The following is a 56,749-nucleotide window of genomic DNA, read 5'->3' on the forward strand; positions in this document are numbered from 1 at the left end:
GCACGCGGACCGGTCGTTCTGGGAGATCTTCGAGAACGTCTACCTCGTCCTGTTCACCCTGGCGATGGTCGGGGCGACGGGCGGGAACGTCGTACGGCATCTGAACTCCAACGCGGCGACCTGTACGTCGTTGACGTGTGGACAGCTGACCTCGTGGTTGCCGTGGATCGTCATACCGTTGCTGCTGGCAACCACGATCCGGATGCTGCTGGCGATCGGTCCGGTGTCGGCGTCGCGGGCGACCGGGTTCTGGCTGCTGGCGAGCCCGGTGAACCGGGCTTCCTTGCTGCGACCGGCGTACCGCGTGGTGATCGCCTCGGTCACGGTGATCGGGGTGGTCACGGGCGCGGTCATCTGGGCGCTACTCGGCAAGCCGTGGTTCGACGTCATCGAAGCAGCCGTACTGATCGGTGCGTTGCTCGTCTGCGCCGCGGTCGCGACCGTCTGGGCGCAGCAGACCACACGTCGTTCCCACTGGGCCTTGAGGGTTTCGGACGTGCTGCTGCTGGCCGCCGTGATCCCGGCGGTGGTTCTGGCGCTCCGCCCAGGTGAGGACCGCTTCAGCAACCAAGTGCTCGGCTCGACGTTCATCGGTCGAGACGCCCGTCATGAACTCGTCGACACCTACGGCTATCCGACGCTGCACCTCGGCGAGGTTCGCGATGCAGGCGGGCTGACTTCCGGTCAGTTCTACCTGCTGGTGTTGTGCGCCGCGGCGGTCGTGGTGGGTGCAGTGTTGACCTTCGTCGCCTCGCGGACGCTTGATCGGTTGGGGCGGGTCAGTGTGATTGCCGGGGGTGAGTTGCTGGCGGGGCTGGCGGGGGCGGCGAGCAGTCTTGACATCAGCATGCTCGGTGACGTCATCGCCGCGCGGCACTGGCGGTTGAAGGGGCGGGTGCGTTCCCGCCGCGGCCGGGGTGCGGACGGGGCCGCGATCGTGCACCGCGAGTTCCATCGGATCCTGCGCTGGCCGCGCCGGATCGCGGTCGCGTTCGGGCTGCTCGTCGTCCCGTACGCCGTGCACGGCGCCGGCTTCCACGTCCTCGTACCGATTGCGGCCGCGATCGCGGGCTTCATCGCCGTACGGCCGATGCTCGACGGACTCCGCACCGCCTGCCGCTCGACCGGCCTGGTGCGTGCGCTCGGCTGGGACCTCCGTGACTTGCGCGTGGTGATGGCTGTCGTCCCAGGCCTGTTCACGGTCGTCTGGGCGGCCTGCGCCTATCCCGCGATCGGCAGCGCGGCCTCCAGTTTCGCCGTGGCCGCCGCCGTCATCTCCGGTACCGTCCGGCAGGCGTCCGCGCGGCCGCCGTCGTACGCCGGACCGCTGGTCACGTCCCCGATGGGCGCTATTCCGCCCGGCCTGTTCTCACAGCCGGCCCGCGGCTTCGATCTCCTGGTCCTGTGCCTGGCGCCGGTCCTGTTCAACCTCAGCAGCCTCTGGGTCGTGGTGATCCCGTCCGTCGTGCTGATGCTGATGTTCGCGGTCCGCCCCAAGACCGCCTGAACCCACTGGCCCCCCTGAACCGGCTGAACCGACTGAACTGCCTGACCGGTCAGTGGTGGTTGCAGGTTCTTGGTGCGGGCAGGTACCTTGTGTCGCATGGTAGCGGAGAAGGTCTTCACCCAGCTGCGCCGCGGGACGCTGGAGTTCTGCGTCCTCGCGCTGTTGCAGGGAGAGCCCCGTTACGGTTTCGAGTTGGTGAAGGCGCTGGGCGAGGTCGACGGTCTGGTGACCACCGAGGGGACGATTTATCCGCTGCTGGCCCGGCTACGACGGGAAGGCCTGGTGGAGACGAGCTGGCGCGAGTCCGAGTCCGGGCCGCCCCGGCGGTATTACACATCGACGGCCGAGGGCAGCCAGGCGCTGGCTGCGTTCACCGCGGACTGGCAACGGTTCTGCGCCTCGGTCGACGCGATCCTGGAAAGTGGGAGACGGGGATGAACGTGGAGCAGGACAACGACCGGCTGGTGGCCGCGTACCTGAAAGAGCTGGCGAAGGCAGCCGAGCCGTTGCCGGCGGCGCGCCGGACCGAGCTGATCGACGACGTGAAAGCGCATATCGCCGAGGAGCGCGCGGCCGGCGCCACGGCGGAGAGCGAGATTCGGCTGGTCCTGCAGCGCCTCGGCGACCCGCAGGAGATCGTTGCCGCGGCCACCGACGGCCTGGTCCTGGTGGACGTCCCACCGAAGCTCCACCCGAGTGACATGGTCGCGCTCGCGCTGGTGTTCGTCGGTCCCTACCTGCCGAGTTTCTGGGTGCCGGCGATCGCCTACATGATCGGCATCGGGATGCTGTGGTCGTCGAACCGCTGGACCGTCGCGTGGAAGCTCCTCGGCACGCTCAACTGGCCGCTCGCGTACGCCGTCCTGCTCGGGATGGAGGTCACCGTCCAGCCGCCGATGGCGCTGAGCATGACAGTTGACGTCCTGATCACACTCGCCCTGCTGGTCGGCATGGTGCTGGCGGCAAAGGCGCCCGCCAAGGTGCAGCCGGCCGATCAGGCCTCGTAGACCAGCCACTTGCGTTCGATCTCCTGCGGGAGGTCTACGTCGTGCTGGTGTGCGAACAGGAGGAGTTGGCACAGTACGTCGGCGAACTCCCGGTGGAACGAGGTGCGGATGTCGTCCCGCGTCGCGCCCTTCGCCCGCGCGCGGCCGGTGTGCTGGAGATAGGCCTGCGTGAGTTCGCCGATTTCTTCCTGGAGTTTGAGCAGGAACCAGTCCGGGTCGCGGTCGAAGCCCAGTCGCTCGCCGTACCCGACCGAGATCTTCTCCAACCGCGCTGTCAGCTCTTCGAGATCCACCGGCACAGCCAACCAGGCCCCGCCGACAAACCGCGCCGCGGGACCTGGTCGGAGGGGTGACCTACTTGCCGGCGTCAGCCTCAGCTTCGGCGGCCGGCGCGTCCGGGAACGGGTCGAGGTCCGGGAGGCTGAGTTCCGGATCGACGCTCGGGTCCGGCGCGGCCGGCTGTTCCGCGGCGGCGGCGCCGTCGGCCTGCAGGCTCGGCGGGGCGGTGGCCCAGACCGCGGCGGCGGCACGGGCGGCGTCGGCGGCGTCGGTCTGGCGCTCGTAGTTCTTGATATCGAGCGCGTACGCCTTCACCACCGCGGACAGGTCCTTGCGCAACTGCCGGTGGGTCCAGAGCGCGTAGGCCTGCGTCCGGGCCTCGATGAAGTTCTTCAGTTCCTGCATCTGGGCCGGGGTCATGTCGTCCTCCGAATGGCCAGGGGTGAATTCGCCGCGGGCGATCGCGGCGCGGGCGGGGTCGCCGGGGCAGTCGGTCGGCTCCGGGCGGACTGCGGAGTGCGGCCGGATCGCCGTACCGCGGGGATAGATTCTGCGGAAGTCGGCGATCACCCCGCGGGTGGTCGCCTTCATCGCGGCCGACGGCTGCTCCCCGGTGACCAGGATCAGCAGAATCGCGCCGTACCGTTCGTTCACGTCGTTGTCGCCGTTGGCGCCGGACTGGGTCCGCAGGCCGCGCAACGTCCAGGCGCGGCCGGCCTGGTCCACCGCGACCTGATACGCGATGTCGGACCAGCCGCGGGTGTCCATGTGGTAGTCCTGCCAGCCACGCAACGCGGACGCGACGGCCGCCTTGGTGTGGATGACACTCGTCGATCCGGTCCCCGGCCAGTGGATGACCGCGCCTTCGACCCGTGACACGGTCAGGTTGCCCGGTCCGCCGTTCGGCGGGCGCGCGTTCCACGCGGACCGGGGCAGATATTCGACCATCGGTGCTCCTCACATGCCTCACAGCGCCACATACCCACCGTTGGCGCTCGGTAATCAACCGATCACACGCGGCATGCACCCGTCAAGCGATGATCACATCCAATCAGCCTCGGGGGTCGACCTCAGGAAAGCAGGGGGAGCAGTTGGTCGCCGATGCGGATGATCTCCTCGCGGTACGGGGTGTCGGAGAGGATGAAGTGGCTGATGCCCAGGTCGCGGTACTTGTTGAGGGACTTGGCCACGTCGTCGGGGGAGCCGACGAGCCAGGTGGTGCCGGCGCCGCCACCGCCGTACTTGCCGGGGGCGGTGTAGAGGTTGTCGTCGAGGACCTCGCCGCGTTCGGCCAGGTCGAGGAGGCGTTGCTGGCCGACCGCCTTGAACCAGCGGGCGTCCCGGGAGCCGTGCGTCTCCGCCATCCTCGCGACCTTCGCCTCGGCGTCGGCCCAGGCCTCCTCGGTGGTGTCGCGGACGAGCGTGGTGATTCGCAGCCCGAACTCGAGCGGCGGATGCTCGCGACCGAGCTCGTTCTCCAGTTCGCGCAGTCGAGCGATCCGGGCGGCGACGCCATCGAGTGGCTCGCCCCAGAACAGTTGTACGTCGGCATCCGTCGCGGCGACCCGTTGCGCGGCCTCCGACGCGCCACCGAAGTACAACCGGGGATGCAGGCGTGGATTCAAAGGGTCTTCCCGTACGACGGGACGCGTCGCGACCGTGGAGCCGGTGACGGAGAAGTACTCGCCGGCGAACGTCACGTCCTCCTCTGTCCACAAGCGCCGTACCAGTTGGAGGAACTCCTTGGTGCGGGCGTACCGCTGCGGCTGGTCGCCCTCGCTGTCGCCGTACGCCGCGAGGTTGTCCTGGCCGGAGACGATGTTGATCAGCAGCCGCCCGCCGGTGAGCTGGTCGAGCGTACTCGCCGCGGACGCGAAGTGGGCGGGATGCCAGTACCCGGGCCGGATCGCGGCGAGCGGCTGGAACGTCGTGGTCCGCGCCGCCAGTGCGGTCGCGACCGTGAACGTGTCGGGCCGGCCCCACCCGGTGCCGATCAGCGCTCCGCCCCACCCGTGGTCCTCGGTGAGCCTGGCCAGCTCGGTCAGCCGCTCGATGCCGTTGTGTCCCTGGACGGCGTCGTCCCCGCGGTGCCCGGGGTCGACCTGGTTCGGGATGTACCAGAGGAAAGTCATGCAAAGCAGTTTAAATTCACTCGATTAGTCGACATTCTCGCGTCTCGCGCAGTGGTCGGGGCGCGACCGACCGCCGACTGACTCAGCAGCCCGAGTTGTCGACGTCAGCAGGAATCCTTGTTGGACTGGGGGGCGCGGATGTGGTCAGGATGCTGGAAACGTTCCCGTTGTGGTCGGAGGTTGGCGATGCGGCGTTCTCTCGGTGACGGTGGGCCGGAGGTCAGCGCACTCGGAATGGGTTGCTGGGCGATCGGTGGACCCCATGCCCGGCAGGGGAGTCCGGTCGGCTGGGGAGTGATCGACGACGACGAGTCGAAGCGGGCATTGCGGCGGGCGTACGAGCTCGGCGTGACGTTCTTCGACACCGCGGACGTGTACGGGTGCGGGCACAGCGAGAAGCTGATCGCGGCGGCGCTCGGGGATGTCCGCGACGACATCGTGATCGCGTCGAAGGCCGGCTACACCTATGTCGAGGAGACGCGGGAGGCGCCGGGGGAGAACGGTGACCCGGAGTACATCCGGTGGGCCTGTGACGAGTCGCTGCGGCGGCTGAACACGGACCGGATCGATCTGTACCAGTTCCACCTGGGCGGCTACGACCTCGCCAAGGCGGACGACGTACTCGCGGTCTTCGAGGAGCTGGTTGCTGCGGGCAAGGTTCGCGCGATCGGGTGGAGTACGGACGACCCGGAACGGGCAGCGGTGTTCGCGAAGAGCCCGCACTGCAAGGCGATCCAGCAGCACTTCAACGTGTTCGGCGGGAACCCGGAGGTGCTCGCGCTGTGCGAGCAGCGCGGGCTGGCGAGTATCGTCCGGGGTCCGCTCGGGATGGGCTTGCTGACCGGGAAGTTCGACCGCGACAGCAGTTTGCCGGAGGACGACGTACGGCACGGCTGGGACTTCCGGACCGGAGACCAGGCCGAGTCGCTACGGCGCCTGGACGCTATCCGCGACGTGCTCACCTCGGACGGGCGGACGCTCGCGCAGGGTGCGCTCGGGTGGCTGTGGGCCCGCAGTGCGGCGTTCGTCCCCATCCCGGGCTTCAAGACGGTCGCCCAGGTGGAGGAGAACGCCGGCGCGCTGCAGCACGGCCCGCTCACTCCGGAGCAGCTGGACGAGATCGCCGCGATTCTCGACTGACGCTCGCCATTGACATCGTTGTCTGAGGCGGCGACGATACCTTCTCGAAACGTTTCCAATCTCGGTGAGCCCACCCTCGAACAGCCGAGCCGCCATGAAGCATCTCGAGGAGATCGTGTGAATCGTCGTGTGCAGATTCTGAAGGTTCTGACGGCCGGGGCGATCCTGCTCGCCGCGGCCCTCGCACCCCAACCAGCCGGCGCCGCCGCCGGATCCAGCGCAGCCGGGCCGACCGCAGTCGCCCGCGCCCGGGTCGCCGCGGACCAGCTGATGAGCTCGTACGAGCCGAACAAGGCCTGGTTCCCGTCCAGCTGGTGGAACTCCGCTGTCGCATTGCAGACAATCGGCGACTACATGCAGCGCACCGGCGACCGGCGCTACCTGGGGCAGCTGGACAACACGTTCGAGAAGGACAAGGGCGTGTTCCCGGCCGGGTACCTGTCCGGCGACCCGCTGCTCGGCAACTTCACCAGTCGCGCCATCGACGACTCCGAGTGGTGGGGCCTGACCTGGATCCAGGCGTACGACCTGACCAAGAACCGCAAGTACCTCGACATGGCGATCACGATCGCGGAGTACGTCGAGGGCTACTGGGACCCGAGCTCGTGCGGCGGGGGAGTGTGGTGGGACGGTGAACGCACCTACAAGAACGCCGTCACGAACGGACTCTGGGTCCGCCTGACCGCCGAACTGCACAACCGTCTGCCGCACGACACGCGCTGGCTCGGCCGTGCGCAGGCAGGCTGGAACTGGTTCACCGGCAGCGGCATGATCAACTCCGCCGGCCTCGTCAACGACGGCCTGAGGAGCAACTGCGAGAGCAACGGCGACACGGTCTGGAGCTACAACCAGGGTCTCGCGATCGGCGCCGGCCTCGAGCTGTGGCGAGCGACCCGCGACCCGAAACTGCTGACGACGGTACGGCGGCTGGCGGACGCCGCGATCGCTCCGGGCGGCCTCGTCACCGACGGCGTCCTGACGGAGGCCTGCGACGCTTCCGGCCGCACGTGTGACGACAACGGCAAGCAGTTCAAGGGCATCTTCATGCGCTACTGGATGGATCTCGCCGACACCACGCACGATGGTCGCTACACCGACTTCGTCGCACAGCAGGCGGCCACGGTCTGGAACAACGACCGAGACGCCTCCGACCGGCTCGGAGAGCGCTGGTCCGGCGCGACCCCGAACGTCTTCGACTGGCGTACCCAGGCCAGCGCGTTGAGCGCCCTGATCGCCGCCGTACCGCAGACGCCGCCGGTGCGATCGTTGTCCGCGACAACCGATCCGGCGCTGCCCGTGGTGATGCCCGCGACCGGTAGTGCCACCCACGTCAAGGTGAAGGTCGACGTACAGGCGACCGGTCCGGTGGGTGACCGGATCCAGGCGGTCGTCCAGGCAATCGCGCCGTCCGGCTGGACGGTCACACCGAGCCGGGCGACGGTGACGCTGACGACGCGCGGCAACGCCGTACCGGTGGCCACGTCCGTCGACCTCGACGTGACGATTCCCGCCGGTACGGCGGACGGCCTGCACTCGGTGAGCGCGTCGGTGACGTCCGGATCGCAACTGTCGTTCACGACCCGGTCCGACGTCCTCATCGCGCACACGGCCGACTTCGACACCGGTACGGCGGCCGAGACCCCGTGGCTGTGGGACGCGGACGGGTCGCAGAGCAACGGCGTACAGAACCGGTTCGCCGACGGGCACTCGTACTTCGTCTACCGCTTCCCGTTCCCGTCCGACACCACGTCGGCATCAGTATCGTTGACAATCGACAATGAGTTTGTCGTCCAGGTCAGCGGCGACGGGCAGAACTGGACCACCGTCGCGACCGAGACGAACCCGTACCACGACGGCGAGAACAAGGCGGTCCGGACGTTCGACCTGACGCCGCACCTGGGGTCGGCCAAGACCGGGTACGTCCGGATCTCCGACTCGTTCCCGGACGACGGCTGGGGCGGCCGCGTCTACCACGTCACAGCAACCTATAACTAAGCAGCGGAGCGATCATCCACCGGGCGGCGGCGTAGGCCGGGGTTGAGGATGGCGGGCGTGTCGTAGTCCATGTCGAGGCGGCCGACGTCGGTGCCCGGTGGGACGATCTTGTCGATCTGATCGAGAACGTCGTCACCGAGGACGACGTCGGCGCCGGCCAGCGCGTCGTCCAGGTGCTCCATCGTGCGCGGCCCGATGATCGCGGACGTGACCGCCGGGTGCGCGATCGCGAACGCCATCGCCAGATGGGTCAGCTTGAGCCCGGCCGTGTCGGCGACCGGAACCAGCTGCTCGACGACGTCGAGCCGGCGCTGGTCGGACATGTGCCGGAACATCGCCGTACGCCGGAGATCCGAGGGCGCGCGGCCGGTCAGCTGACCACCCGCGAGCGGGCTCCAGACGAGCGCGCCCATCCCGTACTTCTGCACGACGGGAAGCACCTCGCGCTCGATCCCGCGGTTGAGGATCGAGTACGGCGGCTGCTCGGTGCGGAACCGCTCCAAGCCACGCCGTTCCGCGACCCAGTGCGCCTCGACGAGTTCGCTGGCCGGCATCGTCGACGTACCGATCGCTCGGACCTTCCCGCTGCGGATCAGGTCGGTCAGCGCCGACAGGGTCTCCTCGATATCGGTCTCCGGATCCGGGCGGTGCATCTGGAAGAGGTCGATGTAGTCGGTCTGCAACCGGCGCAATGAGTTCTCGACCGCCGTCATGATCCAGCGCCGCGAGTTGCCGCGCTGGTTCGGGTCGTCGCCCATCGGCAGGTGCGACTTGGTGGCCAGCACGACATGTTCCCGGCGGCCCTTCAGCGCCTCGCCGACGATCTCCTCGGAGCCGCCGTAGGAGTACATGTCCGCGGTGTCGACGAAGTTGATCCCGGCGTCGAGTGCCTTGTGGATGATCCGGATCGACTCGTCCCGGTCGTCGTTGCCGACGGCACCGAACATCATCGCGCCGAGGGCGTACGGGCTGACCTTGATGCCGGTCCGGCCGAGCGTGCGGTAGTGCATGGTGTTTCCTCCTTGGTGTTGTCTCCACCTTGGAGGGGCCGTCGGTCGTGGAGAAGGTCCACTTCATCCACGGACAGGTTGTCCCTGGATAGCGCGCGGCACGTCACGCATCATGGAACATGTGATCGATCGTGATGGCCTGGCCGACTTCCTCCGCCGTCGGCGCGAGGTGCTCCGGCCGGCGGACGTCGGCCTTCCGGAGGGCGTCCGACGCCGTACGCCGGGACTCCGCCGGGAAGAGGTCGCGCAGCTGGCCGGCATGTCGACGGACTACTACTCGCGGCTGGAGCAGTCCCGCGGCGCAAACCCGTCGGAGCCGATCGTCGCGAGCCTCGCCCGCGCGCTGCGCTGCGACCTGGAAGAGCGCGACCACCTGTACCACCTGGCCGGCCTCACACCTCCGTTGCGCCGCGCAGGGCGGCACATCAACCCCGGTCTGCTCGCCCTGGTCAGTCGTCTCACCGACCTCCCGGTCGTCATCTGCACAGACCTCGACGAGGTGCTCTGGCAGAACGACCTGGCCGACGTCGTCATCGGCCCGCTCCTCGGCGAGGGCCGCGCCCGGAACCTCACCTGGCTGTGGTTCACCGATCCGGCGATCCGGCGGATCTTCCCCGAGGAGGACTGGGACGTCCACTCGGCCTCGCACGTCGCCGATCTGCGTGCGACGTACTCCCGCCGGATGGGCGACCCCGACATCACCGAGCTGGTCGAGGACCTCGTCGCGCACAGCGAGGAGTTCCGCGCGTTGTGGGACCTCCACGAGGTCGCCGTACGTCGTCTGCCGCGCAAGCGGTTCCTGAACTCGGAGGTCGGCGAGCTCGACCTCACCTGCGAAACGCTCCTGACGCCCGCGGCCGACATACGGGTCCGGGCCTTCCTTCCGATCGAAGGCACCGACGCCCGCGAAAAGCTCGACCTCCTCCGCGTCATCGGCACCCAGTCCTTCGAACCGAGCCCTTCCGACTAGCGCGGAAGTCTCAGCGCCCGCCGTGAGCCCGTCGCGACAACTCTCCGGTCCTGTCCCATTCGGCGAGGCGGCGTTCGTAGATGGTGCGGACGATGCCGGGCGCCTGGGCTCCGAAGAGCACTCGCAGCGGCGGCGCGGGAGAGTCCACGATCTCGAGCAACGCCTGCGCTGCCGCCGCGGGATCACCCGGCGCCTGACCGCCGCGACGGGCCGCGGCTTCCGCGCGCATCGGGTCGTACGCCGACAGCGGCGTACTGCGTCGCGCCGAGGATCCCGCCCAATCGGTGTCGTAACCGCCGGGCTCGACGATCGTCACGTGAATGCCGAATCGTGCGACCTCGACCGCGAGCGACTCGCTGAGCGCCTCGAGCGCCCATTTCGAGGCGTGATAGGCGCCGAGGTTCGCGAAGGCGCCGATGCCGCCGATGGACGAGACCTGCACCAGGTGTCCACGTCCGCGTTGCCGCAGGCCGGGAAGCACCGCCTGGCTGACGTGCAACGCGCCGAAGACATTCGTCTCCAGTTGGTCTCGCAGCTCGGTCTCGGTGAGCTCCTCGACGGCTCCGAAGTGTCCGTAGCCGGCATTGTTCACGACCACGTCGAGACCTCCGAGCCGTGCCTCGGCCTCGTGTACCACCGCGCGGACGGCCTCGCGGTCGGTGACGTCGAGGACGAGTGGAAGTAGCTCGCCCCCGAGTCCGTGAAGTGCAGCCGCGTCGCGAGCAGTGGCGGCCACCCGGTCGCCGCGCTCGAGGGCGGCCCGGGCGAACTCCCGACCGAAACCGCGGGAGGCGCCGGTGATGAACCAGTTCTTGGGTGTTTCAGTCATGACTCGACCATCGCGAACGCCGCCGCGCGCAACCAGGCCGCCGTGTGCCTGGGAGTAGCACACCCACGCTGTGTGCTGATGATCCGCCTACCATCGGAACATGGCTGTCACGGCACTGGGCGAGTACTTGCGCGCGCGGCGTGCGCAGGTAAGGCCGGAGGAGGTTGGCGTCCCGAAGTACGGCGTACGGCGCGTTCCGGGGCTACGCCGCGAAGAGGTTGCGACGTTGGCGGGCGTCAGCGTCGACTACTACATCCGCCTCGAGCAGGGCCGGGAGAACAGCCCGTCGTCCCAGGTGCTCGACGCCCTGAGCGACGTGCTGCGGCTGGACGACGACGCCCGCGAGCACCTGTACCGCGTCGCCGGACTCACGCCCGGGACCTCCCGGGCGACCGCGCCGGAACGGGTGGACCCCGAGCTGCTGCGGCTGATGGACATGTGGCCGGACAACCCGGCGATCGTGCTCGGCCGGGCGTACGACGTACTTGCCGGCAACCAGCTCGCCTACGCACTGTTCGACGGCTTCCAGCACGGCCCGAACCTGCTGATGAAGATCTTCCTCGACCCCGGCGCGCGGAGCTTCTACCCCGACTGGGAGCGGGTCGCGCGCTACACCGTGGCGGGGTTCCGCCTGCTCGAGGGCCGTACGCCGAACGACCCCCGCATCCGGGAAGTCGTCGACGAGCTCAGCCGCCGGAGCCCGGACTTCACCGAGATGTGGAACCGTCACGAGGCCCGCGGCGCCCGCCTCGCCAGCAAGCGCTTCCGCCACCCCGACGTCGGCGAGCTCACCCTCCGCATCAACGCCTTCGACGTCAAGTCAGCTCCCGGCCAGGAACTCATCGTGTACCACGCCGAGCCCGGCAGCCGCAGCGCCGAGGCCCTGGCCCTGCTGGGTACCCTCGCCGCGACCGAAGCTCTCGGCTGAGCAACTGCACGGCGTTGCCTAGCGTCGGCGAAGGCCGTCTACCAGCAGGGCGTGCAGGCGTTCGGTCTGCGTACGTTGCTGCTCAGGGGCCGCGGCGATCACGGCGCCGGCCATGGCCGCGACGACGTCGTCCGCCGGGACGTCGGTACGGAAGATGCCGGTGGCCGCGCCCGCCGTCAGGAAGTGTTCGACCGCGGCGGCGAGACGCGCTCGCGTGTCGGTCTGGGTCACGGTGCCGGAGGCAATCAGGTTGCGCAGATCGAGACCCATGGCGCGTTTGGAGTCGACGAAGTCGAGATAGTGGTGCATCCAGGTGAGCAGGGCCTCGTCGGCAGGTGCGGCGGCGGCGAGCTCGGGCGCGGCGTCGCACAGCCGGGTGAGCTCCTGACGATAGACCGCCTCGAGTAGCGCTTCGCGGGTCGGGAAGTGCCGGTACAGCGTGGCTACGCCGACTCGCGCCCGGGCCGCCACCCGGTCCAGGGACAGGCGCACCGGTTCGCCGTTGCGCGCGGCCAGGGCGAGATCGGCCAGCTCGTCGCCGGCCGCCGCGACCACCTGCTCACGCTTCCGCTCAGCGTCCGCCCGCATAAGTGGAGAAACCTCCAGTTAGTGCTATCGTCGAAGGAAGTGGAGAAACCTCCAGTTCCATGAACTCTACCTGAGGGACATTGCTGATGACATCCGAACGACCTGGGGGCACAGCCAAGCTCGGGCAGCACGAGATCGCGCGGATCGGGTACGGCGCGATGCAACTCGAACACGTCGACACCGCCGCGGCCGGCGCGCTCCTGCGTCGTGCTGTCGAGCTCGGCGTCAACCACCTCGACACAGCGTCGTTCTACGGGCACACCACGGTGAACGAGCACATCCGGGCCGCCCTGTACCCGTATCCGGACGACCTCGTGATCGTGAGCAAGGTCGGCGCACGCCGGGTGGACGCGCCGGTGCCGCTGGCCCTGGCGCAACGGCCGGAGCAGCTCCGTGAGCAGGTTCACCTCGACCTCACGTCGCTCGGTCTGGAGCAGGTCCCCGTGGTCAACCTCCGCCGGGCGGATCAGGGACCGGGGCTCATCGCCGAAGGCGATCAGGTCGTCCCACTCGACGACCAGCTGGCCGAGTTGATTGCTCTCCGCAACGAAGGGCTGATCGGCGCGATCGGCCTCAGCAACGTCAGCACCGAACAGCTCGAGCAGGCATTGCCCGCGGGGATCGTCTGCGTCCAGAACGCGTACAGCCTCCTGGACCGCTCCTCGGAGCCCCAACTCCAACTCTGCGCAGCCAACGGCATCGCCTGGATCCCGTACTTCCCGCTGGGCTCGGCCTTCGACCAGATCGCGTCCCCGACCGAGCATCCCGCCGTACAGAAAATCGCCAGCGAACTCGGAGCGACCCCCGCAGCGGTCTGCCTGGCCTGGATCCTCGCCCACAACGCCCACACCGCCCTGATCCCAGGCACCCGCAGCATCCCCCACCTGGAAGACAACCTCCGCGCCGCCGACATCCACCTCGACACCGAGGCCCTAGCAAAACTGAACACCCTGTCCTGAAACGAAGAAGCCCACCCGCGCCGGGGGCGGTTTCAAGGGCGGGTGGGCTTCTTCCAGGCTACGAACTCAGACGTCGTAGTAGAGCTCGAACTCGTGGGGGTGGGGGCGGAGCTGGATGGGGGCGATTTCGTTGTCGCGCTTGAGGTCGATCCAGGTCTCGATCAGGTCCTCGGTGAAGACGTCGCCCTCGAGCAGGAAGGCGTGGTCGGCCTCGAGGGCGTCGATCACGGCCGGCAGCGAGGTCGGGACCTGCGCGATGCCCGCGTGCTCCTCCGGCGGCAGCTCGTAGAGGTCCTTGTCGACCGGGTCGGCCGGCTCGATCTTGTTGCGGATACCGTCCAGGCCGGCCAGCAGCTGCGCCGCGAAGGCCAGGTACGGGTTCGCCGACGGGTCGGGGCAGCGGAACTCGATCCGCTTCGCCTTCGGGTTCGAGCCGGTGATCGGGATCCGGATGCAGGCCGAGCGGTTCCGGGACGAGTAGACCAGGTTGACCGGCGCCTCGAAGCCCGGCACCAGGCGGTGGTACGAGTTCACGGTCGGGTTCGTGAAGGCCAGCAGCGACGGGGCGTGCTTGAGCAGGCCGCCGATGTACCAGCGGGCGGTGTCGGACAGGCCGCCGTACCCGGACTCGTCGTAGAACAGCGGGTCACCGTTGCTCCACAGCGACTGGTGGCAGTGCATGCCGGAGCCGTTGTCACCGAAGATCGGCTTCGGCATGAAGGTCGCGGTCTTGCCGGCCTTCCACGCGGTGTTCTTGACGATGTACTTGAACTTCATCACGTCGTCGGCGGCCTTGAGCAGCTCGTCGAAGCGGAAGTTGATCTCCGCCTGACCCGCCGTACCGACCTCGTGGTGGGCGCGCTCGACGATCAGGCCGGACCGCTCCAGCGCCAGCGTGATGTCGTCGCGCAGCTCGCCGAAGTGGTCGGTCGGCGCGACCGGGAAGTAGCCACCCTTGTAGCGGACCTTGTAGCCGCGGTTGCCGCCGTCCTCGACCCGGCCGGTGTTCCAGGCGCCGGCGATCGAGTCGATCGAGTAGTGCGAGGAGTTCGCCTTGGTCTCGAACCGGACGTCGTCGAAGACGTAGAACTCGGCCTCCGGCGCGAAGAACGCGGTGTCCGCGATGCCGGTCGACTTCAGGTACTCCTGCGCCTTGCGGGCGATGTTGCGGGGGTCACGCGAGTACGCCTCGCCGGTCAGCGGGTCGTGCACGAAGAAGTTGACCACGAGCGTCTTGGCGCTGCGGAACTCGTCGATGTACGCGCTGGTCGGGTCCGGCAGCAGCTTCATGTCGGACTCGTGGATCTGCTGGAAACCGCGGACCGACGAACCGTCGAAGGCGAGGCCGTCCTCGAAGACCTCGGGACCGAACGACGACACCGGGACGGTGAAGTGCTGCATGATGCCCGGCAGGTCACAGAACCGGACATCGACGATCTCGACGCCTTCGTTCTTGACGTAGGCGAGCAGCTCCTCAGCGCTGGAAAACATACGTACTCCTAGGGTGGCTCAGAGATTGCATCTGAACGTAGGGCCCGCCGGTTTCTCCGTCGTGACCCTGATGTTTCGCGGATGTTACGCCCAGCGTGTCCGCGCTGACCCACTGGTGTACGGCGGTTACGCCCTGAGATCTCGGAGTCCGCGTGGGACCCTCCCGGGGTGTGTCCGTAGGCTAGACATCATGGCATCATCCGCGGCGGCCGCAACCGGACCCACCGAAGAATTCCGTTACCCGGGCAATCGGCTGGGCCTTCCCGAGGACGGCCCGGGCTCGGTCGCGACCTGGGGACGCCGCCTGCTGGCGCTGCTGATCGACTGGCTGATCGCCGGCCTGATCGCGTCCGTGGTGATGGGCCGGCCGATGTGGGCCGGCGGCAGCGACTACAGCCTGATGCACTCGACGGTCTTCTTCGCGACGACCGCGATCCTGACCGGTCTGGCCGGCGGCACCATCGGCCACCGGATCTGCGGTCTGCGGGTCGTTCCGGTCCGCGACCTCAAGACGTACACCGCTCCGCCCGGTCTGTTGGCGGGCATCGTCCGCGCGTTGCTGATCAGCTTCTTGATCCCCGCGGTGATCTTCGACCGCGACCGCCGCGGGCTGCACGACCTGGCCGCCAGGACGGTCGTCGTACTGCGTTAGCCGCCAGTCAGCCGCCAGTCAGCGCCGCGTGAGCAGCAGCTGTACGTCGTCCAGATACCCGGTCCGGAAGCCCGCCTCGGAGTACGCGAGGTAGAACTCCCACATCCGCCGGAACGTGTCGTCGAACCCGAGTGCCGCGATCGCCGGCCAGTGCTCGATGAACCGGTTCCGCCAGACCCGCAGCGTCCGTGCGTAGTCCCCGCCGAGGTGGCGGATCACCTCGGCCTGCAGGCCGGTGTGCTGTGCGGTGACGTCCTCGATGACCTTGATCGACGGGATCAGCCCGCCGGGGAAGATGTACTTCTGCACCCAGGTGAACGTGTTCCGGGTCGCGAGCATCCGCTCATGCGGCATCACGATCGCCTGGACGACGCCGACACCGCCGGGCGCGAGCCGTCGCTCGATCGCTTCGAAGTACACCGGCCAGTACTTCTCGCCGACCGCTTCGATCATCTCCACACTCAGTACGGCGTCGAACTCGCCGATCTGGTCGCGGTAGTCGCGCAGCGCGACCTGTACCCGGTCGCCGACGCCGGCCTCGGCGATCTTTCGCTGGGCCAGCAACGCCTGCTGCGAGGCGATCGTGATTGCCGTCACCCACGCGCCACGCTGCGCGGCACGGATCGCCAGGCTCGCCCAGCCGCAGCCGATGTCGAGCACTCGTGACCCGGACCGCACCCCGGCCGCGTCGAGGATCGAGTCGAGCTTGCGCAGCTGGGCGGCGGAGAGTTCGTCGTACGACGCCGTCGCGAGATCGGCCGTCGGATCGCCGCCGAAGTACGCCGCGGAGTACGTGAGGGTCGGATCGAGGAACTCGGAGAACATCGAGTTGCTCAGGTCGTAGTGCCGGCTGATGTTCTCCCGGGCGCCGGCCCGGTCGTTCTCCTGCTCGCCCGGCTGCGACCGGGTGACCAGCCAGCGCAGCGACTGCGCCCACTTCGGCAGCAGGTGCCGGGTCTCCTCGTTGCTGAACCGCTCCGCGAACGGGACCAGCAGGTCGGCCAGGTCGGTGCCCGGCTCCGGGTCCCAGTCGCCGGCCAGGTACGCCTCGCCGAACCCGGACCCCGCGTCCTGCCCGAGCCGGTCCAGGAACGCCGACGTACGGTGCACCCGCATGGCGGGGCCGCCGAGACCGAACGAGCGGTTGCGGTCCAGGTGGATCGTGGCCGGGAGATCCTTGGCGATCAGCCGGATCGCGGTCGCAGCGCCGTACCGACGGACCGGGTTCGACGGAGGCCGGGCCAGTGTCGGCCAGGTCCCGGTGTCCGGCGCGTGTACAGGATGCTGCACGCGCGGCATCACATCCGTCATCTCTACCCCTGTATCGATCCGTCCTGGTCGCACCTTAAGGCCAACCAGCCACCCCACAGCGCGACACGGAGGCACACACGTGCCACGTCACGACAGATCAACTGCCCGACCGACCACCGGGTTACCGGTGTCTCACTCAGAGATACCCCAACAGGTGTTTCAGCGGCCGCGCATCGCCTGGCGAGCACCCTTGAGACTCGTCGGCACCGGGCCCTTCGGCATCGGCACCTGCGGCCGGACCGCGTCCAGCGCCTTCAGCCGCTGCAGCAGGTCGGTGATCTCGGACGGCTGCAGGACGGCCGGCAGCTTCATCACGTACTTGGTCAGCTTGCGGATGTCGATCTCGCCCTCGCCCTTGCCTGCCACGATCTGCGTCACCGGCGCCCCGCCCGCGACGCGGTTGTGCTTCTTGGCCTCGGCCGCGAGCAGGTTCTTCACCCGGCTCGGCTGCCCCTCGCCGACCAGGATGATGCCGGGCTTGCCGACCACCCGGTGGACGATGTCGGAGTTCTTGGTGACCGCGACCGCGGGGTCGACGCTCCAGCCGCGGCGCAGCGTCTGCAGCGCGGAAGCGGCCGCACCGGCCTGGCCCTCGATCTGGCTGTACGCCGCCTTCTCGACCTTGCGGCCGAAGACGATCGTGGCGGCCAGGAAGCCCAACGCGACACCGAGCGGGATCCACACCAGCAGCGGCCCCACCAGGAAACCGCCGAGCACGGCCAGTGCGACGATGCCGAGGAAGATCCCGGCCAGCACCAGGCCGACCAGCGGCTCGGACTTCTGGGTCAGCTTGTACGCCGAAACGATCTGCTTGAGCCTGCTGGTCTTCTCTTCGGGCGCGTCGTTCTTGGCCATCTCTACCTTGTCCTCTTATGCCTGAGCGGCGTTCATACGTGACTCAACGGCCTGACGGTACAGCCGACCGGCCCGGTACGACGAACGTACGAGCGGACCGGACATGACTCCGGCGAAACCGATCTCCTGCGCCTCGGCCTCCAGCTCGACGAACTCCTCGGGCTTCACCCAGCGCTCGACCGGGTGGTGCCGCACCGAGGGCCGCAGGTACTGCGTGATCGTGATGATCTCGCAGCCCGCCGCGTGCAGGTCCTTCAGCGCCTGGCTGACCTCGTCGCGGGTCTCGCCCATGCCGAGGATCAGGTTCGACTTGGTGACCAGGCCGTAGTCGCGGGCCTGGGTGATGACGTCGAGCGAACGCTCGTAGCGGAAACCGGGGCGGATCCGGCGGAAGATCCGCGGCACCGTCTCGACGTTGTGCGCGAACACCTCCGGCCGCGACGAGAACACCTCGGCGAGCTGCTCGGGTACGGCGTTGAAGTCCGGCGCGAGCATCTCCACGCCGGTGCCCGGGTTCAGCTCGTGGATCTGGCGGATGGTCTCGGCGTACAGCCAGGCGCCGCCGTCGTCCAGGTCGTCGCGGGCGACGCCGGTCACGGTCGCGTAGCGCAGGCCCATGGTGCGGACCGACTCGGCGACACGGCGCGGCTCGTCGCGGTCCAGCGCCTCCGGTTTGCCGGTGTCGATCTGGCAGAAGTCACAGCGCCGGGTGCATTGGTCCCCGCCGATCAGGAAGGTCGCCTCGCGGTCCTCCCAGCACTCGAAGATGTTCGGGCAGCCGGCCTCCTGGCACACCGTGTGCAGTCCCTCGGACTTCACGAGTTTCTGCAGCGCCTGGTACTCCGGGCCCATCTTGGCGCGGGTCTTGATCCACTCGGGTTTGCGCTCGATCGGGGTCTCCGCGTTGCGCACCTCGAGCCTGAGCAGTTTCCGTCCTTCTGGGGCGATGGTCACGCATCCAAGAGTACGCGTCGGGCCTCAGGGCCGTTCCACCCGTACGCTGATGAGCTATGTCCACCGTTGAGCTGCGTACGGATGCCGAACCGGTCACCCCGGCGGCGTCCGGTACGGGATCCGGTACCGGGGTGCGCGGGTGGACCCGCCCGGGTCCCACGGCCCGCGAGCAGCGGTACGACGTACTGCTCGGCCTCGGGATGGCGCTGGCCGCGGTGTTCGGGACGGAGCTCGCCCGCGGCGGCTCGCCGAACCACGTGGATCTCGGCATCGGCGGCGTCGAGCCGTACGTGCTCAGCGCTGCCATCGCGCTGCCGTTGTGCTTCCGCCGTCGCCGGCCGATCCCGGTGCTGCTGCTGGTCGCGGTGCTGTTCGTGGTGAACGGCGAGCGCGCGCTGTTCTCCTTCCAGGGCAACCTGGTCACCCAGTCGACGATGTTCATGGCGATCTACGCGGCCGTCGCCTGGGCCACGGACCGGCGGCTGATGAAGGCCGCGGTCGGCCTGGTCTTCATCGGGATGTTCGGCTGGCTGACGATCAACTTCGTCAAGGCGCTGCAGGCGAACTCCATCGAAGGCCCGAACCACGGGTTGTTCTCGCCGTACGTGTCGAACGTGATCATCACCGTCGCGCTGAACGTCCTGTACTTCTTCGGCGCGTACTTCTGGGGCCGGACCGCGTGGGCGACCGCGCGGCAGCGGTTCGAGCTCGAGCAGCAGGCGACCGAGCTGGCTGCGCAGCAGGAGGCGAACTCGCGGCGCGCGGTGATCGACGAGCGGCTGCGGATCTCCCGTGAGCTGCACGACGTCGTCGCCCACCACATCAGCAGCATCGGCATCCAGGCCGGCGGCGCCCGGCGGGTGATGGACACCGACCCGGACGCCGCGAAGAACGCGCTGAACGTGATCGAGGAGTCCAGCCGGAGCGCGGTCAACGAGATGCGCCAGCTGCTCGGCATGCTCCGCTCGGCGGATCCCGACCTCGACGTCGGTACGCCGGACCCCAAGGAGCCGCAGGCCGGCGCGGACCGGCTGCCCGCGCTGATCGCGGAGGCGAACAGCCTCGGTCTGGAAGTCGGCTTCCACCAGATCGGATCGCCGGCCGAACTGCCCACGACCGTCTCGGTGTCGGTGTACCGGATCGCCCAGGAAGCGCTCGCGAACGTCCGCAAGCACTCGACGGCCCGCAGCGCCCACGTCACACTGCGTTATCTCGATGACGCGGTCGAGCTCGAGGTGCTCGACGACGGGCGTCCGAAACACGCCCCGGTCGGCAGCCGGCTCGGCCATGTCGGAATCCGCGAACGGGTCGGCCTGCTCGGCGGCGAGAGTGAGATCGGCCCGCGTCCCGTGGGAGGATTCCGCGTCCGGGTCCGGATCCCGCTGGATCCGCAGAACCGTCCGTTGGCTGGGGGAGAAGTACGTGATTGACCCGATGAGGGTGCTGCTGGTGGACGACCAGGACCTGGTGCGTGCCGGGTTCCGGATGATCCTGTCGGTCGAGCCGGAGATCGAGGTGGTCGGCGAGGCCGCGGACGGCGAGAAGGCGATCGAGCTGGCGCTGGCGTTGCGGCCGGACGTCGTACTGATGGATGTCCAGATGCCCGGCATGGACGGGATCAGCGCGACCCAGCGGATCGTCATGGAGGACGCCGGAAAGGTCGTCATCCTCACCACGTTCGACCGTGACGACTACCTCTTCGAGTCGCTCGGGGCGGGTGCGAGCGGTTTCCTGCTCAAGAACACCGCGCCCGAGGACCTGGTGGAGGCGATCCAGGTCGTGCACTCCGGGCACGCGTTGCTCGCGCCCGAGGTCACCCGGCGGGTGATCAAACGATTCACCGGCAAGGGAGAGCGGGTGTACCGGCCGGATCTGCTCGCGGAGCTGACCGAGCGGGAGCGCGAGGTGCTCGGGCTGATCGCCCGCGGCCTCACCAACACCGAGATCGCCTCCCAGCTGTACGTCGGGGAGGCGACGGTCAAGACCCACGTGTCCCGCGTGCTGCTGAAGCTCGGCCTGCGCGACCGCGTCCAGGCCGTCGTGTTCGCCTACGAATGCGGCCTCGTCACCCCGGGCGACGACCCGACCGGCTGATCCGTCCGCCGCACGGATGACGCCGGTGATCAACCTCGCGGGCGACGTGCGGACACACCTCGGCTGACTAGCTTTGGCTGTGTTGGATCTTTTGGGTCGGGCGAGCGCCCGGCCGGGGGCTGGAAGCTGATGGGAACGGTGACACATGCTGAGGGTGACTGGGCTCACCCGGCGGTTCGGTGATCATCTGGCGCTGGACGACGTGACCTTCGACGTCGTACCGGGACGGATGACCGGATTCGTCGGGGCCAACGGGGCCGGGAAGACGACGACGATGCGGATCATCCTCGGGGTCCTGGCCGCGACGGCCGGCGAGGTGCGGTGGCAGGACCAGCCGCTGACACAGGAAGTACGCCGGGACTTCGGCTACATGCCGGAGGAACGCGGGCTGTACCCGAAGATGAAGATCCGCGACCAGCTGGTGTTCTTCGGCCGGCTGCACGGGCTCGACGCGGAGCGCGCCGCCGCGCGGACCGACAAGATCCTCGGGCGCCTCGGGCTGGCCGAGCGTGCTTCCGACGTACTCGAGACGCTGTCGCTGGGCAACCAGCAGCGGGTGCAGATCGCGGCCGCGCTGGTCCACGAGCCGATCGCGTTGGTGCTGGACGAGCCGTTCAGCGGTCTCGACCCACTCGCCGTCGACGCGATGGTCGACCTGCTCCGCGAGGAGGTGACGTCGGACGTACCGGTGCTGTTCTCCAGCCACCAGCTCGACCTGGTCGAGCGGCTGTGCGACGACCTCGTCGTACTGTCCCGCGGCAAGGTCGTCGCGGCGGGCGCCGTGTCCGAGCTGGCGGCCGGGCCTACGTCGACGTACCGCTTGGTGGTGGACGGCGACGCCGGATGGCTGCGTGACGTCCGGGGGATCCAGGTACGCGACGTGGCCGGCGGTACGGCGTTGTTCGACGTACTGGACGGCGCTGTGGAGCAGAAGATCTTGCAGGAGGCGATCAGCCGCGGACCGGTGCTCGAGTTCGGGCCGGAGCGAGTGGCGCTGAGCGATGTCTTCCGGGAGGCGACCCGATGAAGACACTGGACAAGCCGTGGGTGCTGATCGCGGAGCGCGAGATCACCACGAAACTGCGGGACAAGACGTTCATCGGCTCGACAGTTGTGATGCTGCTGATCGTGATGGCGGCGGTGATCATCCCCGCGCTGATCGCGGGCAAGAGCGGACCGGACAAGATCGCGGTCATCGACGATGCGGGCGCCAAGGTCGTCCAGCAGGCCTCGACCACGACGGGCGACAGTTACGAGGTGACTCGCGTCGCCGACCGGCCGGCGGCTGAGGAGGCGGTCACCGACGGCAAGGTGAAGGCCGCGCTGCTGCCGGACGCGGACGGGTACGTCGTCCTCGGCAAGGACCGCGTCGACTCGGGGGTCGAAGGCGCTCTGCGCGAGGCGGCCGCGGCCGTCGGGATGGAAACGAACGCCGGGAAGGCAGGACTGAGCCCGGCCGAGTTGCACGCCGGAACGAAGGTCTCGTTGCAGTTGCTGAAGCCGGGACCGTTGCCGGACATCGTCTCCGACTTCGTGAACATCGGGCTGGCGCTGGTGTTCTACATGACCGCGCTCGGTTTCGGGATGATGATCGCGCAGAGCGTCGTACAGGAGAAGGAGAGCCGGGTCGTCGAGATCCTGGCCGCGGCCGTGCCGATCCGGTCGCTGCTGTGGGGGAAGGTGCTGGGCAACACGGTGCTGGCGCTCACCCAGATCGTGGTGATCGCGGGTGCGTCGCTGATCGGGCTGCTCGCCACCGACCAGGCCGACATCCTCGAAGTGGTCGCGCCGGTCGCCGGGTGGTTCGTGGTGTTCTTCGTGCTCGGGTTCGTTGCGCTGGCCGGGTTGTGGGCGGTCGCCGGTTCGCTCGCGACGCGGCAGGAGGACCTCGGGTCGACCACACTGCCGGGGCAGATGATCCTGATGATCCCGTTCTTCTTCTCGGTGTTCGCGGGGTCGTCGGCCAAGACCGTGGCGTCGTTCGTCCCGATCGCGTCGTCGATGTCGATGCCGGGCCGGATGCTCACCGAGGACGTTCCGGTCTGGCAGCCGCTGGTCGCGATCGCGCTGTTGCTGGCCGCCACCGTACTGATCGTCCGGATGGGCGCGCGGCTGTACGAGCGCACGCTGCTGCAGACCGGCCGTCGTCTCGGGTACCGCGAGGCCCTGGCGCTCGAATCGAAGTAGCTCATCGTCACGACCGGGCCCAGCGTTACAGCACCGGGCCCGGCTGTGACGAAACCGCAATGTAGGGTCGCTGTGTGCTGTGTGTGGACCTCGACTACGGTCTCAACGCATGAACGTCGAGCTGCGCCACCTGCGGGTGGTGGTCCTGGTGGCAGAAGCGGGCTCCGTCGGACGGGCCGCCCGTTGGCTCAAGGTCAGCCAGCCGAGCCTGACCGCGCAGCTGAAACGGATCGAGGCCGCGTTCGGCGGTGAGCTGTTCGAACGGTCCCGCACCGGCGTGAAGCCGACTCCGCTCGGCCGGTACGCCGTTGATCGCGCGCGGGCCATCCTGGTCGACGTCGATCATCTGTCGGCGACCGTGTCCGCGATGACCGCGGTCGAGTCGTCGGCGGTCCGCCTCGGCGGGTTCCCGACCGCGCCGATGTCCGGCATCGCGTCCCGGCTCCGCGCGCATGGCGAGATCGAGCAGGTGAGCATCGAGGTCGAGTGGTCCACCAGCGTGCTGCTCCAGCAGTTGGAGAGCGGGCGGCTGGACTTCGCGTTGTTGCGGGAGTTCCCCGGGTTCGAGCTGCGGCTGCCGGCGGGGGTCGAGTCCACCACGGTCGTCGAGTCCGAGTCGGCGTACGTCGCTTTGTCCGCGGACCATCCTGTGGCGGAGGCGTCGCGGGCGCGGGGTGAGATCGAGCTGGCGTCGCTGTCGGGCGAGGAGTGGATCGGGGAGCCGCCGGACGACAGCGGGTTCCACGTGTTGTTCCGGGCGGCGTGTGAGGCGGCTGGGTTCCAGCCTCGGGTGGAGCACCATTCCGTCGACACTTCGGTGCTCATGGGGTTCGTGACCAGTGGTCAGGGCGTGGCGCTCATCTCGCCCACGTCGTACCGAATGCTGTCGGCCGACGTCACGACCCGCACCCTGGTAGGCGATCCGATTCACCGGAAGCTGGTGCTCGCGTGGAGCACCGACTCACCGCGGGCCCAGATGGCGGGCGACGTGCTGCAGATGGCGCGCGCGGCGTACGACGAGGCCATCACCGAGCACGCACGCCGCGATCAGCACCAGCAGCGCATGCACGTCGCCTGACTTCTAGGCGGGCTTGACCATCGGGTTCTCGAACGCGAGGTGGAACTCCCCGGTGTCCTCCGGGTTCTCCATCCGCTCCCGATACTGCGACCCCACCTGCTCCCGAGGCGAAACACTCCGCTCAGCCTTCTTCTCCTCGGTCGGCCGAGTCTCCTCGACCGCCTGCGGCTTGGGCTCCGCCGGCCGAGTTTCCTCAACAGGCGCGACGGCCTCGGGCTTCGCCTCCGTCGGCTGAGCCGCTTCCATCGGCTGAGTTTCTTCCACCGGCGCGGCCGTCTCGGGCACCGCGTCCATCGGCTGGGTCTCCTCAACAGGCGCGACAGCCTGCGGCCTGGCCTCGACCGGCTGGGTTTCGTCGACCGGCGCAGCGGCCTGCGGCTCTGCCTTCACCGGCTGGGTTTCCTCGACCGGGGTGACAGACTCCGGCTTCGTCTCCGCCGGCTGGGGCTTCTCGACCGGTTGCTTGGTTTCCACCGGCTGGGTTTCCTCGGCCGGCCGGTTCACCTCGGTTGCCTGCTGGGCGGGCGGTTCCTCGGCTGCCGGCGGGGGAGCGATGACCGTGTCCTCGCCGGGGTAGTTGCTTTCGGCATCTGCCTCGGGGAACTGGCGGGTGTGCTCGAACTCCTCCGCCTCGCCGGCCGGAAACTGCCGGGTCTGGTCGTCGCCCTGGTTCCGCGGCTGTGCCGCCTCCGGCTCGTCGAACAGGTCGTCGTACCGCGTCTGACTCCCGTACGCCGCCGGCGCCTGATAGGTGCCTCCGGCAACCGGATACACGGCCGCTACGTCCGCCTCCTGCTGCGCCTGGGCGGCTTCCTGCTCGCGCTGCAGCCGCTCGGCGTCGGCCCGCTCCCGCCGCCGGCGCTGAACACCGAGGACGATCAGCTGGATCGCGTACACCAGCGAGATCACCCCGAGGATCGGCACCACGCCGTTCAGCGTGTACTGCTTCGACCCGTCGATCATCCCGTTGGTGACGCCGGGGACGTCGTTCAGGAAGTTCGTGGTCCGGTTCGGGATCCAGAGCCAGCAGTAGATCAGGACGCCGAAGGCGACGAACGCCCCCAGCGCGCCGGCGCCGGAGAAGTACGACACCACGGCCCAGAAGATCAGCGCGCCGATGCCGAAGGCAAGCGCCATCCCCTTCGCGTTCAGCTCGATACCACCCGGCGCCGCGAGGACTCCGAACACGGCCGGACCGGCCAGAGCGACAGCTACGCCGAGCAAGAACCCAAGAAATTTGGACACACCCCCAAGGTAGCGACGAACTGCGGCTACGCCCCGCAGACACTTCGACGCACACCGACAGGCAACCGCTTGCCCCAACTGAGATCCGTGGAAGGCGGCCGCCCAGTGGCCGAGGGCGCCGAACAACCCCGCCTGTAACTGCTGGGGATCTGGCTGACTCGACCAGCTCGCGGGGTGCCCCACAGGTTCGCGGGGGCTTGAACAGGTTATTGCCTGTTCAGGCCCTCCACTTCCTGTTCAACCACCCACGACCTGTCTGGTGAGACGGCTCTGGTGCGGCGGCTGGGTGGTGAGCTGAGATTGCTGTTGGACCCTGACGCGACCGATGGCTGTGCGAAGTCGGACCAGGCTGCGCGCCTTTCGAGAGGATGAGCTGTTGCCCGCTCCGAACATTCTGCTGATCGTTTCCGACGACCACGGGTACGCCGACCGCAGTGAACTCAGGGTGCACTCCGACGTACGCACTCCGGCGCTGGACCGGCTTGCTGCGGAGGGTGTGAGCTGTACCGACGCCTACGTGACAGCACCGATCTGCAGTCCGTCACGGGCCTCGATCATCTCCGGGCGGTACCAGCAGCGGTGGGGCGGCCAATGGTTCGACTCGGCCGCGTTCCCACCGGACGACGTACCGACGCTCGCGGAGATCCTGCTCGACCAGGGGTATCGGACGGGGTACTTCGGCAAGGTGCACTACGGGAAAGAGGACGTGGGGGACAGGGCGTGTCCGCCGCATCACGGGTTCGAGGAGACGCTGTACGGGCTGGCAGGGCAGTCCTTCGGGCGGCTGAACTACCTGCGTCATTCTGACGAGGCGGTCGATTCGTACGGTCAGCCGGCCGCGCACCACATGGCTGTGCAGCCTCTGCTGTCAGGGGACGAGCCAGTTGAGCACGAGGGCTTCCTGACCGCGGAGTTCGGTCGCCGCGCGGCGGAGTTCATGGACGCCGAGGACGAGCGGCCGTACTTCTGCATGGTGGCGTTCAACGCCGTACACAACTTCTGCTGGCAACTCCCGGACTCGGAGCTGGAGGCGCGCGGGCTCCCGGCGTTCCGCGACTGGTCGCCGGACACGGACGGACCGTTCATGGAGTGGTACGACGACGTGATCGTGCCGAATCTTCCGCACGGGCGCGAGTACTACCTCGCTCAACTAGAGCTGATGGACGCCCAGATCGGGCGGCTGCTCGACGTGGCCGGCGACGACACGATCGTCGTGTACGTGACGGACAACGGCGGGTCGACCTGCAACTTCGGCGACAACGAGCCGCTGCGTGGGACGAAGTACACGCTGTGGGACGGCGGCATCCGCATCCCGATGCTCTGGCGGTGGCCGGAACAGTTGCCTGCGGGACGTCGTACGGACGCGCTCGTCAGCACGATGGATCTGGTTCCCACGCTGGCCGCAGCGGCGGGCGCGACCGCGGAGGGTGCCGACGGCGTCGACATCCTGCCCGTGCTGGCCGGGACCGCCGAGGTGGCGCACGAGAAGCTGCACTGGGACTGTGGGTTCCAGTGGGCGGTGCGGTCGGGGGAGTGGAAGCTCAGCTGGGTGGCTGACGACGCCAACACCAGGCATCTGCGTGACTACGAGCACGCGCCGATGGGAGAGGGCTGGTTCCTCGCCAACTTGTCCGAAGACATCGGCGAGCAGACCAACCAGCTGTCAGCTCAGCCGGAGATCGTGCACCGGCTGCGCTCGGTGCACGCCGATTGGCGCGCGGAGGTGGGGCTCGAGCCTCAGACGGTCAACCCGTAGGTGATCGCGGTCGGCGGCTCCTCGTGGTGGTCGATGTCCGGGCTGCGCTCGTACTCGTTCCAGGCGAGGAGCTCGTCGAGGTGTCGGCGTACCGAGTCGAGGACCTCGGTGGTCGTGACCTCGCGGCCGAGCTCCTTGGAGAGCGTGGTCACGTCGGCGTCCGAGATGCCGCACGGGACGATCCGGTCGAACCAGGCCAGGTCGTTGTTGCAGTTCAGCGCGAAACCGTGCATGGTCACGCCCTGCGCGACCCGGATGCCGATCGCGGCGATCTTCCGCTCCCGGCCGCGGTCGTCGGCTGCGACCCAGACGCCGCTGCGGCCCTTGACCCGGCCGGTCTTCACGCCGAGCTCGGCGCAGACGGCGATCAGCGCCTCCTCGAGCCGCCGGACGTAGTCGACGACGTACACGTGTGAGGCGAGTTTGACGATCGGGTACCCGACCAGTTGCCCGGGGCCGTGCCAGGTGATCTTGCCGCCGCGGTCCACGTCGACCACCGGCGTACCGTCCATCGGCCGCTCGTGCGGCTCGGTGCGCTTGCCCGCGGTGTAGACCGGCGGGTGCTCGAGCAGGATCACCGTGTCCGAGCCGGTGCCCTCGGCAACCTCCGCGTGCAGTCGTCGCTGCTCGGCCCACGCGGTCTCGTAGTCCACCGCGCCGGCGCCGAATCCGGCCTCCACGTACCTGATAGCCCTCACGCCTTCGAGTGTAGGCGGCGGCTGATACCGGCCGGCGACCTGGGCTGTGGATAACTTCGACGGGCGAGGTCGCGATCGGTGCATCCTCTTGGACATGGACCTCGCAGATCTCACCGGCTACAGCCTGCGCCGCGAGCTCGGGTCCGGGCCGGCCGGCACCGTCTGGCAGGTCCGGGACCGCGCCTCGGGCCGCAACGCCGTGCTCAAACACGTCCCGCACAGCGCATACCCCGACCGGGGACGGCTCCGCGAGGACCTCAGCCTGCTGTCCCGCTTCCGGCATCCGCATGTCGCCCAGCTCCACGAGTACCGCGAGACCGACACCGGCTGGATCCTGATCACGCAGCACCTGGCAGCCGGCAGCCTCGCCGCCCTCCTCACCCGCCGCGGCCCACTGTCCCGCGGCGAGCTCGTCACCCTCCTCGCCCCGCTGGCCGAGGCCCTGGCCTACCTTCACGCCTCGAACCTCGCCCACGGCTCGATCCGCCCCGAAAACGTCCTCTTCGACGCCGACGGCCGCCCAATCCTCACCGACGCCGCCCTTCGCCGTGCCGACCCCGCCACCGACCACCAAGCCCTCGCCACCCTCGCCGACAGCGTCAGCGCAGACCCCAAGGTCTTCCCACCCACCTTCATCACCAAGGCGCCCCTCGGAGCCCTCCCACACCGCCTGCTGACTCACACTCCCGCCACCCCCATAGACCTCGCGCCCCTCACCAGCACCGCACCCACAGCACCCACGAGCACCCCACCGCCCCACCCGCCGCCGCCCCCGCCGCTCCACGCGCCGGCGCCCCCGACGGCCCATCCCGCCACTCCAACTCCGAGCGCTCCACCCCACCCTCCATCGTCCGCGGGTGGATCCGCAGACGACGACGATGCCCCCGCCGCCTCCCGTACGCCGCTCGCCCCGCCTCCAGCCGACCCACCGGCCACACCGCTGACGAAACCACAGCGGCCTCACCCCACCGCACCATCCGCGAAGGCTCGCTCGAAACGCATCCGCCCCAACCGCCGCAACAAGCCCCGCCGTACGCGATTCGTGGCAGCCCTCGCACTCCCTCGACTCCCACACCCCGCGTACGGCGTGCTCGCCGCAGCCGCCGTGGCGGCGATCATCGTGCTCGCGATCGCCATCGCCACACTCCGCACCATCGACACCCCAGCAACCGCCCAACCAGACCCCAGCGCTGCCCAGTCCACAGCCCGACAACCCTCGGTATCCCCGCCTACTCAGTCGCCCATTGCTCACCCAACAGCCGCCCACCCAACGGCTGCCCACACGACGGCGTCCTCAGCAGAGCTGGCCACCTGGATCCACACCCTCGAAGCGCTCGATGCCCAACGCGCCCAAGCCTTCTGGACCCTCGACCTGGACGCCCTCGACCGCATCTACGTCCCCGGCAGCGCCCCCTGGCGCACCGACCGAGCCCTCCTGTCCGCCTACCGCAACCAGAACGTCCGCGTGCAAGGACTCCGAATCACGATCGAAAGCACCGCAGTCACCCGCCGCACCGCGACCACCGTCACCCTCAAGACCACCGACCACCTCACAGCCGGCCAAGCAGTCGACCACACCGGCGCCAAAACCCCACTCCCACCCGGCCCCCCGACGACCAGGCTGATCACCCTGACAACCACCCCCCGCACCGCAGCCCCCTCACGCAGCGCCACCCGTCAACCCACCCACACCTGGCGCATCACCACCATCACCCAGCTGTGACCCCGCCGACGAGCCTTCAGCGAGGTCGGTTCAGCGCGTCGAACACGTCTCGTACGAAGTAGGTGTCCGCCAACGCGTCGTGAATCGCATACGAGGACTGGTCGATGCCGACAGCCGCCGACATCTCGCCGACGTCCGCTGTCGGTGGCAGGTTGGTCCGGCCCAGCAGTTGGCTGATGACGCAGACGAGCCGGAAGTCCCACGGCACGTCCGCCGCGTCGTCTGCGACCAGGCCGTTGAGATGCATCAGATGCAGTACGTCGGTCGCATCCATCCACGGCGCCGCGCCCACCCACAGCGGTTCGTCGGCCGTCAGTTCGACCATCAGCTCCGCGACCTCTCGACCGCTGCTCACGTCCTGCTCGGATCCGTTCAGCGACGGGTGCCGATGAAAGCGGCTGATCTCCAGCGCTCGCTCGGTCGCGGCCGACAGATCCAGCTCGTCCAGCCGGACGAACCGGTTGTACGCCGTCTCCCGCCCGTCGTCCTCACGCCGGATCACCGCCAGCTGCCAGATCTGCCGACCACCCGGCAGCCAAGGCTCCCGAACGCTCGTGGTTTCCAGGTCAACGAAGAGAGTCGCCATCCAGCAATCCAACCAAGCGGCTCCCGTTCCGGCGAGTCAACGCCTTTCGGCGCGCAGGGCCAGGACCCAGGGCACCGGGTCGGTGCGCGGCTCCACGGTCCGGGTGATCGTCAAGCCTGCGTCGGCAAACGCGTTGAGAAGGTCGGCCAGCGGCACGTGTCGCATGCCGAGGCGTTCGCGAATACCGCCCTCGCCCCACCAGGGCGCCGGGGGATGCCAGCCAACAGTGCGGTATGTCCGATGCACGATGCGCTCGTCGTACCACTCGGCGAGACCGTCGTACCGCGCGGTGGTCTTCGGTGTCTGGGTCACGGCGTCTGTGTCACTGCGTCAGGCGAGGGCGGCGGAGATCGCGGCGGTGACGGTGGGGTGGTGGAAGGTGAAGCCGGTGGATTGGAGGCGGGTGGGGAGGGCCCGTTTGCTGCCGAGGAGTTCCCAGGCGAACTCGCCGAGCGCGGCCTTCATGAGGATTGCGGGCACTGGGACGAGGGACGGGCGGTGCAGGGCGGTTGCCAGGGCTTCGGTGAGTTCCTGGTTGGTTGCCGGTGTCGGCAGGGTGATGTTCACCGGGCCGCTCACGCTGTCGTTCTCGGCGACGTGCTGGACGGCGCGGATCCAGTCGGTCAGCGAGACCACCGGGAAGTACTGGGTTCCCGGCCCGAGGCGGCCGCCGAGACCGATGCGGAAGGGAAGGGACAGGAGCTGGAACGCCGGGGCCTTGCTGTCGAGTACGACGCCTGTTCGCAGCGCGGCCACCCGGCTGCCTGCTTCACGGGCGGGTTCGAGCGCGCCCTCCCACAGCCGGACGACGTCGGACAGGAAGCCCTCGCCGAGATCGGAGTCCTCGGTCAGGATGCGGTCGCCGAGATCGGTGCCGTAGCCGCCGATCCCGCTCTGCGTGAGCAGCACCGGCCGGCGGTCGAGTCGCGTCGCCGCCGCGGCCAGGGTCGCGGTGGTCGAGACCCGGCTCTCCCGGATCGTCATGCGGTACGTCGGCGTCCACGGGCGACCGATGTTCGCGCCGGCCAGGTTGACGAGGACATCGGGATCGCCCAGAGCGGCCGGGTCCAGATCGCCCCGGGCCGGGTCCCAGCGCACCTCGTCCGGTCCCGACGGCGGCCGGCGTACCAGCCGGAGCACCTGGTGACCGTTGGCAACCAAGTCGCGGGCGAGGGCCTTGCCGAGGAAGCCGGAGGCGCCGGCCAGTACGTACTTCATCCCGTTGTGCTCCTTGTCGGGTCAGCCGGATCGAAAGCGAACGGCGCCGGTGTCCGCCTCCGGGGAGACAGGCACCGGCGCCGGTGTCCGATCGGATCAGACGTCGAACTGGGCCTCTTCGAGCCGCTGCTTGACCGCCGTCAGGTAGCGGGCCGCGTCGGCGCCGTCGACCAGGCGGTGGTCGTAGGTCAGCGCCAGGTACACCATCTGCCGGATCGCGATCGTCTCGCCGAGCTCCGGGTGGGTGATGACCACCGGGCGCTTCACGACGGCGCCGGTCCCGAGCATGCCGACCTGCGGCTGGTTCAGGATCGGGGTGTCGAACAGCGCGCCCCGGCTACCGGTGTTGGTGATGGTGAACGTGCCGCCCGCCATCTCGTCCGGCAGCACCTTGTTGTTGCGGGTGCGGTCGGCGAGGTCGGCGATCTTCTTCGCCAGGCCGGCGATGTTCAGGTCGCCGGCGTTGTGCACGACGGGGACCATCAGGCCGCGCTCCACGTCCACCGCGATGCCGAGGTGCTCGGCGGCGTGGTACGTGATCTCGCCCTTCTCCTCGTCGATCGACGCGTTCAGCTTCGGGTACTGCTTGAGCGCGTCCACCGCGGCGAGCGCGAAGAACGGGAGGAAGGACAGCTTGACGCCCTCGCGGGCCTCGAACTCCGCCTTCTTCTTGTTGCGCAGCTTGGCGATCTCGGTGACGTCGACCTCGACCACCGTGGTCAGCTGCGCCGAGACCTTCAGGCTGTTGACCATGTGAGCCGCGATCGCCTTGCGGATCCGGCTCATCTTCTCGGTGGTGCCACGCAGCGGGCTGACCACCGGGGCCTTCGACTCGGCGGCAGGGGCGGCGGCCTGGGCTGCCGGAGCGGGTGCGGCCGCGGCGGCCTTCTTCGCCTCGGCGGCGGCGATCACGTCCTGCTTGCGGATCCGGCCGCCGACACCGGTGCCCTGTACGGCGTTCAGGTCGACCTCGTGCTCCGCGGCGAGCTTGCGCACCAGCGGGGTGACGTAGTTCGGGCCGTCGGTGGCGGCGCCGTTCGGGGAGGCAGCCGGAGCGGAAACGGCCGGTGCCTGGGTAGCCGCGGGTGCCGGAGCGGACTGCGGTGCGGGTGCAGCCTGCCGGGCCGGGGCCTGGGCAGCAGCCGGGGCTTGCGCCGGAGCCTGGGCCGGTGCGGCAGCAGGTGCCTGCGCAGGAGCAGAGGCCTGCGGGGCCGGGGCGGCCTGCGGGGCCGGAGCGGATTCGGCCGGGGGAGCCTGGGGAGCCGGGGCCGACTGGGCCGGAGCGGCCTCGGGAGCCGGAGCGGACTCGGCCGGAGCAGCCGGGGCGGAGGAGGCGGGAGCGGCGTCGCCGGAGCCGACGATGGCCAGTTCCGCGCCGACCTCGACGGTTTCGTCCTCGGCGACCTTGATCTCCAGGAGCTTGCCGGCGATCGGACTCGGGATCTCGGTGTCGACCTTGTCGGTGGAGACCTCGAGGAGCGGCTCGTCGACGGCCACGTCGTCGCCGACCTGCTTCAGCCAGCGGGTGACGGTTCCCTCGGTCACGCTCTCGCCCAGCGCGGGCAGCGTCACCGACGTACCGGACGCGGCGCCGCCGGAGCCGCCATCGGACGAGGCGCCGTTGGACGGGGCCGACGAGGCCTCGGCGGCCTGGGCCTCAGCCGGAGTGGACTCGGCGGCCGGAGCAGTCTGCGGAGCCGGCGCGGACTGGGCGGGCGCGGACTCGGCGGGGGCGGACTCAGCCGGAGCAGCCTCCGCCGGAGCGGACTCGGCGGCCGGCGCGGGGTCTGCCGCGGGCTCGGCCGGAGCCGCAGGAGCGGAGCCTGCCTCGCCGGCGTCGCCGATCACGGCCAGTTCGGCGCCGACCTCGACGGTCTCGTCCTCGGCGGCCTTGATCTCGAGAAGGGTGCCGGCGACGGGGCTCGGGATTTCGGTGTCGACCTTGTCGGTCGAGACCTCCAGCAGGGGTTCGTCCACGGCAACCGTGTCGCCGACCTGCTTGAGCCAGCGGGTGACGGTTCCTTCGGTGACGCTCTCCCCGAGGGCCGGCAGGGATACAGAGGTCGGCATGACGGTCGTTGCTCCTTCGTCTGATCGGTCGAGTGTCAGCCTACGGTGCCGCCGGAGCGCTCGGGATCCGGGTCACGGCCATCCCTCACGCTCCTGCAGCTCAAACTTACTGGTGCGATCCAGCAGGTTGGAGGGTGTCTTGGAACTCTGCGCCTACTGCGCGGCACTCGGCGGGCACATCGCGGCGTCGGAGGACGAGGCACGGAGAACCCCACTCCGAGCCTCGTCCTCCGCCTTGCGCTGCACTCCGCCGAGCACCTGCTCGCGACGGCGCAGAGTCCCAAGACACCCTCTCAGTCATGGAAGTGCAAAGGTTTCCCGGCGAGGGCGAGGTGGGCTTCGCCGAGGGCTTCGTTCTGGGTCGGGTGGGCGTGCACCAGCGGCGCCACGTCCGCCGGGTACGCCTCCCAGTTGTAGATCAGCTGCGCCTCGCCGATCAGCTCGCCGACACGCGAACCGACCATGTGCAGCCCGACCACGGCGCCGTCGCGAGCGCGGACCAGCTTCACGAAGCCCGCCGTCTTCAGGATCTGCGACTTGCCGTTGCCGCCGAGGTTGTAGTTGAGGATCTCCACGTCGCCGTACTTCTCCCGGGCCTGCTCCTCGGTCAGCCCGACCGACGCGACCTCCGGCTCGGAGTACGTCACGCGCGGGATGCCGGCCTCGTCGATCGGCATCGGCGCGAGACCCGCGAGGTGCTCGGCAACGAAGATGCCCTGCTGGAACCCGCGGTGCGCGAGCTGCAGCCCCGGCACGATGTCGCCGACCGCGTACACACCCGGCACGCTGGTCTGCAGCGTCGAGTCGACGGTCACGAACCCGCGTTCGAGCGCGACCCCGACCTCTTCGTACCCGAGGCCGGCGGTGTTCGGTCCCCGGCCGACGGCGACCAGCAGCAGCTCGGCCTCGATCACCTCGCCGCCCGCGACGGTCACCTGTACGCCGGAATCGGTCACCGCGACCGACTCGAACGGCGTACCGGTCTTGAACGCGATCTTCCGCTTCCGGAACGCGCGCTCCAACGTCTTGGAACAGTCGGCGTCCTCGGCCGGGACCAGCCGCGGCAGCGCCTCGACGATCGTCACCTTGGTGCCGAACGACGTCCAAGCGGACGCGAACTCGACGCCGATCACGCCGCCGCCGAGGATCACCGCGGACTCCGGGACCCGGTCGAGCGTCAGCGCGTGCTCACTCGCGATCACCCGGTGCCCGTCGAGCTCCAGCCCGGGCAGGGAACGGGAGTAGGAGCCGGAGGCAAGCAGAACGTTGCGGCCGGTGTACGTCGTGCCGCCGACCTGGACCGTGGTCGGCGAGGTCAGCCGCCCCTCGCCCTCGATCACCGTGATGCCGCGGGCCTTCAACTGGCCCTGCAGACCCTTGAACAGCCGGTCGACGACCCCGTCCTTGTACTTGTTCACGCCGCCCATGTCGACGCCCTCGAGCGTCGTCCGGACTCCGAACTGCTCGCCCTCGCGCGCCGAATCCGCGACCTCGGCCGCGTGCAGCAGCGCCTTGGTCGGGATGCACCCACGGTGCAGACAGGTCCCGCCGACCTTGTCCTTCTCGACCAGCGCCACGGACAGGCCGAGCGTCGCGGCGCGCAGTCCGGCGGCGTAGCCACCGCTGCCGCCGCCGAGAATCACCAGGTCGTACGTCGTACCGGCGTCTCTACCGCTGTCAGTACCACTGTCAGTCACAGGTTCCTCCGTGGGTGTGGTCCGAGTCGGGCGGCCCGGGTCGCGGTACCGGCCCGGCGTCATCTTTCCACCGATCGCGCGCGGATCCACCCCCGGGCCGGTCATGACGCGCCCATCCGGACCGGCCGCAACCGTTATCCAGGACTTCGGCCCGGACTTGCACAGATAGTGGACACTTACTCCCATGAAGTGGTTCGGTCGCCGGCAGAAGGCCGGAACGATGCGACGGTCGGACACTCCCGACCAGGCGCACCTGCGCGAGTTCGCCCAGACCCGTCAGGGCGTCGAGGGATTCGTCGAGCCGCGGACGGCGGTGACGGAGTACACCTTGCTGCTGGTCGCGGTCGACGGTGAGTGGACCCGGCGCCGGGTCCCGTCGGTGAAATGGGCCCACGACTTCGCGAACCGCCTCGGCATTCCGTCGTACGACGCGGCCGTCGTCGGCTACCCGCCGCGGATGCGTGAGTACAACGCCCGGATGAAGAAGAACGGCCTCGCCTGAGTGGTCCGCCGCCTCAGCTCGCTGAGGCGGCGAGTTCGACCAGGGTGCGGACGGCGAAGCCGGTACCGCCGGTGGGCGTGTAGCCGGACGCGCCGCCGTCGTTGAAGGCGGGACCGGCCACGTCGAGGTGGACCCAGTCGATGCCGTCAGCAACGAAGTCGCCGAGGAACGCGGCCGCCGCGAGGGCGCCGCCCCACGGCTCGCCGGTGATGTTGGCCAGGTCGGCGACCTTCGAGTGCGACTTCAGCTTGTCCAGCATCTCGGCCGGAATCGGCAGCGGCCACATCGACTCACCGGCCGCGACCGCCGCGTCCACCACCCGGTCGCGAGCCGTGTCGGCGTTCCCGAACGCGCCCGCCACCTTGGTGCCCAGGGCAACGACACACGCGCCGGTCAGGGTGGCCACGTCGATAATCAGGTCGGGCTGGTCCGCGCTGGCCCGGACCAGTGCGTCACCGAGCACCAGACGGCCCTCGGCGTCGGTGTTCAGCACCTCGACGGTCTTGCCGCCGTACATCGTCAGCACGTCGGAGGGCCGGGCCGCGGAACCCGACGGCATGTTCTCGGCCATCGCGGCGTACGTCGTCACCTGGACCGGGAGACCGAGCCGCGCGATGGCGAACGTCGCGCCGATCACCGCGGCGGCGCCGGCCATGTCGGACTTCATGCTCACCATGCCGGTCGACGTCTTCAGCGACAGGCCGCCGGAGTCGAACGTGATGCCCTTGCCGACGAACGCCAGGTGGGTGACGGGCTTCTTCGGCGTGTAGGTCAGCCGGACCAGCCGCGGCGGGTTGCTCGAGCCCTGGCCGACGCCGAGGATGCCGCCGTACCCGCCCTTGGCGAGCGCCTTCTCGTCGAGCACCTCGACCTTGACGCCGTACTCCTTGCCGAGCTTGACCGCGTCGTCGGCGAACTCGGCCGGGTGCAGGTCCGACGGCGGGGTGTTCACCCAGTCCCGCACCTGGGCGACGGCCTCCGCGGTCACCTGGGCACGCTCGAGCGCGGCCTTGGCGTCCTTGTTCCGGGCCAGGTCGGTCAGCACGGTCAGGTTGCCGGGCGCTTCGTTCGCGCCGTCCGACGACTTGTACGCCGTGAACGCGTAGCGACCCATCAACGCGCCCTCGGCGACCGCGCGCACGCACTCGGCGTCGGGGGCCGGCAGCGCGAACGCGACCGACTGCGAGAACTTCGCCGCCCGCACACCGGTGCCCGCCGCGGTGCGCAGATCCTCGGTCTTCAGCACGCCGTCCGGGGCCGTCCCCAGACCGACCGCGATCAGCGTCGGGGACTTGCCCGGCTTGCCGAGCAGCGGCCCGGGCACCTTCGTCACCTCGCCGGTCTTGCCGGTGGCGCCGAGACCGGACAGCACCTCCACCAGCTTCCCGCCGTACGCGGCGTTCAGCGACTCGGTGCCGGCCGGCAGGGTGACGCCGCCGCCGAGTTTGACCACGCCGATGACCACGGCGTCGCTCTTGACGCCGGCGGCATCTGACTTGCTCAGGGTGATGGTGGTCACGAAATCCTCAGTCCTCCTTGACCGGCGGGCAGACGGCCGGTCGTCACGGTACGTGCGTGCTGCCTGAGCATGCTACGCGTCGGGTAAGTTCCGCTCCATGACCCCATCACCGGCACCGTCGACCGAGTTGAAGAAGTCCCCGCTGCACGAGCGCCACGTCGCGCTCGGCGCCAAGTTCGCCGAGTTCGGCGGCTGGGAGATGCCCTTGGAGTACTCCGGCGTCGTGGCCGAGCACACCGCGGTCCGGACGTCGGTCGGCGTCTTCGACGTCAGCCATCTCGGCAAGGCGACGGTCAAGGGCCCGGGTGCGGCGGCGTACGTGAACGCGTGCCTGACCAACGATCTCGGCAAGATCGCGCCGGGTCAGGCGCAGTACACGCTGTGCTGCAACGAGAACGGGGGAGTGGTCGACGACCTGATCGCCTACCTGCACGCCGACGACGACGTGTTCCTGATCCCGAACGCCGCCAATACCGCCGAGGTGGTCCGGCTGCTCCAGACCGACGCCCCGGACGGTGTCGAGGTGACGAACGTCCACGACGACTACGCGATCCTCGCGGTGCAGGGCGCGAAGAGCGACGAGGTGGTGTCCGCGATCGGACTGCCGACCGGTCACGACTACATGTCCTTCGCCACGGCCGACTTCGGCGGTACGCCGGTGGTCGTGTGCCGCACCGGCTACACGGGCGAGCGCGGCTTCGAGCTCGTCGTACCGAACGCCGCCGCGGTGGCCGTGTTCGACGCGTTGCTGACGGCCGGCGAGCAGTACGGCATCGTCCCGGCCGGACTGGGCGCGCGGGACACGCTGCGGACCGAGATGGGGTACCCGCTGCACGGCCAGGACATCGCGCCCGACATCACGCCCGTCCAGGCGCGGTCCGGATGGGCCGTCGGCTGGAAGAAGGAGCACTTCTGGGGCGACGCGGCGCTGCGCGCCGAGAAGGAGCGCGGACCGGCCCGGATCCTGCGCGGTCTGCGCGCGGCCGGACGGGGTATTCCGCGGCCGCACATGTCGGTCCTGGATCAATCCGGGACGGCGCTCGGTGAAGTGACCTCCGGAACGTTCTCGCCGACGCTGAAGAAAGGTATTGCGTTGGCACTCCTGGACGCGTCGGTGAAAGAAGGCGATCAGGTAACCGTCGACATCCGGGGTCGCGGGGAAACCTTCGACGTCGTCAAACCGCCCTTCGTGACCGTCCACGTGCGCTAGCGGCCCGCCGCGACCGAATGTGTCTTTTCGTTACATTGCGTGAGATCTTGGCACAATTTGGCCACTGTCGGTACTGTGCCGACGCGTTTTGCGCAGGATTGACTGCGAACGGTGACGAAATGGGGCAAATGTTCCGTTCGACCACAGGTTCCGGTAACGATTTGTGCACTGCTGCCGGGCACTGCTGGTTTGGTGTCACGGTGTCGGGCAGGCTAGCGCGCGGCTACGGCGGAATCCCGTGTCAAGGGGATTTGACGCCAGCCAGCAAGCGAGTAAAGGTCGGCACGCCATCCACCGATAAGTGCCGGATCCGCGGACCGAAATCCGGCCGACTGAACTGACGGAGTGCGAATGAGTATTGGGTCGCCCGACTCGACTGTTGGGATCGAGGAGCACCCGGCATCGGCGGAACCGGTTCGGGATTCCGCCGTCCCGCACGGCAAGTCCCCGACCCGGGTGGCGATCGACCGGCTCCGCAAGGACCGGGTCGCCGTGATCTGCGCGTTCGTGGTGCTGTTCTTCATCCTGATCGCGATCTTCGCCCCGGTGCTGGCCAAGATCGAGGGCGGCGACATCGGCACCTTCCACCCCGACTTCGTCGACGAGTACGGCTTCCCGACGTTCGCCGCCAACGCGCAGCACTGGTTCGGCGTCGAGCCGAAGACCGGGCGGGACAACTTCGCCCGCTGGGTGTACGGCGCGCGCCCGTCGCTGATCATCGCGTTCGTCGCAACCCTGTCCGGGACCGTCGTCGGTGTGGTGATGGGTCTGCTGGCCGGCTTCCTCGGCGGCTGGGTGGACCGGATCATCTCCTGGTTCGTCGACTTCGTGCTCAGCCTGCCGTACCTGCTGTTCGCGATCGCGATGGTGCCGATCGTCGAGAGCATGCGCGGCGGGTCCTTCAACCTCTCGCCGGAGGAACAGGCGTCGACGCGGTTCTTCGTACTGATCTTCGTCCTGTCGTTCTTCGGCTGGGCCGGACTGGCCCGGATCATCCGCGGCGAGGTGCTGTCGCTTCGCGAGCGTGAGTTCGTCCTGGCCGCGAAGGCGATCGGCGTCCCCACCCGGCAGGTCCTGTTCAAGGAACTGCTGCCCAACCTGGTCGCACCCATCGTCATCTCGGCGTCGCTGGCGCTGCCGGCGTACGTGACCGCGGAGGCGGGTCTGTCCTTCCTCGGTGTCGGTCTGATCGAGCCGGTCCCGTCCTGGGGCCAGACGATCGCGACCGCGACCAACTGGTTCAAGGCCGACCCGCTGTACCTGTGGTTGCCGGTGTTCGGCATCACCGCGCTCGTGCTGGCACTGGCTCTGCTCGGTGACGCCGTACGCGACGCCTTCGACCCCAAGACTCGCCGGTAGCCCGGCGTTGCCCCAGCGGCAGAAAAGGAGAAACACAACAATGCAGTGGAAACAAATCACCGCTGTTGCGGCGACGGTCATGCTGGCCGTCGCGGCCTGTGGCAGCCCGTCGTCCAGCAACAAGGGCGGGGCCAACACGGGCAACGCGGGTACCGCCCAGGAGAAGGCGACCGACCCGACGGCGAAGGGCCCGGCACCGGACATCGAAGGTGCCAAGAAGGGTGGCGTCGCCACCGTCCTGTCCGACGTCACGCCGGACACGATGGACCCGACGAACATCTACTTCATCGACGGGAACCAGATCGGCAAGCTGATGTACCGGGCGCTGACCCAGTACCGCCTGGACGGTGACAGCCACAAGCCGGTGCTCGTTCCGGACCTCGCCGAGGACCTGGGCACGAAGTCCGCCGACGGCCTGACCTGGACCTTCAAGCTCAAGCAGGGCATCAAGTACATGGACGGCACCGAGGTGAAGGCGGCCGACTACGCGTACGCGATCAAGCGGTCCTTCGCGCACGACCTGTACGACGCCGGACCGACGTACCAGGACGAGTACTTCAAGGACGGCAAGACCTACAAGGGCCCGTACGGCGCGAACGGCGACAACTACGCCGGTGTCGACACGCCGGACGACCACACGCTGGTCATCCACCTGGCGAAGAAGTTCGACGACCTGCCCTACTACGCGGCCTTCCCGATGTTCACGCCGATCCCGAAGGCGAAGGACACCAAGAAGTCGTACGACCTGAAGCCGATGACGACCGGGCCGTACATGGTCGACTCCTACACCCCGGGTTCGGAACTGAAGCTCAAGCGGAACCCGAACTGGGACGCGAACACCGACCCGGTGCGGTACCAGTACCCGGATGCCTGGGACTTCAAGTTCGGTCAGGACACGCTGAAGGTGCAGCGCCAGGTGCTGGCCAGCAACGGCCCGGACGGGAACGCGCTGAACTACTCCGACCTGGACTCCAGCCTCGTCCCCGAGGTCAAGGACCAGAGCCAGATCGTCACCGGTCCGCAGCCCTGCACCAACGTCTGGGGCCTGGACACGCGGAAGATCCCGATGGAGGTCCGGAAGCTGATCGCCCAGGCGTACCCGTTCGACACCTACCGCAAGGTCGCCGGCCTGACGCCGCAGACCGCGATCCCGGCCTCGACGATCCTGCCGCCTGCTGTTCCCGGCTACGAGAAGTACGAGCTCCCGGGCCTGGTGGGCACGGGTAAGGGCGCCGAGGACCCGGCCGTCGCGAGCGAGGTCAAGGCGAAGCTGAAGGAGCTCGGCAAGGAGAACTTCGAGCTCAGCTGGTACTACTCGAACGACGACAAGATCGCCACGCAGGTCAACCAGCTGCGGACCCAGGTCTACACCGCCGCCGGCTTCAAGGTGCGGGCCGTCGGTGTTCCGAAGGCCAAGATCCGGACCCTGCGCAACGACCCGGCCGCGCCGGTGAACATCGCTCAGGGCCCGTCGGGCTGGTGCTCGGACTGGCCGTCCGGTGCCAGCTGGTTCCCGGTGCTGTTCAAGTCCGACGCCGTTGCGCTGAGCAACAGCATCGGCATGATCCAGGACAAGACGCTGGACGCCGAGATCGATCGCGTCAACGCGCTGACTGCCGACCAGCAGCTCAAGGAGTGGTCGAAGGTCGACAAGCTGATCATGGAGAAGTACCTGCCGCTGATCCCGCTGTACTACAGCTACAGCGGCTACCCGGTCGGCAAGAACCTGGGTCACGTGATCAACGACCCGACACAGGGCCTGCCGGAGTTCACCTCCATCTACCTGAAGCAGCCCTGATCCGGGGCCAGGTAGTCCTAGCGGTTTGATCATCTGACCACGGGTGGTGACCGGACAGTGTCGAACTCGTCCGGTCACCACCCCTCGGTGAGGAGAATCCCTCGTGCTCTACTTCGTGGCGCGCCGGCTGGTGAGCGCGCTCAGCGTCGTGCTGGTCACGCTGATCGTGACCTTCGCGCTGTTCTTCGTTGCGCCGACCGATCCGGCCGGCGCGATCTGCGGTGATCGCAACTGCACCCAGGAGCGATACAACGACATCAAGGAGAATCTGCACCTGGACCAGCCTTTGGTGCAGCAGTTCGCCGGGTACACGGCCGGCATCTTCGCCGGGCGGACCTTCGAGACGGCCGGCGTGAAGCAGAAGTGCTCGGTGCCGTGTCTGGGCTTCTCCTTCAAGAACGACCGGCCGGTGACCCAGATGCTGAAGGAACGGCTGCCGGTGACGGTGTCGCTGGTCGCCGGGTACGCGGTGATCGTCCTCACCATCGGTGTCTTCGTGGGCTCGATGGCCGCGAAGAGACGTGGGACGCTGGGCGACCGTGCGCTGATGAGCAGCACACTGATCCTCAGCTCGGTTCCGTACTACATCGTCGCGCTGATGATCTCGCTCTACCTGACGATCCTCTACCAGATCCTGCCACGCGGCGGGTACACACCGATCACACAGAATCCGGTGGCCTGGTTCACCGGGCTGCTGACCCCGTGGCTGGTTCTCGGCCTCTACAGCTGCACGCAGTACGCGCGGTACTCGCGCGGCTCGATGGTGGAGGCACTGAGCGAGGACTACATCCGGACCGCGCGGGCCAAGGGTCTGTCGGATCGGGTGGTCACCTACAAGCACGGGCTGCGCTCCGGGATGATCCCGGTCATCACGATCTTCGGTCTGGACATCGCCGGCAGCCTCTCGGGCGCGATCTTCACCGAGCGGATCTTCGACCTGCAGGGCCTCGGCAACCTGGTGCTGGACAGCTTGAGCAACTACGACCTGCCGGTGATCATGGGCACCGTCCTGGTCTCTTCGGTGATCCTGGTCGCGATGAACTTCCTCGTCGACATCGCCTACTCACTGATCGATCCGCGGGTGAGGCTCTCGTGACCACACCAGCCAACGACGACGGTAAGGACGTTCAGGACAGCATGGTGGACACGCCAGCCGGGGACACCGGCGCCGCCGCGGCCAAGCGCGGTCCGTCGGTCGCCACCCGCGAGCGCCGGCAGGGTTCGATCAACCCGAGCGGCGAGACGCCGTACCTGGTGGTCGAGGACCTGGCCGTGAAGTTCCCCACCGCCGACGGCCTGGTCAGCGCGGTGAACGGGCTGAGCTACTCGGTCCCGCTCGGCCGCACACTGGCCATCGTCGGCGAGTCCGGCTCGGGCAAGTCGGTGTCGAGCATGGCCGTGATGGGTCTGCACGACCGCAAGCGGACCCGGATCACCGGCTCGATCCGGCTCGGCGGCGACGAACTCGTCGGCCTGCCCGAGAGCGATCTGATGAAGATCCGCGGCGACGCGATGTCGATGGTCTTCCAGGACCCGCAGTCCTCGCTGCACCCGCTGTACACGATCGGCAACCAGTTGGTCGAGGCGTACCGCGTGCACCACAAGGTCTCCAAGGACGTCGCGAAGAAGCGGGCGCTGGAGATGCTCGACCTGGTCGGCATCCCGAACCCGCCGCGCCGGTTCGCGCAGTACCCGCACGAGTTCTCCGGCGGTATGCGGCAGCGCGCGATGATCGCGATGAGCCTGATCAACGACCCGAAGCTGGTGATCGCCGACGAGCCGACCACCGCGCTCGACGTCACCGTGCAGGCGCAGATCCTGGACCTGCTGAACAACCTGCAGAAGGAGTTCGGCTCCGCGATCGTGCTGATCACCCATGACCTCGGGGTGGTCGCCGAGATGGCCGACGACGTGCTGGTGATGTACGCCGGGCGCTGCGTCGAGTACGGCACCGCCGAGGACGTCCTGGCGAACCCGCGGATGCCCTACACCTGGGGCCTGCTCGAGTCGATCCCGACCGTGTCCTCGGCGAACGAGAAGCTGCGCCCGATCAAGGGCCTGCCGCCGAGCCTGCTGAACCTTCCGGACGGCTGCTCGTTCAACCCGCGCTGCCCGTACAAGGACCGGGTCAAGGGCGAGCTCTGTACGACGCAACTGCCGGAACTACTGCCGGTCGACGGCGCCGGTGCGCACACTTCCCGTTGTCACCTGCGCGACAAGGCCTCGATCTACGAGGCCGAGGTCGCGCCGAGACTGGGCTGACGAGAGAGGACTGAGGAACCATGAGCGAAACTCTCTTGCAGGTCCGCGACCTGAAGATGCACTTCCCGATCAAGGAGGCCGCAGGCCTCGGCCGGACCAAGAAGGTCGTGCAGGCCGTGGACGGGGTGACCTTCGACCTGAAGGCCGGCGCCAGCCTCGGCCTGGTCGGCGAGTCCGGCTGCGGTAAGTCGACCACCGGCCGGATGATCACCCGGCTGCTGACCCCGACGTCCGGCGAGATCGTGTTCAAGGGCACCGACATCGCGCAGCTGAAGGAGCGGGAGCTGCGGCCGTTCCGCCGCCAGCTGCAGATCGTCTTCCAGGACCCGTACAGCTCGCTGAACCCGCGGCAGACGGTCAGCAACATCATCAGTACGCCGCTGCGCGTCCACAACCTGGTGCCGAGGGGCAAGGAGCTCGCGCGGGTCCAGGAACTGCTGGAGCGCGTCGGCCTGAACCCGGAGCACCACAACCGCTACCCGAACGAGTTCTCCGGCGGTCAGCGGCAGCGCATCGGCATCGCCCGGGCGCTCGCGGTGGAGCCCGAGGTGATCATCGCCGACGAGCCGGTCTCCGCGCTCGACGTGTCGATCCAGGCCCAGGTGATGAACCTGCTCGAGGACCTGCGCAGGGACCTCGGGATCGCGTTCGTGTTCATCGCGCACGACCTCGGCGTGGTCCGGCACTTCTGTGACGAGGTCGCGGTGATGTACCTCGGCAAGATCGTCGAGCAGGGCAGCCGGGACCAGATCTACAACGCGCCGCAGCACCCGTACACGCAGGCGCTGCTGTCGGCCGCGCCTGACCTGGGCACGATCCGCGGCGTGCCGCCGAAGGAGCGGATCCGGCTGGTCGGCGACGTACCCTCGCCGATCGACCCGCCGAGCGGCTGCCGGTTCCGGACCCGCTGCTGGAAGGCGGAGGACATCTGCGCCAGCCAGGAGCCGCTGCTGGAGATCAAGCCGCAGTCGGCTCCGGGCCACACGGCCGCGTGCCACTTCGCGGAACCGAAGGCCGACCTGATCGCCGAAACCGCCTAGAACCGAGAAAGCCCCCGTCAGTTCACAGGCGACGGGGGCTTTCTTGTGCCTGCAGCCAGGCCGGTCCGGGTCAGGCGCGGCCGTGGGCCTGGCGGCTGCGGCGGCTGAGAGAGTCGATAGTGACGGCGATCAGCAGGACGCCCGCGGTGACGATGTAGCGGACGTTGGAGTCCAGGCTGAGCAGGGCGAGACCGTTGGAGATCGAGGTGATCACCAGCGCGCCGAGCAGCGCGGAGTACGCCGAACCGCGGCCGCCGAACAGGCTGGTGCCGCCGATGACAGCGGACGCGATCGCGTTCAGGTTCACGTCCGTGCCACCGCTGGCCTGGCCGACCGCCACCAGCCGCGCCGCCGCGAGGATGCCACCCACCGCGGCGAAGGTGGTGCAGGCCGCGAACACCGTCAGGTAGATCATCCGGACGTTGATACCGGCCCGGCGCGCGGCCTCGACGTTGCCGCCGACAGCGAAGACCGAGCGGCCCCAGCGTGTCCGTCGTACGGCGAGGTCGGTGACCACGACCAGGGCGAGGAACAGCAGGAACATCGACGAGACACCGCGGTCGCCGTTCAGGACCGCGATCGGGATCAGCAGCACGATCGCGAGGCCGGCGGCCTTGATCGCGATCACCGAGTTCGGCGCCGCGGACAGACCGGCCGCGGCGCGGGCGGTCCGGCCCTGCCAGCGGCTCAGCGCGTAGGCAACCACGACCAGGGCGACCAGTGCGTAGGCCATCGCGGGGGAGAGGAAGCTCCGCGTCGCGAATCCGACCAGCGCGGAGTCGTACGGCAGGTTGATCGTGCCGTCCTTGCCCAGCACCAGCAGCTGGAGACCGAGGAATCCGAGCAGACCGGCGAGAGTGATGACGAAGCTCGGTACGCCGAAGCGTGTGTAGAGCAGGCCGTAGAACAAGCCGATCAGCACACCGAGCGCGACGGCGGCGACGAGCGACGCGACGATCGGCCAGCCCTTGTTGACGAACGTGACGCCGACGACCGCGGCTGCCACACCGCTCACCGAACCGACCGAGAGGTCGATCTCGCCGAGCAGCAGGACCAGAACGATGCCGAGGGCAATCACCCCGACGGACGTGGTCTGCAGCGTGAGGTTCACCAGGTTGCGGCTGGACAGGAACGAGCTGTTCGCGATCTGGAAGACCGCCCAGATGATGACCAGGCCGACGACCACCGGGACCGAGCCCAGGTCGCCGGACCGCAGCCGGGCGGTGAAGGCGCCGACCGCGCCGCTGATCCCGTGGCCCGCGATCAGCCGCTCGTCCTGGAGATCGGCCGGCAGCTGGGCCGCGCCGTTCTCCTCGGGCGCCGTCGTCGTACCCGTGACGTCCTGGGGGCGGGTCCCCGATCCTTGGAGACTCATGAGGCCGGTCCCTCTTCCCGGCTCCGGCGCGCTGCGCGCTCGGAGACCGCGTTGTCGGTAGCGCCGGTGATCGCGGCGATGATGTCCTGCGTCCGGGTCTCGCTGACCACGAAGACGCCGTTGTTGCGGCCGAGACGCAGTACGGCGACCCGGTCCGCGACCGCCATCACGTCGGCCATGTTGTGGCTGATCAGGATGACGGCCAGGCCGCGTTCGCGCAGGCGCTCGACCAGGTTGAGGACCTCGGCGGTCTGAGCTACGCCGAGGGCAGCGGTCGGTTCGTCCAGCATCACGACCTTGGGCCGGCCGAGCAGGCTGCGCGCGATCGCGACGGTCTGCCGCTGGCCGCCGGACAGGCTGGCGACCGGGATCCGGACCGAGGGGATCTTCGCGGACAGCTGCCGGAGCAGCTCCCAGGACGAGCGCTCCATCTCGACCTCGTCGAGCGCGCCGTGCTTGCGCAGTTCGCGGCCGAGGTACAGGTTCGCGACCACGTCGAGGTTGTCGCACAGCGCCAGGTCCTGGAACACGGTGGCGATGCCGAGCTGCTGCGCCTCGGCCGGGCTGCCGACCCGGACCGGCCGGCCGTCGAACACCATCGACCCGTCGTCGGCGGTGTAGACGCCCGCGATCGTCTTGACCAGCGTGGACTTGCCGGCCCCGTTGTCGCCGACGAGAGCGAGCACCTCACCGGCACGGACGTCCAGCTCGATGTTCTTCAGAGCCTGCACGGCGCCGAAACGCTTGGAGACCCCCTGCAGCGTCAGCACCGTACCGGCGCCGACGTCGAGGGGAGTCGGGGTAACAGTCACGTGGTGAGCCTCCTGGACTTTTTTCACGCCATGATCCTCGCCGGGGGCGCGGTTGGGGAGAGGTCGGCGTAGCCCCCCACACCTCACTGCGGGGGGCTACGCCGAGGGGCGGGTCAGTTGGCGGACAGGCCTGCGGCGGCGCAGGCGGCCGCGAAGGACGCGGTGCAGATGTCGGTGACCTTGTAGATGTTGTCCTTGACCACGGTGTCCTTGATGTTGTCCTTGGTCACCGCGACCGGGTCGAGAATCGTCGACGGTACGCCGTTCTTCTCGGTGGTGGACTCGGGCTTGCCGCCGTTCGCGAGCGCGACCGCACCCTTGGCGGCGGCCTCGGCCTGCGGCTTGACCGCCTTGTAGATGGTCATCGCCTGGTCACCGGCGATGATCCGCTGGATCGCGGCCAGTTCCGAGTCCTGCCCGGTGACCGGCGGCAGCGGCTTCACGCCACCGCCCTTCAGCGCGGCGATCGCGCCGCCCGCGGTGCCGTCGTTGGCGGCGTACACGCCGACCAGGCCGTTCTTGATCGCGCTCAGCTGGCCCTCCATCCAGCCCTGCGCCTTGTCCGGGCTCCAGTCCGGCGTGTCGAACTCGGCGGCGATCTTGAAGCCGCTCGAGTCGAGCACGCTGTGCGCGCCCTTCTTGAAGTCGGCGGCGTTCGGGTCGGTCGGCGAGCCGTTGATCATCGCGATGTTGCCGGACGTCTTGCCGGCCGCCTTCAGGGTGTCGACCAGCGTCTGCGCCTGCAGTTTGCCGACCGCCTCGTTCTCGAACGACACGTAGTAGTTGGCGTTCTCGATGAACCGGTCGTAGGCGACCACCGGGACGCTCTGGGCCTTCGCGGAGGCGGCGACCGCGGCGGCGGCCTTGCCGTCGACCGGGTCGAGAACCAGGACGTTCGCGCCCTGGGTGAGCGCGGCCTCGGCCTGCTGCTGTTGCTTCGCGGCGTCCTGGTCGGCGTTGCTGTAGATCAGCTGGCAGTCGCCGCAGGCCGCCTTCAGGGCCTCGGTGAACAGCGGGCGGTCGAGCGCCTCGTACCGGGTGGTCTTCGACTCGGGCAGCAACAGCGCGACCTTTTTCGCGCCGCCTGAGCCGCTGCCCGAGCCGGAGTCGCCGTTGTCATTGCCGCAGGCCACCAAGGAGGTGGCGAGGGCCGAGACGGCGAGCCCGAGGCCGACGAGACGAAGTGCTGAGAAGGACATATGGCGGCTCCTTGACGAGACGGCCCCGATTGGCCTGCCCGCAGTCAAGCCCGCCGGCGCCTTGGCGTCAAGACTTGAATTCAAGAAATGGAGATATTGGTATGACTCAGCATCGACGCACGGTGGATCGCGCCGACGATGTCCGCCTCGTCGCCGAGCTCGGCAGGGCGCAGTTCGACGCTCGCCGCGGCGCTCGGGATCGCGCACCGGTCGAGCGCCTCGCGAAGCGGGGCGTGGATCAGTTCGCCGGCTTCGGCCATCAGGCCGCCGACCACGATCGCCTCCGGGTTCAGCAGGTTCACCACGCCGGCCACGGCGACGCCGACGCGCCGGCCGGCGTCCTCGATCACCCGGCGGCAGCCGAGATCGCCGCCGAGCGCACGACTCACGATGTCCTTCAGCCGCAGCGGTCCGTGCGACGCGGCCAGGCTGCTGATCAGCGCCCGCGAGCCGACGAACGTGTCCAGGCAGCCGCGGTTGCCGCAGCGGCAGATCGGGCCGTTCTCGTCGATCGTGACGTGCCCGATCTCGCCCGCCGTACCGGTCGAACCGCGGAACACGTCGCCGTTGATCACGATGCCCGCACCGACGCCGTACGAGAACTTCAGGTAGCAGCCGTTCCGGACGCCGCGGAGCGCGCCGGCCCGCAGTTCGCCCAGAGCCGCGAGGTTCGCGGTGTTGTCGAGCGCGACCGGGGCGCGCAGGTACCCGGACATCGCCTCGGTGACGTTGACGCCGCGCCAGCCGGGCAGCACCGCGTCGGAGCCCGCCTCGCCGCTGACGGAGTCGACCGGCATCGGCAGCCCGAACCCGATGGCGGAGATGTCCTCGACGCCGGAGCTGACCGTCTCGGCCAGGTCGGCGAGCAGCCGGGCGGCGCGCTCCATGCCCTCGTCGGCGACGTGATCGGCCTGGAGCGGCATCAGTTGCTGCGCGAGGATCTCGCGGGAACCGTTCGCGACCGCGACCCGCACATCACGCTCGCCGAACGCGACACCGGCGAGCAGTCCGCCGCCGGACGCGAGCGAGACCAGTACGGCGCGGCGGCCGTTGCGGATGCTGCGGGACAGCCCGACCATTCCGGCCTGGTCGAGCTCCTTGACCATGTTCGAGACGGTGGCGGCGGACAGTCCGGAGGCGGCGGCGATCTCGACCTGGGTGAGCGGGCCGTGCTGCCGGACGACGCCGAGAACGCGCGCACGATTGGCTTCGCGCAGCGAAGCCTGCGAGCCCGGAGCAGGGCGAGTTGCGTTCATTACATAAAGATAACGGATCGCGGGGCGTGCCCGGCCGCCCACCGGTCGTGAACCACGAACATCTTGCGCAACCTCGCCGTCACTACCCCACTGAAACGTCTCGTCGGCGAGAGTAGACCACCCCGGCCACGAGGTGGTGGAGGTGAGCGCTCACACGGTCAAGGCGAGCGTCACAAGGGCTACCGGAAGAGCCATTTCGACGGTTGCGCCGAGGACGTCGCCGGTGGTGCCGCCGAGGGCTCGGACGGCTCGGCGGCTGGTGAGCAGGCTGGTCACGACGGCTAGGAGCACGGCGGCTGCGGTGCCGGACGAGCGGAGTACGGCGGGGGACGTGAGCCAACTGAGGGAGATGGTCGCGGCGAGTACTGCGGCTGTGGTGAGGGTTGCTGTGAACGGGCGGACGGTGGCGGCGACGAACGATCCCAGGCCGTCGGGGCGGGCCGCGGGGATCGACGTACGGCAGGACCAGGGAAGGGTGAGACGGCTCGCGGTGGTGGCGATCAGGAGCGCCTGCCAGCCGAAGTCCGCTTGCAGGCAGGCGGTGAGGGCAGCGACGTCGAGGAGCAGTACGCCGACGATCGCGACGACACCGAACGGGCCGATGTCGCTCTGCTTCATGATCCGCAGCATCGTCTCGCGGTCCCGCCTGCTGCCCAGGGCGTCGGCAAAGTCGGCGAGGCCGTCCAGGTGCAGTCCGCCCGAGAGCCCGACGACAACCAGCACCCCGAGTACGGCCGCCAGCAGGTCTGCGTCCGGCTTCACCAGTTGAGCAAGCACGACAACCGCGGCCGCGATCGCGCCGACCAGCACTCCGACGGCCGGGGCCAGCACCATCGCGCGCCCGCCGACCTCTCGATCGACTCGGGATGGCACGCCCGCCGGCAGGACCGTGAGCGTGCCGAGCGAGAGGCGCGCGGCATCCCGCCAGGCCCGGCGGCCGTTGGTGCCTACCGGCTCGGCGGCTGCTTCGGGTTCGCCGGGCTCGGTCATGTGAGGGGGAGGGTTCGGCCGGCCACCGTCCAGAGGACCTGGTCGGACGCCAGGGAGATGGTGGTGTTGAGGCGACCCATGAGGTCGCGGAACAGACGGGTGCCGGGGTCGGCGGGGACGATGCCGGAACCCACGTCGTTGCTGACGGCAACCACGCGGCGAGCCGTCGCCGACCACGCGTCGGCGAGGCCGGCGATGGCTTGCTCGACGAGGCCCGCGCGGTCGAGATCGGACCAGACGTCGACGTTGTCCATGGTGCGCGACAGCCAGAGGGTGAGGCAGTCGATCAGCAGCGGGGGACCGGAGGATTCGAGCAGCGGCACCAGGTCGATCGTTTCCGCCAGACCCCAGGAGGCCGGCCGACGGGCCTGGTGCTTCGCGACCCGGTCCGCCCATTCGGCGTCACCGGAGTCGTTTCCGCCGGTTGCGACGTACAGGACATCGGGCTCCGCGGACAGCAGGCGTTCGGCGGCGACGGACTTGCCGGAGCGGGCTCCGCCGAGGATGAGGGTTCGGTCAGGCATTCGTCCTCCCGGTCTCGAAGACCACCGGCGTCTCGAAGGCCGCCTTGCGCGCCGTACGCCGGAACGCGTTCAGGATCGGCCGCCCGAGCACCAGCACCAGCACCGCGCTCAGGATCCCGCGCGGAATGTCCCATCCCAGCGACGTCGCCACGACGAACAAGAAGTACCGGTGCAGATTGGCGGCCAGCGCGTCGCCAGGGATGAACGAGAAATCGCTGCCGAACGTCGCGTACGGCCAGAACCAGAGGTTCATGATCACGCCGTACAGCACACCCGACACCAGCGAGTACGCCGCCAGCAGCAGCAACTCCAGTCGCCCGCCGACCCGCGGCAGCAGACCCGCAAGACACCCGACCCAAGCGCACGCGAACATCTGGAACGGCATCCACGGCCCGACCCCACCGCTGATCAGCGCCCCGCCCAGCAACGACACCGCTCCGAGCACGAACCCGAACCCGGCGCCGAACGCCCGTCCCGCCAGCACGAGCAGGAAGAACCCCGGCTCGAGTCCCGCCGTACCCGGGCCCAACGCCCGCAGGGCAGCGCCGACCGCGGCAAGCATGCCGACCAGCGAGATCACCTTCGCGTCGATCCCGGCCTCGGAGAGCTCTGCGAGTACGACGGCCACGAGCAACGGCAGCAGCAACACGAACAGCCAGGGCGCGTCCGTGGTGTGACCGATTGCCGACTCGCCGGCCTGTGAGCTCTGGAAGAACAACGGCCACGCGAACGCGAGCACGCCCACGAGCGAGGCGACCAGCAACGCGGTCGTACTCCGGGGCTTCAGCCGGATCAGGCGCAGTGGTGCGCTCGGCGGCTTGAGCCGGTTGCGGTTCACGACGCCCGGTCCAGTGCGTCCGCAACCTCGCAGACGGTCAGGAACGGCAGCGGCGCAAGGATCTTCGCCACCTGCGGGGCGAACGCCGGCGACCCGGCGATCACCTCGGCCGTCTCGCCGTCACTCACCAGCTCGCCGTCGGCGAGCACCATCACCCGTGTGGCGACTTCGGCGACCATCTCCACGTCATGCGTCGACAACACCACTGCGTGCCCAGCAGCCGCCAGCTCGCGCAGGATCGCGACCAGCCGCCGCTTGGCGCCGTAGTCCAATCCTCGCGTCGGCTCGTCCAACAGCAACAAAGGCGGTGCGCCGCACAGTACGACGGCCAACGCCAGACACAACCGTTGTCCCTCCGACAGGTCACGCGGATGCATGTCCAGAGGCACATCGGGCGCCAGTCGTTCCAGGAGCGCCCTGCAGCTACCTGTGGCCACTTTGAAGTCGGAGTCCGCGCTGGCGCACTCGTCCACGACGGTAGCGGCGTACAGCAAGTCTGCGGGCTCCTGTGGGACCAGTCCGACTGCTTTGACTAGTCGCTTCGGCTTGGTACTGCGTGGGTCGACTCCTGCGGCGGTCGCGGTGCCAGAGCGGGGAGAGAGGATGCCGACGAGAGAGTTCAGCAACGTCGACTTGCCCGCGCCGTTGCGGCCCATCAGTGCGACGACCTCACCGGCCTTGATACTCAGCGAGACACCACGGAGCGCAGTGACGCTGCCGTAGCTCACCACCAGGTCCTTGCACTGGGCAAGCTCCGCACCGAGTGGTCCTCTAGTGCGGACAGGCTGCGGAGAGTCGAGCCGGGAGCGGAGACCTGCTGCAGCGCGTCGGGCGTCCCGTACTGACAGGGGGAGCGGTGACCATCCGGCCAGCCGTCCCAGCTCCACCACCGGCGGTGCGACCGGTGCGGTCACCATGCGCTCGGCCGGCAGGCCGGTCGACACAGCAGCGGCGCCGCCGGGCACTTCGATCACGCGGTCCGCGTACTGGATCACCCGCTCCAACCGGTGCTCGGCCATCACCACAGTGACACCCAAGTCGTGCACGAGCCGCTGGAGCGCAGCCAGCACCTCCTCGGCCGCCTGTGGGTCCAGTGCGGACGTGGGTTCGTCCAGCACGAGTACGGCGGGATGCGACGTGAGAGCTGCTCCGATGGCAGTCCGCTGCCGCTGTCCACCGGACAGCGATGTCAGAGCACGATCCCGTACGTCGGCCAACCCGAGCAGGTCCAGCGTCTCCTCGACGCGCCGCCGCATCACGTCCGGCGCCACACCGAGTGACTCCATGCTGTACGCGAGCTCGTCCTCGACCGTGTCGGTGACGAACCCCGCCATCGGGTCCTGTCCGACCATCCCGACCACGTCGGCGAGGTCGCGCGGCCGGAACTCGCTGGTGTCCCGCCCGCCCACCAGCACCCGCCCGGCCAGCGTGCCCCCGGTGAAGTGCGGCACCAGGCCGTTGATTGCCCGGAGCAATGTGGACTTGCCGGACCCGGTTCGCCCGATCACCAGCGCCAGCTCGCCCTCCGGCACCGTGAAGCTGACGTCCCGTAGAGCGGGTGCAAGCGCCCCGTCGTACGTCACCGTCACCTGGTCGAACTCGATCATTTGACCGCCTTGGACAGTGGCGCTTTGAGGGGTGGTGCGGCCAGCGCAGGGACCAGTCCGATCAGGATGCCGACGACCGGCAGCACCGGTACTGGTGGGACGACCAACGGGCCGGCCAGAAGGAGACCTTTCACGCCACGGAACGCTGCGATCACCATGGCACCTGCGGCCACAGTCCCGGCCGCAACGACGATCCACTCGGGCAACGCCCACGGGTCGGGTCGGTAGCGCGTCCTGCTGACCCGCTGCCTTCCGACTGCCATGGCTGCGACTGCCAGGAGCACACCAGCCGCCAGCGCACCGGCAGCGAAAGGGAACGCCATGGCGTCGGTCAGCAGCGCGTAGACGCCCAGCAGGATCCCCAACAGTCCCAGCAGTACGCACAGTGCGGTGAGTCGACGCTGCGCACGAGGCGCCTGCGCAGTACGGCCGTAGCCACGTGAGTCCATCGCGGCCGCCAGCTCCACCGATCGGTCCAACGCACCTTCCAGGACCGGCATGGCCGTCGTACGGAAAGAGGCGCGCGTACGACCGCGGAGTCGTCGTGCTGCGCGCACGCGGCGGCCGTCCGTCACCAGTTGCGGCGCGAAGGTCAGTGCGACCACGCAGGCGACCCCCATCTCGTAGAGGGCCCCTGGCAACGACTTCAGCAACCGCCGCGGACTGGCCAGTGCGTTGGCCGCACCCACGCAGCAGAGCATGACGGCCAGCTGACCGCCGTCGTACAGAGCCGTCACCAGAGCCTCCGCCGTCACCTCGCCGCCGAGCTTGACTCCCGCAGCCCAGTCAGGCAAGGGGATCTGCGGCAGCGTGAACAGCACGGTGTTGCCCTGCGAGCGGGTCGACAGCAGCGCCTGCAGGACCACGCGGACGCCGATGACCAGCAGGCCGAGCTTGAGGAACGCAGCGAAGCTGTGTGCCCACGGTGCGTCGCTCCGGCGGGCCGAAACGACGAATCCGGTCACGGCGAGGATCAGGACCAGCAGGACCGGATTGCGTGTCCTGCTGGCCGCGACAGCCATGCAGAGCGCCCACAACCACCAGGCCCCCGGGTGGAGTGCCCGGGGGAGTGTGAAGTGGTGTACGGCGCGCACCTAGTTCGCCGCAGTACGCCGACGGTTCAGCACGAATCCGCCGCCTGCCAGGAGGAGGACCACGACGACGGCGATGATGATGCCGGACCACGGCGTACCGCTGCTGTCCGACGAGGGTGTGGAGGCGGCAGGGGTTGCCGTCGAGCCCACCGCTGCGCCGATCTGCAGCGTGACCGGGGCCTCGGTGGCCGGGACCTTGATGTTCTTCACCTGGTCGCCGCAGCCCTTGGACGGGTAGCCGGCGATGCCGCAGGTCAGGCCCTTCTCGATCCGGACCGGTCCGGCCGCGGCGAGGATCTGCGCGCCGGTCGACTTCGGGGCGGTCACTACGCAGGTGCCTTTGGCTTCACCCGGCGTCTCACCGGCGACCGCGTCCTCCGGCGTACCCGGGTCGACGACCAGCGCGACCCGCTTCTTGCCGGTCTCCGCCGGGGTCTTGCCGCAGATGGCGTCGAAGTCGCCCGCGGCCCGCGGGACCCGGGGCTTGGCGCCGCCGACGGCGAACCGCCAGCCCTCCACGGTGCCGTCGGCTGGCACGAAGGCGTCGGCGCCCTTCTGGGAGAAGGCCCATTGGCCGTTGCTCCACTGGTAGTAGCCCCAGAAGCGGTAGCCGTCCTCTGTCGGGGCGGCGGTCGCTGAGACGGTGGCAACGGTCCCAGCCAGCAGGAGACCCGCCAGCAGGCTGAGGACCAGTCGTACGGTCCGGTGTGCAGTCATGTGGTTCCTCGGTCGGGCCGCAGCCCGGTGGAGGAGGTCCCGCCTGCACCGGCAGGGTAGGGGCTCCACCCGCGGACCACGGCGGGTAGTCGAGCCTGACCGCCTGCGTCACAGTGTTCCGGCTTGCCACCTGTCAGGTGGCCTACGGTTGCGGGTCAGCGCCGGACTTGGACCGGCTTCCCTGTGACGCAGGCGTGTGGTTCGAACCGAAGCTTACTCTGCGGTCATTCGGCGGAAGACAGGCTCATCGGCCCGTAGACCTCGCGGCCGTCCTCCAGCAGGTACACCTGACCGACGCCACGCTCGGCCAGGTCCCGCCAGACCTCGCCCAGCCAGCTCTCCGCGTCACCCTGCGCCGAGAAGTCGGCCCCGCCGACCTCACCGGGATCGACGAGCGCACCGGTCGCGGTCTCGAACCGCCAGCTCCAGCTCACGAGTTCGGCCGCTTCTGCGGGGCGTTCTGCGCGGTCTTGGCCGGGTCGTTCTCGACGATGTGGCCGAGCACCTCGTCGATCCGCTTCAGCAGACCCTCGTCCAGCGTGACGCCGGAGGCCTTCACGTTCTCGGTGACCTGCTCGGGCCGGGAGGCGCCGATGATGGCCGACGAGACGTTGCTGTTCTGCAGCACCCACGCGATCGCGAGCTGGGACAGCGAGAGGTCCGCTTCCTCGGCGAGCGGCTTCAGCTCCTGGACCCGGGTGAGTACGTCGTCGGTGAGGAACCGCTTGATGAAGTTCGACCCGTTGGCGTCGGTCGCCCGGGAACCCTCCGGCGGCTGCTGACCGGGCAGGTACTTGCCGGTGAGCACGCCCTGCGCGATCGGCGAGAACACGACCTGGCCGATGCCGAGCTCCTCCGACGCCGGCACCACCTCGGCCTCGATCACCCGCCACAGCATGCTGTACTGCGGCTGGTTCGAGACGAACGGGATGCGCAGCTCACGGGCCAGCCGGTGGCCCTCCTGCAACTGCTCCGCGGTCCACTCCGACACGCCGATGTACAGCGCCTTGCCCTGCCGGACGACGTCGGCGAACGCCTCCATCGTCTCCTCGAGCGGCGTCTCGGTGTCGAACCGGTGCGCCTGGTACAGGTCGACGTAGTCGGTGCCGAGGCGCTTCAGCGACCCGTTGATCGACTCGTGGATGTGCTTGCGGGACAGGCCGGTGTCGTTCGGCCCGCCCGGACCGGTCGGCCAGTACACCTTGGTGAAGATCTCCAGCGACTCGCGGCGCTCACCGGCCAACGCCTCGCCGAGCACCGACTCGGCCTTGGTGTTCGCGTACACGTCGGCGGTGTCGAACGTCGTGATGCCGGCCTCCAGGGCCGCCCGCACGCAGGCCTTGGCCTGCTCGTTCTCCACCTGGGAGCCGTGCGTCAGCCAGTTGCCGTACGAGATCTCGCTGACCTTGAGACCACTGTTACCCAGATACCGGAAGTCCATGGTCCGACCCTACCGCTCGCTCAGGAAGGCTTCTCGCCGCGCTTGACCATCGGCTTCGGCAGCCGCCAGCGGCGCATCTGCATGGTCCGCCGGACCGCGTAGAACCCGATCCCCTTGGTGGACTCCTTCGGGAACTTGATCCCCACCTGCTTCTTCAGCCCGGAGGTGAGCAGGAACCAGTCCGCCGCGATCAGCAGGATCATGAACAGGAACAGCAGGTTCACCATCCCGGCCAGCCACGGGAACT

General features: G+C 68.8%; 54 protein-coding genes and 1 riboswitch (2 of these 55 cut by a window edge). Of the genes, 23 read left to right on the forward strand and 31 right to left on the reverse strand.

Annotated features, from left to right (window positions below; translation table 11 throughout):
- From EV651_RS03185 to EV651_RS03195, 3 genes are all read left to right on the forward strand, one after another.
- Nucleotides 1-1,507 carry the 3' portion of a DUF6297 family protein gene (locus EV651_RS03185; protein WP_133781726.1) on the forward strand. The gene continues 101 nt to the left of window position 1, outside the view, so only the last 1,507 of its 1,608 coding nucleotides appear in the window; its start codon lies beyond the left edge, outside the window; its stop codon occupies nt 1,505-1,507.
- Between the two features lie 96 nt (nt 1,508-1,603).
- Nucleotides 1,604-1,945: a PadR family transcriptional regulator gene (locus EV651_RS03190; protein ID WP_133781728.1), complete on the forward strand. Its 342-nt coding sequence runs from the start codon at nt 1,604-1,606 to the stop codon at nt 1,943-1,945.
- Nucleotides 1,942-2,514 (forward strand): hypothetical protein, encoded by a 573-nt coding sequence (locus tag EV651_RS03195; protein WP_133781730.1) that lies wholly within the window; start codon nt 1,942-1,944, stop codon nt 2,512-2,514. The genes EV651_RS03190 and EV651_RS03195 overlap by 4 nt, the downstream gene beginning before the upstream one ends.
- On the opposite strand, the gene EV651_RS03200 is transcribed toward EV651_RS03195, so the two are convergent.
- The 3 genes from EV651_RS03200 to EV651_RS03210 all read right to left on the reverse strand — a co-directional run bounded on the left by EV651_RS03200 (nt 2,502) and on the right by EV651_RS03210 (nt 4,925).
- Nucleotides 2,502-2,807 (reverse strand): pyrophosphatase, encoded by a 306-nt coding sequence (locus EV651_RS03200; protein WP_133781732.1) that lies wholly within the window; start codon nt 2,805-2,807, stop codon nt 2,502-2,504. The genes EV651_RS03195 and EV651_RS03200 overlap by 13 nt on opposite strands.
- Before the next feature lie 61 nt (nt 2,808-2,868).
- Complete coding sequence (locus tag EV651_RS03205) at nt 2,869-3,741, reverse strand: peptidoglycan recognition family protein (RefSeq protein ID WP_133781734.1); 873 nt, start codon at nt 3,739-3,741, stop codon at nt 2,869-2,871.
- Nucleotides 3,742-3,863: 122 nt separating this feature from the next.
- Nucleotides 3,864-4,925 (reverse strand): LLM class flavin-dependent oxidoreductase, encoded by a 1,062-nt coding sequence (locus EV651_RS03210; protein WP_133781736.1) that lies wholly within the window; start codon nt 4,923-4,925, stop codon nt 3,864-3,866.
- Between the two features lie 186 nt (nt 4,926-5,111).
- Here EV651_RS03210 and EV651_RS03215 point away from each other — a divergent pair, with 186 nt between their 5' ends.
- Both EV651_RS03215 and EV651_RS03220 read left to right on the forward strand, forming a co-directional pair.
- Nucleotides 5,112-6,065, forward strand: coding sequence for an aldo/keto reductase (locus EV651_RS03215; RefSeq protein WP_133781738.1), 954 nt, complete (start codon nt 5,112-5,114; stop codon nt 6,063-6,065).
- Nucleotides 6,066-6,182: 117 nt separating this feature from the next.
- Entirely contained in the window at nt 6,183-8,060 is a 1,878-nt protein-coding gene (locus EV651_RS03220; RefSeq protein WP_133781740.1) for a glycoside hydrolase family 76 protein, read from the forward strand.
- On the opposite strand, the gene EV651_RS03225 is transcribed toward EV651_RS03220, so the two are convergent.
- A complete protein-coding gene (locus tag EV651_RS03225) occupies nt 8,057-9,070 on the reverse strand; it encodes an aldo/keto reductase (protein WP_133781742.1) in 1,014 nt (337 codons plus the stop codon). The genes EV651_RS03220 and EV651_RS03225 overlap by 4 nt on opposite strands.
- Before the next feature lie 121 nt (nt 9,071-9,191).
- On the opposite strand from EV651_RS03225, the gene EV651_RS03230 reads away from it, so the two are divergent.
- Nucleotides 9,192-10,040, forward strand: a complete 849-nt coding sequence (locus EV651_RS03230) for a helix-turn-helix transcriptional regulator (protein WP_133781744.1) — start codon at nt 9,192-9,194, stop codon at nt 10,038-10,040.
- A 10-nt stretch (nt 10,041-10,050) separates the two neighbouring features.
- Here the strand turns inward: EV651_RS03230 and EV651_RS03235 are convergent, their stop codons facing one another.
- On the reverse strand, nt 10,051-10,869 hold the full coding sequence (locus EV651_RS03235) for an SDR family NAD(P)-dependent oxidoreductase (protein ID WP_133781746.1): 819 nt from the start codon (nt 10,867-10,869) through the stop codon (nt 10,051-10,053).
- A 100-nt stretch (nt 10,870-10,969) separates the two neighbouring features.
- Here EV651_RS03235 and EV651_RS03240 point away from each other — a divergent pair, with 100 nt between their 5' ends.
- Nucleotides 10,970-11,797, forward strand: coding sequence for a helix-turn-helix transcriptional regulator (locus EV651_RS03240; RefSeq protein WP_133781748.1), 828 nt, complete (start codon nt 10,970-10,972; stop codon nt 11,795-11,797).
- Between the two features lie 18 nt (nt 11,798-11,815).
- Here EV651_RS03240 and EV651_RS03245 read toward each other — a convergent pair whose 3' ends face one another.
- On the reverse strand, nt 11,816-12,385 hold the full coding sequence (locus EV651_RS03245) for a TetR/AcrR family transcriptional regulator (protein ID WP_133781750.1): 570 nt from the start codon (nt 12,383-12,385) through the stop codon (nt 11,816-11,818).
- Nucleotides 12,386-12,471: 86 nt separating this feature from the next.
- On the opposite strand from EV651_RS03245, the gene EV651_RS03250 reads away from it, so the two are divergent.
- Nucleotides 12,472-13,344, forward strand: a complete 873-nt coding sequence (locus tag EV651_RS03250; protein WP_133781752.1) for an aldo/keto reductase — start codon at nt 12,472-12,474, stop codon at nt 13,342-13,344.
- Between the two features lie 66 nt (nt 13,345-13,410).
- Here the strand turns inward: EV651_RS03250 and glnA are convergent, their stop codons facing one another.
- On the reverse strand, nt 13,411-14,835 hold the full coding sequence (gene glnA / locus EV651_RS03255) for a type I glutamate--ammonia ligase (protein ID WP_133781754.1): 1,425 nt from the start codon (nt 14,833-14,835) through the stop codon (nt 13,411-13,413).
- 190 nt (nt 14,836-15,025) lie between these two features.
- Here glnA and EV651_RS03260 point away from each other — a divergent pair, with 190 nt between their 5' ends.
- Nucleotides 15,026-15,487: an RDD family protein gene (locus EV651_RS03260; protein WP_133781756.1), complete on the forward strand. Its 462-nt coding sequence runs from the start codon at nt 15,026-15,028 to the stop codon at nt 15,485-15,487.
- Between the two features lie 18 nt (nt 15,488-15,505).
- Here EV651_RS03260 and EV651_RS03265 read toward each other — a convergent pair whose 3' ends face one another.
- From EV651_RS03265 to lipA, 3 genes are all read right to left on the reverse strand, one after another.
- A complete protein-coding gene (locus EV651_RS03265) occupies nt 15,506-16,798 on the reverse strand; it encodes a cyclopropane-fatty-acyl-phospholipid synthase family protein (protein ID WP_133781758.1) in 1,293 nt (430 codons plus the stop codon).
- 159 nt (nt 16,799-16,957) lie between these two features.
- A complete protein-coding gene (locus EV651_RS03270; protein ID WP_133781760.1) occupies nt 16,958-17,653 on the reverse strand; it encodes a DUF4191 domain-containing protein in 696 nt (231 codons plus the stop codon).
- A 15-nt stretch (nt 17,654-17,668) separates the two neighbouring features.
- The gene (lipA, locus tag EV651_RS03275; protein WP_133781762.1) at nt 17,669-18,607 is read right to left on the reverse strand and encodes a lipoyl synthase; all 939 of its coding nucleotides are present in this window, start codon (nt 18,605-18,607) and stop codon (nt 17,669-17,671) included.
- Between the two features lie 56 nt (nt 18,608-18,663).
- Between lipA and EV651_RS03280 the strand changes: the two genes are divergently transcribed.
- The 5 genes from EV651_RS03280 to EV651_RS03300 all read left to right on the forward strand — a co-directional run bounded on the left by EV651_RS03280 (nt 18,664) and on the right by EV651_RS03300 (nt 23,966).
- Complete coding sequence (locus tag EV651_RS03280; RefSeq protein ID WP_133781764.1) at nt 18,664-20,037, forward strand: sensor histidine kinase; 1,374 nt, start codon at nt 18,664-18,666, stop codon at nt 20,035-20,037.
- Between the two features lie 4 nt (nt 20,038-20,041).
- On the forward strand, nt 20,042-20,701 hold the full coding sequence (locus EV651_RS03285; RefSeq protein ID WP_133782103.1) for a response regulator transcription factor: 660 nt from the start codon (nt 20,042-20,044) through the stop codon (nt 20,699-20,701).
- A gap of 145 nt (nt 20,702-20,846) precedes the next feature.
- Nucleotides 20,847-21,728: an ABC transporter ATP-binding protein gene (locus EV651_RS03290; RefSeq protein ID WP_133781766.1), complete on the forward strand. Its 882-nt coding sequence runs from the start codon at nt 20,847-20,849 to the stop codon at nt 21,726-21,728.
- The gene (locus EV651_RS03295; RefSeq protein WP_133781768.1) at nt 21,725-22,888 is read left to right on the forward strand and encodes an ABC transporter permease; all 1,164 of its coding nucleotides are present in this window, start codon (nt 21,725-21,727) and stop codon (nt 22,886-22,888) included. Before EV651_RS03290 ends, EV651_RS03295 begins: the two co-directional genes overlap by 4 nt.
- Nucleotides 22,889-22,997: 109 nt before the next feature.
- Nucleotides 22,998-23,966, forward strand: coding sequence for a LysR family transcriptional regulator (locus EV651_RS03300; protein ID WP_133781770.1), 969 nt, complete (start codon nt 22,998-23,000; stop codon nt 23,964-23,966).
- A 3-nt stretch (nt 23,967-23,969) separates the two neighbouring features.
- On the opposite strand, the gene EV651_RS03305 is transcribed toward EV651_RS03300, so the two are convergent.
- Nucleotides 23,970-25,211 carry a hypothetical protein gene (locus EV651_RS03305; RefSeq protein WP_133781772.1) on the reverse strand — a complete coding sequence of 414 codons (1,242 nt, stop codon included), beginning with the start codon at nt 25,209-25,211 and terminating at the stop codon, nt 23,970-23,972.
- Between the two features lie 376 nt (nt 25,212-25,587).
- Here EV651_RS03305 and EV651_RS03310 point away from each other — a divergent pair, with 376 nt between their 5' ends.
- The gene (locus EV651_RS03310; RefSeq protein ID WP_238156619.1) at nt 25,588-26,967 is read left to right on the forward strand and encodes a sulfatase; all 1,380 of its coding nucleotides are present in this window, start codon (nt 25,588-25,590) and stop codon (nt 26,965-26,967) included.
- Here the strand turns inward: EV651_RS03310 and lipB are convergent.
- Nucleotides 26,949-27,665 (reverse strand): lipoyl(octanoyl) transferase LipB, encoded by a 717-nt coding sequence (gene lipB / locus EV651_RS03315; RefSeq protein ID WP_166658473.1) that lies wholly within the window; start codon nt 27,663-27,665, stop codon nt 26,949-26,951. The genes EV651_RS03310 and lipB overlap by 19 nt on opposite strands.
- A 94-nt stretch (nt 27,666-27,759) precedes the next feature.
- On the opposite strand from lipB, the gene EV651_RS42900 reads away from it, so the two are divergent.
- Complete coding sequence (locus tag EV651_RS42900) at nt 27,760-29,388, forward strand: protein kinase (protein ID WP_133781776.1); 1,629 nt, start codon at nt 27,760-27,762, stop codon at nt 29,386-29,388.
- Between the two features lie 16 nt (nt 29,389-29,404).
- Here the strand turns inward: EV651_RS42900 and EV651_RS03325 are convergent, their stop codons facing one another.
- The 5 genes from EV651_RS03325 to lpdA all read right to left on the reverse strand — a co-directional run bounded on the left by EV651_RS03325 (nt 29,405) and on the right by lpdA (nt 34,959).
- Entirely contained in the window at nt 29,405-29,974 is a 570-nt protein-coding gene (locus EV651_RS03325) for a hypothetical protein (protein WP_133781778.1), read from the reverse strand.
- A 36-nt stretch (nt 29,975-30,010) separates the two neighbouring features.
- Nucleotides 30,011-30,286, reverse strand: a complete 276-nt coding sequence (locus EV651_RS03330) for a hypothetical protein (protein WP_202870131.1) — start codon at nt 30,284-30,286, stop codon at nt 30,011-30,013.
- Nucleotides 30,287-30,304: 18 nt separating this feature from the next.
- A complete protein-coding gene (locus tag EV651_RS03335; protein WP_133781780.1) occupies nt 30,305-31,192 on the reverse strand; it encodes a TIGR01777 family oxidoreductase in 888 nt (295 codons plus the stop codon).
- 96 nt (nt 31,193-31,288) lie between these two features.
- Entirely contained in the window at nt 31,289-33,262 is a 1,974-nt protein-coding gene (gene sucB, locus EV651_RS03340) for a 2-oxoglutarate dehydrogenase, E2 component, dihydrolipoamide succinyltransferase (protein ID WP_133781782.1), read from the reverse strand.
- Between the two features lie 293 nt (nt 33,263-33,555).
- Nucleotides 33,556-34,959, reverse strand: coding sequence for a dihydrolipoyl dehydrogenase (lpdA, locus tag EV651_RS03345; protein ID WP_133781784.1), 1,404 nt, complete (start codon nt 34,957-34,959; stop codon nt 33,556-33,558).
- Nucleotides 34,960-35,143: 184 nt separating this feature from the next.
- Here lpdA and EV651_RS03350 point away from each other — a divergent pair, with 184 nt between their 5' ends.
- A complete protein-coding gene (locus EV651_RS03350; RefSeq protein ID WP_130380319.1) occupies nt 35,144-35,461 on the forward strand; it encodes a hypothetical protein in 318 nt (105 codons plus the stop codon).
- A 13-nt stretch (nt 35,462-35,474) separates the two neighbouring features.
- On the opposite strand, the gene EV651_RS03355 is transcribed toward EV651_RS03350, so the two are convergent.
- Nucleotides 35,475-36,980, reverse strand: coding sequence for a leucyl aminopeptidase (locus EV651_RS03355; RefSeq protein ID WP_133781786.1), 1,506 nt, complete (start codon nt 36,978-36,980; stop codon nt 35,475-35,477).
- Between the two features lie 97 nt (nt 36,981-37,077).
- Here EV651_RS03355 and gcvT point away from each other — a divergent pair, with 97 nt between their 5' ends.
- The 6 genes from gcvT (at nt 37,078) to EV651_RS03385 (ending at nt 44,649) form a co-directional block, all read left to right on the forward strand.
- Nucleotides 37,078-38,190: a glycine cleavage system aminomethyltransferase GcvT gene (gene gcvT, locus EV651_RS03360; protein WP_133781788.1), complete on the forward strand. Its 1,113-nt coding sequence runs from the start codon at nt 37,078-37,080 to the stop codon at nt 38,188-38,190.
- A gap of 351 nt (nt 38,191-38,541) precedes the next feature.
- Nucleotides 38,542-39,549, forward strand: coding sequence for an ABC transporter permease (locus EV651_RS03365; RefSeq protein ID WP_133781790.1), 1,008 nt, complete (start codon nt 38,542-38,544; stop codon nt 39,547-39,549).
- Nucleotides 39,550-39,589: 40 nt separating this feature from the next.
- The gene (locus tag EV651_RS03370) at nt 39,590-41,347 is read left to right on the forward strand and encodes an ABC transporter substrate-binding protein (RefSeq protein ID WP_133781792.1); all 1,758 of its coding nucleotides are present in this window, start codon (nt 39,590-39,592) and stop codon (nt 41,345-41,347) included.
- Between the two features lie 103 nt (nt 41,348-41,450).
- The gene (locus EV651_RS03375; RefSeq protein WP_133781794.1) at nt 41,451-42,443 is read left to right on the forward strand and encodes an ABC transporter permease; all 993 of its coding nucleotides are present in this window, start codon (nt 41,451-41,453) and stop codon (nt 42,441-42,443) included.
- Complete coding sequence (locus EV651_RS03380) at nt 42,440-43,609, forward strand: ABC transporter ATP-binding protein (RefSeq protein WP_133781796.1); 1,170 nt, start codon at nt 42,440-42,442, stop codon at nt 43,607-43,609. Before EV651_RS03375 ends, EV651_RS03380 begins: the two co-directional genes overlap by 4 nt.
- Before the next feature lie 20 nt (nt 43,610-43,629).
- Nucleotides 43,630-44,649: an ABC transporter ATP-binding protein gene (locus EV651_RS03385; protein ID WP_133781798.1), complete on the forward strand. Its 1,020-nt coding sequence runs from the start codon at nt 43,630-43,632 to the stop codon at nt 44,647-44,649.
- Between the two features lie 70 nt (nt 44,650-44,719).
- Here EV651_RS03385 and EV651_RS03390 read toward each other — a convergent pair whose 3' ends face one another.
- The 13 genes from EV651_RS03390 to EV651_RS03450 form a co-directional block, all read right to left on the reverse strand.
- Nucleotides 44,720-46,024 (reverse strand): sugar ABC transporter permease, encoded by a 1,305-nt coding sequence (locus EV651_RS03390; protein WP_133781800.1) that lies wholly within the window; start codon nt 46,022-46,024, stop codon nt 44,720-44,722.
- The gene (locus EV651_RS03395) at nt 46,021-46,836 is read right to left on the reverse strand and encodes an ATP-binding cassette domain-containing protein (RefSeq protein WP_202870132.1); all 816 of its coding nucleotides are present in this window, start codon (nt 46,834-46,836) and stop codon (nt 46,021-46,023) included. The genes EV651_RS03390 and EV651_RS03395 overlap by 4 nt, the downstream gene beginning before the upstream one ends.
- A gap of 113 nt (nt 46,837-46,949) precedes the next feature.
- Entirely contained in the window at nt 46,950-48,035 is a 1,086-nt protein-coding gene (locus tag EV651_RS03400) for a substrate-binding domain-containing protein (protein ID WP_133781802.1), read from the reverse strand.
- 80 nt (nt 48,036-48,115) lie between these two features.
- The gene (locus tag EV651_RS03405; protein ID WP_133781804.1) at nt 48,116-49,291 is read right to left on the reverse strand and encodes an ROK family transcriptional regulator; all 1,176 of its coding nucleotides are present in this window, start codon (nt 49,289-49,291) and stop codon (nt 48,116-48,118) included.
- A 150-nt stretch (nt 49,292-49,441) separates the two neighbouring features.
- Nucleotides 49,442-50,281 carry an adenosylcobinamide-GDP ribazoletransferase gene (gene cobS, locus EV651_RS03410; RefSeq protein ID WP_133781806.1) on the reverse strand — a complete coding sequence of 280 codons (840 nt, stop codon included), beginning with the start codon at nt 50,279-50,281 and terminating at the stop codon, nt 49,442-49,444.
- Nucleotides 50,278-50,805: a bifunctional adenosylcobinamide kinase/adenosylcobinamide-phosphate guanylyltransferase gene (locus EV651_RS03415; RefSeq protein WP_133781808.1), complete on the reverse strand. Its 528-nt coding sequence runs from the start codon at nt 50,803-50,805 to the stop codon at nt 50,278-50,280. The genes cobS and EV651_RS03415 overlap by 4 nt, the downstream gene beginning before the upstream one ends.
- The gene (locus EV651_RS03420; protein ID WP_238156620.1) at nt 50,798-51,643 is read right to left on the reverse strand and encodes an ECF transporter S component; all 846 of its coding nucleotides are present in this window, start codon (nt 51,641-51,643) and stop codon (nt 50,798-50,800) included. Before EV651_RS03420 ends, EV651_RS03415 begins: the two co-directional genes overlap by 8 nt.
- Nucleotides 51,640-53,250 carry an ABC transporter ATP-binding protein gene (locus EV651_RS03425; RefSeq protein ID WP_133781810.1) on the reverse strand — a complete coding sequence of 537 codons (1,611 nt, stop codon included), beginning with the start codon at nt 53,248-53,250 and terminating at the stop codon, nt 51,640-51,642. Before EV651_RS03425 ends, EV651_RS03420 begins: the two co-directional genes overlap by 4 nt.
- The gene (locus EV651_RS03430; RefSeq protein ID WP_133781812.1) at nt 53,247-54,344 is read right to left on the reverse strand and encodes a CbiQ family ECF transporter T component; all 1,098 of its coding nucleotides are present in this window, start codon (nt 54,342-54,344) and stop codon (nt 53,247-53,249) included. The genes EV651_RS03425 and EV651_RS03430 overlap by 4 nt, the downstream gene beginning before the upstream one ends.
- On the reverse strand, nt 54,345-55,061 hold the full coding sequence (locus tag EV651_RS03435; RefSeq protein WP_133781814.1) for an SCO2322 family protein: 717 nt from the start codon (nt 55,059-55,061) through the stop codon (nt 54,345-54,347).
- 113 nt (nt 55,062-55,174) lie between these two features.
- A riboswitch (cobalamin riboswitch) is annotated at nt 55,175-55,242 on the reverse strand.
- A 43-nt stretch (nt 55,243-55,285) separates the two neighbouring features.
- Nucleotides 55,286-55,495, reverse strand: a complete 210-nt coding sequence (locus EV651_RS03440; RefSeq protein WP_133781816.1) for a hypothetical protein — start codon at nt 55,493-55,495, stop codon at nt 55,286-55,288.
- Nucleotides 55,492-56,502, reverse strand: coding sequence for an aldo/keto reductase family protein (locus tag EV651_RS03445; RefSeq protein ID WP_133781818.1), 1,011 nt, complete (start codon nt 56,500-56,502; stop codon nt 55,492-55,494). The genes EV651_RS03440 and EV651_RS03445 overlap by 4 nt, the downstream gene beginning before the upstream one ends.
- 20 nt (nt 56,503-56,522) lie before the next feature.
- A protein-coding gene (locus tag EV651_RS03450) for a DUF3043 domain-containing protein (RefSeq protein WP_133781820.1) crosses the window boundary here: on the reverse strand, nt 56,523-56,749 show its final stretch. 361 nt of this gene lie beyond the right edge of the window; only the last 227 of its 588 coding nucleotides appear in the window; its start codon lies off the right edge, out of view; its stop codon occupies nt 56,523-56,525.

Origin of the sequence: Kribbella sp. VKM Ac-2571, assembly GCF_004362255.1 — a bacterium.
Taxonomy (GTDB): Bacteria; Actinomycetota; Actinomycetes; order Propionibacteriales; family Kribbellaceae; genus Kribbella; species Kribbella pratensis.

Bases quoted from the DNA above. Each gene is read 5' to 3' on its own strand.
- EV651_RS03295 (WP_133781768.1), top strand. From the start codon at position 21,725: ATGAAGACACTGGACAAGCCGTGGGTGCTGATCGCGGAGCGCGAGATC.
- EV651_RS03445 (WP_133781818.1), bottom strand. From the start codon at position 56,502: ATGGACTTCCGGTATCTGGGTAACAGTGGTCTCAAGGTCAGCGAGATC.
- EV651_RS03415 (WP_133781808.1), bottom strand. From the start codon at position 50,805: ATGCCTGACCGAACCCTCATCCTCGGCGGAGCCCGCTCCGGCAAGTCC.
- EV651_RS03435 (WP_133781814.1), bottom strand. From the start codon at position 55,061: ATGACTGCACACCGGACCGTACGACTGGTCCTCAGCCTGCTGGCGGGT.
- EV651_RS03285 (WP_133782103.1), top strand. From the start codon at position 20,042: ATGAGGGTGCTGCTGGTGGACGACCAGGACCTGGTGCGTGCCGGGTTC.
- EV651_RS03365 (WP_133781790.1), top strand. From the start codon at position 38,542: ATGAGTATTGGGTCGCCCGACTCGACTGTTGGGATCGAGGAGCACCCG.
- EV651_RS03270 (WP_133781760.1), bottom strand. From the start codon at position 17,653: ATGGCCAAGAACGACGCGCCCGAAGAGAAGACCAGCAGGCTCAAGCAG.
- EV651_RS03210 (WP_133781736.1), bottom strand. From the start codon at position 4,925: ATGACTTTCCTCTGGTACATCCCGAACCAGGTCGACCCCGGGCACCGC.
- EV651_RS03260 (WP_133781756.1), top strand. From the start codon at position 15,026: ATGGCATCATCCGCGGCGGCCGCAACCGGACCCACCGAAGAATTCCGT.
- EV651_RS03350 (WP_130380319.1), top strand. From the start codon at position 35,144: ATGAAGTGGTTCGGTCGCCGGCAGAAGGCCGGAACGATGCGACGGTCG.
- cobS (WP_133781806.1), bottom strand. From the start codon at position 50,281: ATGACCGAGCCCGGCGAACCCGAAGCAGCCGCCGAGCCGGTAGGCACC.
- EV651_RS42900 (WP_133781776.1), top strand. From the start codon at position 27,760: ATGGACCTCGCAGATCTCACCGGCTACAGCCTGCGCCGCGAGCTCGGG.
- EV651_RS03370 (WP_133781792.1), top strand. From the start codon at position 39,590: ATGCAGTGGAAACAAATCACCGCTGTTGCGGCGACGGTCATGCTGGCC.
- EV651_RS03240 (WP_133781748.1), top strand. From the start codon at position 10,970: ATGGCTGTCACGGCACTGGGCGAGTACTTGCGCGCGCGGCGTGCGCAG.
- sucB (WP_133781782.1), bottom strand. From the start codon at position 33,262: ATGCCGACCTCTGTATCCCTGCCGGCCCTCGGGGAGAGCGTCACCGAA.
- EV651_RS03325 (WP_133781778.1), bottom strand. From the start codon at position 29,974: ATGGCGACTCTCTTCGTTGACCTGGAAACCACGAGCGTTCGGGAGCCT.
- EV651_RS03400 (WP_133781802.1), bottom strand. From the start codon at position 48,035: ATGTCCTTCTCAGCACTTCGTCTCGTCGGCCTCGGGCTCGCCGTCTCG.
- EV651_RS03280 (WP_133781764.1), top strand. From the start codon at position 18,664: ATGTCCACCGTTGAGCTGCGTACGGATGCCGAACCGGTCACCCCGGCG.
- EV651_RS03265 (WP_133781758.1), bottom strand. From the start codon at position 16,798: ATGACGGATGTGATGCCGCGCGTGCAGCATCCTGTACACGCGCCGGAC.
- EV651_RS03385 (WP_133781798.1), top strand. From the start codon at position 43,630: ATGAGCGAAACTCTCTTGCAGGTCCGCGACCTGAAGATGCACTTCCCG.
- glnA (WP_133781754.1), bottom strand. From the start codon at position 14,835: ATGTTTTCCAGCGCTGAGGAGCTGCTCGCCTACGTCAAGAACGAAGGC.
- EV651_RS03250 (WP_133781752.1), top strand. From the start codon at position 12,472: ATGACATCCGAACGACCTGGGGGCACAGCCAAGCTCGGGCAGCACGAG.
- EV651_RS03245 (WP_133781750.1), bottom strand. From the start codon at position 12,385: ATGCGGGCGGACGCTGAGCGGAAGCGTGAGCAGGTGGTCGCGGCGGCC.
- EV651_RS03290 (WP_133781766.1), top strand. From the start codon at position 20,847: ATGCTGAGGGTGACTGGGCTCACCCGGCGGTTCGGTGATCATCTGGCG.
- EV651_RS03335 (WP_133781780.1), bottom strand. From the start codon at position 31,192: ATGAAGTACGTACTGGCCGGCGCCTCCGGCTTCCTCGGCAAGGCCCTC.
- EV651_RS03190 (WP_133781728.1), top strand. From the start codon at position 1,604: ATGGTAGCGGAGAAGGTCTTCACCCAGCTGCGCCGCGGGACGCTGGAG.
- EV651_RS03235 (WP_133781746.1), bottom strand. From the start codon at position 10,869: ATGACTGAAACACCCAAGAACTGGTTCATCACCGGCGCCTCCCGCGGT.
- EV651_RS03390 (WP_133781800.1), bottom strand. From the start codon at position 46,024: ATGAGTCTCCAAGGATCGGGGACCCGCCCCCAGGACGTCACGGGTACG.
- EV651_RS03195 (WP_133781730.1), top strand. From the start codon at position 1,942: ATGAACGTGGAGCAGGACAACGACCGGCTGGTGGCCGCGTACCTGAAA.
- EV651_RS03215 (WP_133781738.1), top strand. From the start codon at position 5,112: ATGCGGCGTTCTCTCGGTGACGGTGGGCCGGAGGTCAGCGCACTCGGA.
- EV651_RS03225 (WP_133781742.1), bottom strand. From the start codon at position 9,070: ATGCACTACCGCACGCTCGGCCGGACCGGCATCAAGGTCAGCCCGTAC.
- EV651_RS03405 (WP_133781804.1), bottom strand. From the start codon at position 49,291: ATGAACGCAACTCGCCCTGCTCCGGGCTCGCAGGCTTCGCTGCGCGAA.
- EV651_RS03205 (WP_133781734.1), bottom strand. From the start codon at position 3,741: ATGGTCGAATATCTGCCCCGGTCCGCGTGGAACGCGCGCCCGCCGAAC.
- EV651_RS03300 (WP_133781770.1), top strand. From the start codon at position 22,998: ATGAACGTCGAGCTGCGCCACCTGCGGGTGGTGGTCCTGGTGGCAGAA.
- gcvT (WP_133781788.1), top strand. From the start codon at position 37,078: ATGACCCCATCACCGGCACCGTCGACCGAGTTGAAGAAGTCCCCGCTG.
- EV651_RS03425 (WP_133781810.1), bottom strand. From the start codon at position 53,250: ATGATCGAGTTCGACCAGGTGACGGTGACGTACGACGGGGCGCTTGCA.